Genomic DNA, 57,671 nt, shown 5'->3' with positions numbered 1-57,671 from the left:
TATCACTTGTTCAGCATGAAATGGACTTGATTCTAGCCAGTATTCCCAATATTCCTCATGAGTCTGTTCCGGAAGGGGCCACTGAAGATGATAATATTGAGATTCGTCGCTGGGGTGATGTTCGTGAATTTTCATTTGAGCCAAAAGATCATGTAGATATTGGTGAGACGTTAGAGCAGCTGGATTTTGAAGCAGCGGTAAAAATAACGGGTTCTCGTTTTGCGGTGATGAGGCAAGACCTAGCTCGACTACATCGTGCCTTAACTCAGTTTATGATTAATACTCATGCAGACCAACATGGCTATACTGAAGTTTATGTGCCTTATTTGGTAAATGAGCACTCTTTGAAAGGCACGGGGCAGCTGCCTAAATTTGAGGCTGATTTGTTTAAAGTGCCTGTCGACAAAGAAAGTGGTAATAACGACCTTTATCTAATCCCAACAGCAGAAGTGCCTGTAACCAACTTGGTGCGTGATGAGATCTTAAATGATGCAGAACTGCATAAGAAGTATGTTGCTCATACGCCTTGTTTTAGAAGTGAGGCAGGTAGTTATGGTCGTGATACCCGTGGCATGATTAGGCAGCATCAATTTGAGAAGGTGGAACTTGTTCATGTTTGCCGTCCAGACCGTTCTGAGCAAGTACTTGAAGAGCTGATTACGGATGCCGAAGCAATATTGAAGAAGCTAAACTTACCCTATCGTACCGTCATTTTATGTGGTGGTGACTTAGGTTTCTCAGCCCATAAAACCTATGACATTGAAGTTTGGTTGCCTGGCCAAGGCAAATACCGTGAAATCTCTTCTTGTTCTAATATGGGAGACTTCCAAGCACGTCGTATGCAAGCTCGCTGGCGCAACCCTGAAACAGGGCGTCCGGAACTGGCACATACATTGAATGGTTCAGGCTTAGCTGTTGGTAGAACATTGGTTGCTGTTTTAGAAAATTATCAAAATGAAGATGGCTCTGTAAATGTACCTGACGTTCTTATTCCATATATGGGCGGCAAAACAAAACTGAGTGCGGTGTCTAAATAGTTAGTGAATGTTGACTAATGAATGAAAGGCGCCTCTTCAATAAGAGGCGTTTTTTTTGACTAAATATTTGAGAGAGATATGACTGGTAAGGTTTATTTAGTTGGGGGTGGCCCTGGAGATCCTGAGCTATTAACAATGAAGGCTCATAGGGTTTTAACTCAAGCGGATGTGGTGTTATATGACCGTCTTGTAGGGGATCAAATTATTGCATTGATTCCGCAAGCTGCTGAAGCCTTGTATGTAGGCAAGGCGAAATCTAAGCACAGCCTTCCACAAGAAGATATTAATAAGCTGCTATGCGAAAAAGCCAATGAAGGTAAAAACGTTGTTCGCTTAAAGGGTGGAGACCCCTTTATATTTGGGCGTGGCGGTGAAGAAATTGAAGAGTTAGTTGATGCTGGTGTTGCGTTTGAGGTAATCCCTGGTGTCACTGCAGCCGCGGGTTGTGCCGCTTATGCTGGTATCCCATTAACACATCGTGATTATGCCCAATCTGTGCGCTTTGTTACAGGACACCTCAAAGATGGGTCAACAGACCTTCCTTGGAACGAACTTGTTTATCCTGCCCAAACTCTCGTTATTTATATGGGATTAACAGGGCTTGCTGAAACCGCAGAGAAGTTGGTTCAACATGGCATGAAAGAATCTATGCCGGTAGCTGTGGTTGAAAAAGGGACCACAGATGCGCAGCGGGTATTTACATCAACCATTGCTGATATTACTCAGCTTGTTATAGATAATGACGTTAAATCCCCAAGCCTTCTAATTATTGGTGATGTGGTAAAGCTTCAACAGCGCTTATCTTGGTTTAATACCGACGCGAAATGATGCTCTGGTATTTTTTAAAGGCAATTTGCGGGTTTAGGTAAACCTGCAAGTTTTGCAATAAGTTTCGCTGGACTTCCTGGGAAAAGTTGCATGAGATACATGCTTTTACCTTTATCTGCACCTAGTTTTTTACCTACTGCTTTTACTAAGGGTCTCATGGCTGGTGAGACTTCATACTCTTGGTAGAAGTCTCTTAATAGCAAGATAATCTCCCAATGAGCTTGGGTTAATTCCATCTCTTCTTGTTCGGCGAGGTAGCTAGCAAGTTCCTCAGACCAATTTTTAAGGTCTATAAGGTAGCCTTCATTATCTAATAGTGATTCGTATGAATTCATATGGTTTTTACCAGGCTGTATGTTGTTCAAAATCTGCCGTTAATACTAACCATTGGTCTGGCGTAATGATTTCTACTTTATTGGTTTTGATGCCATAGCTTTCTATATATTCTTCTAGTGCGAAAACTTTTACGTTTAAGCTTTTAGCGTAATTTATAAGAGCGTCATTATTAAGGGTTCTTAATACTGCCTCTTCGATGAGAATGAGAGCATCTTGGGGATTTAGACTTTGTTTAAGCTCATTTTCTGTGTTTTCAATGTATTGTGCTTGGTTTAATTGATGAAGTCGAGGCATGCTTAAAACCTAAATGTATGTTGATATCGGGTTAACATTTTACCCCAATCTTGTTCTGAAAGTTGTGTGGCTAAAGGTGATATTTTTACCTCTTTAGCGCTAGCTTGCTTAGCAGGAATATAAAGCTTATCAAGATCGTAGAACTCAAAACTTGCTAACATCTTAAATAGTGCTTTGCCTTTTTCGTTATCTGGTAGTTGGTCTTGATGTAAGAGTGATACGCCAGCACCTGAGAAGGCTAAATCAACCTCTTGCTCAAATGTGGCTAATACCATGGCAAGGTCTAGTGCTTCTTTCACTTTGAACCCAGCGTAGGGGGAAGACGTAATGTGTATCAGTATGTTGCTCATTTTACCCTCACACAAAGCTAATGGTTTTATCACAATCATTCATCAAAGAGACTAAGGAGCCAAGTCCCTCAAGTTGGAATCCATGAGCTAAATTTGATGATTCTAGCTCATAGCGCTTTCCTTCATCAGAGCTAATCACGCCACGCCTTACTGCTGCTGCAATGCAAAGGAATAAATCAAAATCATTTTCTTTTGCTAAGTTTTGCCATGCAGCTTGCAAATTAAATTCATCTCTTGGATTTTGGATAAAGCTATTACCTAGCAAGACCGCATCCTGATAGAAGAAAACGCCCTTTAGCTCATGTTCTTGGCTTTGAGTGATTGCTTTAGCAAAAGTGAGAGCTGAGTGGCAGGCTTTGGTTTGGAAAGGGGAGCCATGGACAAAAAGAGCGTAAAGCATGTAAGTGCCTAGTAATGTCTATTAATAGAAAAACTAAAGGCCACATAAGCGGCCTTTAGTTAAAGTTTATATCTAATAATCTTATAAGATAAAATTAATCATCTCTTGCCATGCCAAGAAGGCTTAGTAGGCTGATAAATAAATTATAAATAGAGATAAACAAGGTTACAGTTGCCATGATGTAGTTTGTTTCACCACCACGAACAATTTCACCTGTTTGATATAAAATCATAGCGGCTGAAAATAAAGCAAAACCGGCTGATATGAAGATTTGTAGCGCTGGCATTTGCACAAAGAAGCCTAATATCATGGCAAATATGAGTACGAATACCCCAACAGTTAAAAAGCCGCTTAAGAAACTAAAGTCTTGTTTTGAGATAAGTGCATAAGCAGAAAGCCCAAGGAAAGCGAGACCCGTTAACGCCAAAGCACTCATTACCAAAGATGTGCCATTAGGCAGGCTTAAGTATGCGTTTAAGATTGGGCCAATGGTTATGCCCATGAAACCGGTTAAAGCAAAAACTAAAACAATACCAAGAGCACTGTTTTGAAATTTGCTGATCATAAATAACAAACCATAAAAACCAACTAAGGTGATGATAATACCTGGGTGTGGCAAGTTTAGAGACATGCTCAAACCCGCCATTAAAGCACTAAAAAGTAGAGTTATTGAAAGAAGCCCATAAGTGTTTCTTAGGGTTTTGTTTGCGACTTCTTGAGTTTGATTTGTACTAATTGTATCTGTGTAACGCATCTTGATCTCCATTAAGGTCAAATCTATATAGCTAATATGGAGATGCAAAGCTTAAAACTCAAGTCTTTGAGCGTAATTCGTTGTGATACTTTGTTAAAAAACTATGTCTATTCACTTATTTTAGGGTTTGAGTAAAAAAAAACACCGCTTTAAGCGGTGTTTTTAGAAGCTGGACTTAAAAAAGTCTGGTTAGTTATTAGGATGCGACCATGGGTTTTTGGTGGTTCGCATTCTGTCTGGTCTTGTGCTTATCAATTTGTCTTGCAAGCTTATCTGTCATGGCGTCGATTGCATGGAACATGCGATTTTCTGAAATGGCAGCGGCAAATAGCTCCTTACCTGGAAGATGAATGGTGGCCTCTGCTTTTTGTTCGTTGTTATCTTGCATGAGTGTGACTTGGATAGTGGTGATTTGATCGCTTAATCTACCTAACTTATCCATTTTCTCATTGATGTGTTCTTTTAAGGCGGGAGTGACGTCGACGTGGTGACCAGTAATATTAATTGTATACATACAACTTTCTCCTTGGCAAAGTTGGACCGATAAATAAGGTTTTTAAAAATAAAACTATACGGCACAGTTTCAGCATAGATTTCTGATAAATGCCTGTCAATACGCTTTAATCACTCTGTAACAAAAAAGTGTTTAGCCTCAATTTTGTAAAAGCAGCATCCTTTTAGTGCTTCAAATTAGTCAGTTTGCTACACTGCTAGTTTGATAAAACGCGGTTGAAGTAGAACACTCAAATGCCCAATAACGATTTTATATTACCCATTTCATTTCGTACTGCCCAAGAAATTGGTTTGGAAGAATCTGTTTTAATTTCATTCCTAGAGCAACATGCTTTTATGCTTTCAAATCGAACATTAGTGTTTGATTTAAATACTTTATCAGCCCAGCTACCTTTTTGGACTGGGCCTATGTTGCAAAGAATTTTATCTAGTTTGCAAGCAAATCAATTATTAAGCTTTGAACGTAATGGTGAGCAGCTAACCATTTTGTTAGACGGGCAACATGCTGTAAAAGAGCCTGATCATACTGCGACACATAATTTTGAAGCGGCACAAAAGCCCGTTTTAGCTCAGACTTCTAATGGAAGTGATGAGCTAGTAAATAAGTTGGACCGATTGCAGCGTCAGGCCAAAACGAATGACAGTCAGTCAATGACAGGTGCTACAGAGTTTAAACAAAGAAAAAATCTTGCAAGTTCTCATATGCAGTTTACTCATAAAAAAGAGCAAACTACTCGCTCGAATAGTTATGAATCTTTACCAAGAGTTACAAATAACTCTTGGCCTTCTGCGCAAAAAGGCTCAGATGATAAACGACGTGGTGTATCTGACTTTGATTTATACTTAGAGCAAAAAGAAAGAACGCGTCAGCCAGATCAATGGCAACCAGAAGAAAGCACCATAGAGCAAATTTCACAGGCGGGTATACAGCGACAGTTTGCCGCTCAGCTACTGCCTGAATTCCTTTTACGTATTAAAGAGCAAAGAAAAAACGTACGTACTTGGAACAGTGAATTTTTTAAATATGTAAAACGCCAATGGCAATACAAACAATCGGATCGATCGTCTTATGAAGGCACCCAAGGCAGCTCATACAATACTCGAACCTCTAAAGAACAAGTTAGCGATGCACTCACAAACATCCACGACACAGACTGGTAATAGCGAGCAAAATCAACAAGCAAAAGAAGAAGCGCAGCAGCAAACTCGTGTTTTAGTTAATATGTTATTTGCGCGTTTCAAGGCTGTTTATACTCATAAATTTGCGTCTGCTTATGCTAATCCAGATGAAGTGAAGCTTGCTAAAAGGGAGTGGGCAATTGCGATTAAAGGCTTTAAGGAGCCCTTACTTGCTTATGCGGTAGAGCGATCTAAAGAAACCTACGCTTGGCCTCCAACCATCGCTGAATTTTTACAGCTAATAGCAAAAGCTTACAGCGCTTACGGGTTAAATGACCCTAGAAGTGCGTATTTAGAAGCCTGCCAATGTCGGGTGAATCCATTAGAGTTTTCTTGGTCACACCCTGCTGTTTATCATGCTGGTGCAACGACTGGCTGGTACAGCCTTAAATCAGATGAGGAAGCCAAAACCTGGCCAGCATTTGAAAAAAACTATAGTGAAGTTGTTGATTTAATTGTTCAAGGGCAAGTGTTTGAAGTGCCCAGTGTTCCTTTAATAGAAAATCAGCAAGAAGATATAACAAGTAAATTAATCCCTGAATTGATTGAAAAAACGGGTTTGCCAGAAGGTGATATTGCTTGTTTACTTTATTACCTTAAAAAAACAAAAGGCACACAAATTAGAGCCAGATATCGAGCTAAAAGTCAGGCGGATTTAGAGCAAAAAGGGTTTGACATATCTCTACCTGAATAGGGATTTACATCGCGTTATTTTTAGGCTAGCTGTTTGAAAAATAAGCATTTCATATAAGTGAGCCGAGTTGCAATTGTGTTGATTTGTGTTTTTTTAAACTAATTTGACGAAACAATTTTAATTAGTTAAACGAATCCCTTATATTGAAAGCTTGCATAGGTTAGAAAGAGGTAAATCTAGGTGCTCAAGGTATTAATTGTTGATGATCACGAGATAGTGAGTACAGGGATCAGCCGCATGTTACAAGATGTGCCTAATTTGCAGGTTGTCGGTTGTGCATCAAGTGGTGAAGATGCGGTTTTACAAACTAAGGCTAAATTACCGGATATTGTGTTGATGGATGTCCATATGCCAGGCATTGGCGGTCTGGGTGCAACCAAAGAAATAAAACGCGTACTTCCTAAGACCAAAGTTATTGCTCTTTCTGCTTTGGATGATAACCCTTACCCCACCAAGCTGATTGAAGCGGGCGCCTCTGGTTACATTACCAAAGGAATTGCCCTAGACGAAATGATAGGTGCAATTGAAAAGGTCGCCAAAGGTGGAAAATACATCAGTTCTGATGTCGCTCAGAAAATGGCCCTGTCTCAAATGTCAAAAGAGGAAGGTGAATCTCCATTAGATAGCCTTTCAGATAGAGAATTACAAATCGCTCAAATGATAGTAGATTGTCGTAAAGTGCAAGATATTGCAGAAAAGCTGAATCTGAGTGCTAAGACAGTAAATACTTATCGCTACCGCTTATTCGAGAAACTTTCTATTGGAAGTGACGTTGAGCTTGCAAGGTTAGCCATGCGGCATAATCTACTGGGTGTAGGAACAGTAGACTAGCTGTCTACTTTCTCTTCATGACTCTCAAAAGCCCTTTTTAAAAGACCCTTTATAAGGGTCAACATCCCCCGCAAATTTTGATACATTATGGCCCTCATCATTTAACGTAAAGTTAGGTGTTCTAGAAGACAATTTTAGCTTTTGAGGTTTATTTGACTCATATCGAATTTGATGCGAAGCACTTTATTAGTAACCTTACAACCCGTCCAGGGGTTTACCGTATGTACGGTAAAGGTGAGTTGCTTTATGTCGGTAAAGCCAAAAACTTAAAAAATCGAGTTTCAAGTTACTTTAGAAATACGGGCCTAACGACGAAAACCATGGCCTTGGTAAATCGTATTGATGATATTGAAGTCACTTTAACTAAGAGTGAAACAGAAGCGCTTTTATTAGAGCAAACTCTGATAAAGCAACATCGTCCGCCTTACAATATTCTACTTCGCGATGATAAGTCGTATCCCTATATTTTGTTGTCTGAACATCAGCATCCCGCCTTATTATTTCGCCGTGGAGGTAAAGCGGGAGAAGGGAAACTATTTGGCCCTTTTCCAAGCGGTACCGCCGTTAGGGAAAGTCTAGCGACCATGCAAAAAGTGTTTAAAGTGCGTCAATGTGAAGATAGTTACTACGCTAATCGCTCAAGACCTTGTCTGCAGTATCAAATTAAACGTTGTTCCGCCCCATGTGTTGATCTTATTTCGGATCAAGCCTATGCCAATGATGTGCGACATACACGAATGTTTCTAGAAGGTAAGGATCAAGAGCTTCTGGGGGAAATTAGCCAAAACATGAGTGCTGCAGCGCAAGAAATGGAGTTTGAACGTGCTGCAGAGCTCCGAGATCAAATTACCCAGTTAAAACATATTCAAGAACAGCAATATGTTTATGGACAATCTGGTGAAGCCGATGTACTTGCTGCCTTGATTAAACCCGGTGGCCATTGTGTTCATGTCATGATGATTCGAGGAGGCAAGGTCGTTGGTAGTAAAAGCTACTATCCAAAAATGCCACTTGAGATGAATGAAGGTGAATTACTGACCAGTTTTATTGCTCAAACTTATATTGGTGGAGCACAAGACTTACCTAAATCATTGATATTAAGTCATGAATTTAATGATATGGATATCTTAAGCGCGGCCATATTTGAAACCAGCAAAAAGAAAGTGGAAATAAGTGCAAATGTCAGAGGTCAAAGGGCAAGATGGTTAGACTTGGCCAAGCTCAATGCCGAACAAGGGCTTCAGACGCGATTATTAGATAAAAAACATCATTTTAGCCGAGCCAGCGCCCTGCAGAAATTATTAGGCTTAAAAGAAGCGCCTCAACAAATGGAATGTTTTGATATCAGTCATTCTAGTGGTGAAGCTACTGTTGCCTCTTGTGTTGTATTTGGCCCAGAAGGGCCAGAGAAAAAACGCTATCGCTCTTTTAATATAGAGGGGGTAGAGCCTGGTGATGATTATGGTGCAATGAAACAAGCACTGACAAGGCGTTATAAAAGAGTGCAATCTGGCGAAATGACAGCGCCAGATGTATTGCTTGTCGATGGGGGTAAAGGTCAGCTTACTCAAGCGCAAGAAGTGCTTAAAGAGCTTGGCTTAGTGGACATCTTTTTATTAGGTGTGGCTAAGGGTGAAACTCGTAAACCTGGATTGGAAACCCTTTATATAGGTTCTAAAGAAGATGAGGTAGTATTACCTCCTGATTCAGCAGCGCTTCATCTCATTCAACATATTCGAGATGAGGCTCATAGGTTTGCAATTACTACCCACAGAAAACGACGTGATAAAAAACGTCGTCATTCGAGTTTAGAAGGGATACCTGGTGTTGGACCTACAAGACGTAAAAACTTATTGACGGCATTTGGTGGCATACAAGAGCTACAAGCAGCAAGCCAAGAGGAAATCAGTAAGGTTAAGGGGATCAGTGCTGGCATGGCTCAAGATATCTATGCCTTTCTCCATAAAACATAAATGTTATCATGCTAATTAATAGTATTATGACGCAAATATAAATCGATTTAATTAATCGCAAGATCAGCGATAACATAAGAAAAGCAGATAATAAATGAATATACCTAATATACTGACATCAATTCGAATCTTTATGATACCCATCTTGGTTGTCTTATATTATTTGCCTTGGGATGGTCGTTATGTCACCTGTGCGGCTATCTTTGCCGTTGCGGCAGCAACCGATTGGTTGGATGGCTATCTAGCGCGAAAACTGAATCAAACCTCTGCTTTTGGTGCTTTTTTTGACCCTGTCGCCGATAAACTTATGGTATCTATTGCCCTTGTATTACTGGTTGAGAGTTACGCTAACCCTCTGATGACAGTTGCAGCAGCAGTTATAGTGGGTAGAGAAATAGTCATATCGGCATTAAGGGAGTGGATGGCTGAAATGGGTAAGCGAGCCAGTGTGGCGGTTTCTTATGTGGGCAAACTAAAAACAACTTTGCAAATGCTCTCTATTTTTATTTTATTAGGCAATGAGCCAAATACTAAGTGGGCCAATATTGGTGAATTTGTTCTTATTTTGGCTGCTTTATTAACCTTATGGTCTATGTATGTCTATCTAAAAGCCGCTTGGCCACACCTAGCGCCATCAGTATCGGATAAAAAATAATCACTTAGAACAATTATTGATCTAAATAGAAATAAAACGCTAAGTTAATGGATTTATTTAGAATTATTGCTTGACGCAGGATGAGAAATACATAGAATATGCACCATCTTCTGAACGCGGGAATAGCTCAGTGGTAGAGCACAACCTTGCCAAGGTTGGGGTCGCGAGTTCGAGCCTCGTTTCCCGCTCCAGTAGAAGATAATCTGATTTAAGGCCGGATGGCAGAGTGGTCATGCAGCGGACTGCAACTCCGTCAACGCCGGTTCGATTCCGACTCCGGCCTCCATAATCAGAACATGTAGCAAAAGCTAGATGTGCCCGGGTGGCGAAATTGGTAGACGCACAAGACTTAAAATCTTGCGGTAGTAATACCGTACCGGTTCGATTCCGGTCCCGGGCACCATTTGGTGCCTTTTTTTATGCCTGTAATAAATTCAAACTTCCTCAATACCTTGCCAGTTCTGGCTTATCTGATTTTTATATAATTTACACTTTGGTTATTTCTAATTAATGACTTCTAAGTCTTTTATCCTATTTAGAATATGAGCTTGCTGTAACTTACCTCTTAAACGCGTTTCTACCCAATACTGTCTTGCTGTGCTGGATAAGCAATTACAAAGGTCAAAATGCAGCTATGACATTACACATTAAGCATGTTTTTTTTGGTTTTATCCTTTTCTTCTAAGTGTTTTTATCTGCCATTCTAGAAATGAAAAACAATATTCGGATGTTTTCCTTAGACTATTGACGCTCTAATTATCACTTATCAATAGCAGGTAAATTGCTCGTGCTATTCAACTTTTCCATTTTAACTTTATTAGTTTGAATTTAAGTAAATAAGTCGTGATTAAGGATGAATATGAAATATCAAATAACACCAATGAGATCTGAGTTTTTAGATAAAGTGAGAGGTAAGGGGCTGGATGATCAAAACCAAGCTGTAGAGCTAATAACCGCTTCTGGTGGTGAGCCATGTAGAGATGTTTTGAGAAGAGCAAAAGAAGGTGAAAAGCTTATATTAGCCAGTTATTGTCCCTTTCATATCCCTGGGCCTTATCGAGAATATGGGCCTGTTTTTGTGCTTGCAAACCCAAGTGATGAGTATGTTGATTATTCTTGTTTACCTTTAGCGTCTGATGATGAATCTTCTATGGATTCTGTTTATTTAAATAACCAATTTGTACTAAAGGCTTATTCTTCTAGTGGAAGAATTTTAGATGCTAAATTGTCATTAGTTGAAAGTGCTGAATCTGATCTTAAAGATTATTTATCTAATAAAGAGGTGAATTTTGTAATGGCTAGATTTGCTGCATATGGCTGTTATGCTCTTTGTGTAAAAAGGGCTGTAGATTGTTAGAAGAGTTTCTAATAAATGGAGCATAGCGTTGCAATAAGTTCTGCCATAATTAAATGATGGTATTCTCAACACGAAAAAATGGTACCAGTGGGCGAACGGTTCACCTGCCTAAAACAAAAAATGGTAACCCACGTACCGTGCCACTATCCACTATCCACTATCCACTATCCACTATCCACTATCCACTATCCACTATCCACTATCCACTATCCACTATCCACTATCCACTATCCACTATCCACTATCCACTATCCACTATCCACTATCCACTATCCACTATCCACTATCCACTATCCACTATCCACTACCGCAGTAAAAGTGCTTAGAGGCCTGCAAGGGGTAGAAGACTGCAAGCGCAAAATCTTTGGGCTTAAGTCCGATAGTCTCGATGTGAATTTTAGAATGATCAGAAACAAATGCCTATTAGATGATTTGCACTTTCATGACTCAAGGCGTGAAGCGCTAACAAGATTAGCCACTAAGGTAGATGTGCTTAACCTAGCCAAGATATCAGGGCATAAAGATTTACGGATATTGCAGAGAGTTTATTACGCGCCAGATATGGCTGATGTGGCTTTGATGTTGGATTGAAAACAAAGCTCATCTAGGTAGCTATCTTCTTATTATAATAGGATTTCTATTTATAATAGTGAGTTCTTTTAGGATCTTGAATCCTCATAGAGTCAGGTTTAATATGAGTTAATTGTTGAGATGCTGAATTGCACCTTGGCAGTAAAGGGTCAACTGCTGCCGCTAAGAAGCCGCTTTTGAATAAAAGCGGCTTTTTTGAATAACAAATTTAAGGAATGAAATTGAAAGTATTTATTAGTTGGTCAGGTGAGAGAGCCATAAAGTAGCTTTAGCTTTAAGGGAGTGGCTACCATCGGTCATTCAGTCTATTACACCATATGTATCATCCGAAGATATTGATAAAGGAACTCGATGGGCATCAGATATTGCAGGGGAACTAGATGAATCATCGTTTGGAATATTGTGTGTCACCAAAGATAATCTTAATGCTCCATGGCTAAACTTTGAAGCAGGGGCTTTAGGAAAGAGCGTAGACAAAAGTAGAGTTTGCCCTTTTCTATTTCGGATTAAAAGAAGTGAAGTGTCTGGGCCTATTCTACAATTTCAGTCGACCATATTAGAAAAAGAAGATCTTTTTAAACTTCTTAAATCAATCAATGATGCTTGCGATCAAGATAAGATTGAAGAGTCTAGACTGGAAAAAGGGTTTAATGTTTGGTGGCCTTCTTTAGTGCAGGAACTAGAAGAAATACCTACTTCTAAAATAGAAAAGTTAGGTCAAGTTGGGCCTGAAAGTCCAACGGAAAAAATGCTAGAAGAGATATTGCTGCTATCTAGAAGTAACCAAATGCTATTAAGAACACCTGAAGAGTTATTACCTGCTTCTTATATAAAGAATGCTGTTGAAAAAAGAGATACTGCCCATGGGGTAAATGGATTAAGTCACTCTTCTATAGTCGACCTTATAAATGAATATCATAGTTTGCGAAATGTCATTAAAAAAAGCTTATCTTATCAAAATATTGATGGGGCTGGTGATATTGTATTTCAGCTAGATAAGTTAGGTGAGCCTATTCATTATATAGAACAAAGGCGTAGAAGGTGGCTTTCGGAGCAGGAAAAATATTAATCAATAGCATATGTATTTTCTCGATCGAACATTAAAAAAGGGGCCTAAGCCCCTTTTTTAATGCAATTTACAATTTTTGTTGAATCTTGTGGGCCTCAGCCCAACTCATCACCTCACCAGCAAGCCAACGGTAAATTGTGCTGTTTAGTGAGTCACCTACATTACGTGGTTTTGGGAATGTCTTCTTACATGCCACGCTGTACATAAGCTTATTCTTAGAAAGCCCAAGATAATTAGCTGGTTGCGCCGAATTCCAAAGCTCTTTGTTCTTTGGGGGTTTTGGCATTTGTAGTGTTTGGATAAGCATTTCTAGCTTTTCCAATAATGCTAATTCTGTTTTTTTGCGTTTCTATTTTGAGTGCGGGCGACGTGTAAATATTAGAGTGTTGAGATATTGATTTTACTAGCACTCATTCTTGCTTTGCCAATAGGCGGTCCGCAGCTTTTTGACTGAGCTAACAATTTGCTCAAGGTTATAAGGTGCGTAGCCAAAAATAACGCCGCCTCTTTGCGGTGTTTTAAAGTTGAATTGCGAGGTGGGTAGTAGTTCTATATCGACACTGGCGGCGGCTGTGATGAGTTGCTTTTGTTCTACACCTGCATTTAACCAACCGATTAAATGCAGGCCACCGTCTAAAGGTGGTAGTTCTAGAATATCTGCTAAATGCTCTTTTGCGGCGTTAACTAAGGCCTTTTGACGTTCAGAATAGAGTGATCTCATTCGTCGAATGTGCCTTGAAAAGTGGCCGTGATTAATAAAGTCGGTCAAAACTATTTGCTCTAGAGCGGGAGAGTGGCGGTCAAGCAGCCAACGAATGGTGCCAAGGGGCTCTATAAGCTGTTGAGGGACAACCATGTATCCCAATCTAAGTGCTGGGAAGAGTAATTTGCTGAAGCTGCCAATGTATATAACACGATCATCACTTGCCATTGTATGAAGGGTTGGCAGAGGGCGGCCACGATAACGATATTCACCGTTATAATCATCTTCAAGAATAATGGTGTCAGTTTCTTTGGCCCACTTTAACAAGGCTTGGCGTCTGGATTGGGATAAGGTCGTACACAAAGGAAAGTGGTTAGCGGGAGTAACATAAAGCAGCTTTGCTTCGCTTATTGTTTTTTGTAATTCATCGACATCTAAGCCGTCTTCATCTACTGGAATGGTGACTATTTTTGCACCAGCTAATTCAAACACCATGGCTGCATGGGTGTATCCTGGGTCCTCAAAGCAGACGATATCACCTGGATTGATTAACAACTTTGCCAATAGTTCTATTGCTTGTTGTGCCCCCGCGGTCACAATGACTTGTTCGGCTGTTGTGCTCACTCCCCTTGAAACACCGAGATAACTTGAAATGGCTGACCTTAAAGGTTCGTATCCGCAAGCGTGGACCCTCTCCATCCAACTGTCTGGTTTCTGGCGTAGTTTTTTGCTCATAAGTTGAGCCCATTGAGCCCGAGGAAACTCAAAATAGTTTGGGATATTTGCTCTAAAAGGGCGAGCTGTGCCTTGGCCTCCTTGTGATATATCAATCTCATGGTTCGCAAGGGCTTGATAGCGCTCAGAAAAATCTGCCTGTTTTATGGATATTGAGGACGCATCACTTTCTTGGGTTGAATCTTTTGATGGCGGTGGAAAGTTATCTGTCACTCGGGTTCCTGAACCACGCAGGGTCACAATAAAACCTTCTAAAGCCAGTTGTTCATAAGCGTTGATCACGGTATTGCGTGCAATGCCCAGCTGTTTTGCTAAATGACGGGTAGAGGGGAGTCGCTCACCCGCTCTTAAGCGCTCCTGCCAAATGGCTTCACGTATTTGATTCTCTAACTGACGAAAGAGTGCAGTAGGGTCTTGTGTGCTGACAGTTATGGATTCAAATTGAAAGCGAAGGTGCTTGCCCGTCATAAAGTGGTTCCTAAAAAATGAGGAAAGTGGGTCTTTTTGGGTAGACTACTATAATTTAAGATCATCAGCACTTACAAAATTGAAGTGCAAAAATCATGAAAACTCTCCTCCTTATTCAATCTACTCCCAGAGGTAATTGCTCTAATACTATGCCGTTAGCAGAGCACTTTATTAACGCTCTTCAAGCTAATGGTGAGCGCTGGAATATTGATAAATTAAACTTGTGGGATGTGACTCTTCCAGCCATGGACGGCGACATACTTGATGCAAAATATGCCTTTTTTCAAGGGCAAGCACTGACAGAAAATCAAGCTGCGGGTTGGTCTCAAGTTAGGCTGCATCTAGACCGTTTTCGCCGCGCTGATGTTGTTGTATTGGTGATGCCAATTTGGAACTTTGGTGTCCCTTATGTGCTTAAGCATTATATCGATGTTATTACCCAGCCGGGTCTTTGTTTTAGCTGGAGTCCAGATACCGGTTATCAATCATTATTAGACGCAAAAAAAGCCTTTTTATTGAGTTCGAGTGGTCAGGATTTTCGAGTTGGCTCGGGTAATGAACAAGATGATTTTGGCTTAACTTATATCGAGCGTTGGTTGAAAACCTATATGAATTGTGAGGTAGAAACCGTCGCTTTCGCGCCCACCATTGCTGAAGAAACTAGGGTTATAGAGGCTAAAGAGCAAGCCTATAGCCAAGCATGGAATCTCGCCCAAAGTTTTAATTAAAATATGGAGTTAGTGTAATGAAGAGCTATATACAAAAAATAAGTAACATGATTTGCCAGTCAATGCTGGTTGGTGTTTTTGTGTTATTTACGACGAGTGTCCAAGCCGCCAGTGCCAAAATTGGTGTTATCGTTTTTGATGGTGTGCTGACCAGTGATGTGACCGCGCCAATAGAAGTGTTTGGTGCTGCGAGTAAAAAAGCCTGGTTCTCTGATTATGAAGTGGTTGTTGTGTCTGCAACAAAAAATAAGACGATTAAAACCGAAGAAGGCTTAACCATTACGGCTGATAAAACAATTTATGATCCATTGACTTTAGATGTTGTTATTGTCGCCAGTGCATACAATATGAGCCCTGTGCTTAACAATGAAACCCTAATCAAGTTCGTTGAAGACCAACATGGTCAGGCTAGCTGGATGGCTAGTAACTGTTCTGGTGCCATGATATTGGCTGAGGCAGGAGTGCTAGATGGAAAGAATGCGACAACTTGGGCGGGTGGTGAAGAAGACTTTGCTGATGACTATCCAAAGGTAAAAGTACAATTTGATAAAAACTTTGTTATTGATGAGGGCGTCCTAACATCAAATGGTGGGCCGGTAAGTTATCAAGCAGCATTCGCTTTGTTAGAGCAGTTGAGCTCTGATGAGTTTTCACAAGAGATTGCTGAGCTAATACAATTTAATCGTTTAGAGACAGCATTTAAATAAACCTTTAAGCAGGTAAGGTTTGCCATCTTGCCTGCTCATTCTCCTAAGTATAAACCTCTCCAAGCTCTCTTTTACTAAAAGTTTGAATCAATAGCTAAGTTATCTCTTACTAATTGAAGCCTAAAGAAGAGTCTTCTCTTGGATAATTGCTTTTCTATTTAGCTAAAAGTGCAGGTTTAGCAGAAAATCCAGGTTTAGCAGAAAATGCAGGTTTAACAGAAAATGCAGGTAGGCTTCTTTAATGTCTGGCGGTTAAGCTTTTATCGACATTGCCTATTTTAATGATGGTATTTTCAATACGAAAAAAAGCCGCTGTTAATCTATGACTAACAGCGGCTTTATCACTTTTCAAAAGTGGTACCAGTAGGCGGACTCGAACCGCCACGCCTTTCGGCAACGGATTTTGAATCCGTCGTGTCTACCAATTCCACCACACTGGCTTGAAAACGTGTGCGTATTCTATGTGTTTTGCTATGCATGTCAACGGTTTATGTTAACTTTAGCCAATAAGTTTGTGATTTTTGATCTTGAATCTGAGTTTAAGGCGGGTTTGTTTATAATCGGGTCAGCTACAGATGTTTTTGAGGGTGCCATCTGCCCATAAGCTGGCTTCACCATATGAGCGGCTTAAAGTGAGTTTTTCTTCATTGCTAAGTTTCCCTATGTACTCCCAATTGCTTTCTTCTAGGGCAAAGGCTTTTTTAAGGCGCTTTCCTATGGGGCCTTGAAAACTTTGAACTGCATCAACAATCTCTTTGCGGATTTTTACCTTATCAAAAACCATCTGTTTCTCTAACTGTAGAATTAGGTCAATGCCTGACATCATACCAGCCATAAAATCAGCGTCTGAATTATCAGCCTTTTCTTGAATAGCAAGCGCTTCGCAGCATTTAGCACGGATAAGTAAGAAACGAAAAATTTCTTTAGGCTGAGAGGATGTGGAAGTAATTGTGAGTAGCATGGCCCATTTTTTTATCTGGCTCAGTCCTATATAGACCACGGCTTCTTTAAGGTCGGTGACTTCTCGTGTCATGCCACAAATAGGGCTGTTTAATACTCTAAGCAGTTGATAGGAAAGAGTCGGGTTTTTGCTTATCAGCTCACTCACTTTGTCGGTAGTGATACTGTCATTTTGTAATTCGCTAATGAGTTCTAATGCGCCTTCTACACCAGAAGAAATACGTTTGCCTTTAATAATATTAGGACGTTGTAAAAAGTATCCCTGAAAAAGATGAAAGCCCAGCTCTTTACAGGTTTGGTACATGGCGAGGTCTTCCACTTTTTCTGCAATCAGTGTCATCTTACGTTGTCGAAGTGCTTGAATGTGAGTTTTGTATTTAATTGGATCTGTCATCAGCACATCAATTTTTATGATTTCGACATAGGGGAATAGCGGCGCATAGCTTGGATCAAAGTGATAATCGTCTAAGGCAAAGCGATATCCAGCTTCATGCCAACGGGCAACGGCTTCAACCAAATCAGGAGTGATCTTTTGATCTTCTAAAATTTCGATATAAATGAGGTTTGGGTCAATGGGAAGGAAGGCATCTGAAAGAAGAAGGTCACGGGTGATGTTAACAAAATAGGGTTTTTGCATTTGCGCTTCAAGTTCAGTAATACCGATACAAAGGTTAACTAATACTTGGCTTGTCGCATCCTCTCCGTTGATGACATTTGCCATCTCTTCGTTATTGCTTCGAAACAGCAACTCATAACCAAAGAGCTTTTGATTGGTATCAAAGATGGGTTGTTGGGCCATCATTAGGTCACTTAGAGCCGCTGGAAGTGAAGACATAATACACCTTTAACCCTATTCTGATTGCACCTTTGGAGAACGATTAATTATGGTACTAAAAATCTCATTCTGCTGTTTTTTGCTTGCAGATAAACTAATTAGACTTGCCCAACGCTTAATTAATTCTAGACCAACCATAATAATTGCTTCACGTATGTCTGTTATTTTACGAGGCAGACCGCTAATAGGGTTATTTAAAATTCGTAAAAGTTGGTAACTTAGATAAGGGTTATCACTAATTAATTGGGTGACTTTATCGAGACTGGCAGACTCTGAGCTGAGCTCCCCTAGAATAAGCTTGGCGCTTTTCATCTCTGCACTAGCGCCTTTTTTTTCTATTTGTTCAAGTGCTTTAAAATAGTCTCCTTGAAAATGTGTTGCACCAAGCTTCTTACATATCTCATGGGCTTTTTGACTATCGATCTTACGCACTATGATGGGCATTTTGCTGGCTTTTAATCTATCAAGGCGCTGTTTATTTTCAATTAGCTTGGTTGCATCCATCTTTACCATATGGATATAAGGTAAGATGTGACGATAATCGATATCAAAACGATAGCCGCTTAAAATAAATTTATAGCCATTATTCCGCCACTTTTTTAATGCATTGACAGAAGACCTTGTGATGGCTGTATTGCCTGGTAGCTCAATATAAATAAGCTTTGGATCAATTGGAAAAATGATGTCTGACATTAAAATGGCGCTAGTAAGCTTGATGGAAAGAGGGGCTTGGAACTCTTCTTTTAATTCGCTTACGCCCAGACAAATACTGATTAACCTTTGATTGATTGCATCTTTTGAGCCTTCAATGCTTGGTGTGCCACGTTTGCGTTGGAAAAAAAGTTCTATATGCGCAGTATTACCTTCCTCATCGATAACGGGCTGTTGAGCTATCATCAATTTTGTTAAAGGGTGTGGCTGGGCAACCATCGACTTTCCTTCTTGGTCTTTGTTTAATTGAATATACTATTGAGTATAAACAGCTTCTATTCACAAGTTGGATTAACACCTGTCTAGTAAGGATAGTGGAAGGCTTTGCTTCCTCTAAGTATAGTTTAGCTTACTAATTGTTTTTATTGTGTAATAAACATTATTCTTAATACAAATTTTATTGACACTGCTTTTTATCCTACATAAAATGCAAAGCGTTTTGGGGCCTTAGCTCAGCTGGGAGAGCGCAACGCTGGCAGCGTTGAGGTCAGGAGTTCGATCCTCCTAGGCTCCACCAAAATTTAATTATTTGGGCTTTGTTTTAGCTTAGATAACAAAAAAGCCTCATGACCAAAATAGTCTGAGGTTTTTTTGTTTCTGCAGACGCTATTTTAGGGGAGTAGTTGCATTAATCCCAATTGAACAAGTTGTTGCTTTTGTTCATCATTCAAACTGTTATTTACTTTTGCAATAAAAACATGGCTTTTAACGATATAATCTAAATCAAGTTTTAAGTTTGCCTCGTCCCAATTGAGCTGGTCAGCTAAGCTTTTATGTTTGTTTGGGTGTGCAATGCACATTTTAACCCACTCTTCTTCAAACGCCGTATTGTATGTTTGCCACTCTTTAATTAGGGTTTCTTGATTAGAGCTTAAATTAAACTCTGCTAAGCTGCTTAACCAATCCTTTTTGTTATCTTCTAATTCTTTTTTATCTTCATAAAAACTGTAATCATCCATCTCTTCGTAGAAATAAGCATCATTCATATCATCTGCTCGACAAGACGCTTCGATGCTAGTCAGAGTATTTGTTTGATTGGCAACTTGTGCATAAACAAAAGGTGTTGTGATAATGCCGCAGAGGCTTAATAGTGCGATTTTTCTCATTTTAATCTCCAATTTACTTGATTTTATTCGCCCTGAATAAATTCATCATGGACGATGGGATTAAGCTTATGTTGATTAGTCCTACCAAAGGTTTGCCGGAAAATTAACTTTTGGTAATGATAAAAAAGCACAGGCCTTGGTATCCTGTAACAGAGTTTATAAAGGGGTGATTCGCGTGAAAGTACTAGTGGTAGAAGATGATAAAGAGGTTGCCCAGTTTATCGGGTCTAGTTTGCAGCAAATAGGCTATGTCGTAGATAGGTGTGAAGATGGTAAGCAGGGCTTATTGCAAGCAAGTGTAGAAACCTATGATGCCATTATTTTGGATCGAATGCTGCCAGGCCTCGATGGTCTTAATCTGCTTAAAACACTAAGGGCAACAGGGTCAAATGTTCCTATTCTTTTGCTCAGTGCCATGGCGGATGTCAGTCACAGGGTGGAGGGGTTACAAGCGGGTGCGGATGACTACCTTACCAAACCTTTTGCATTCTCTGAATTACATGCTCGTCTTGAGGTTATGTTTCGACGAAATACTCATGAAAGTGGTGAGCAAACGTCTTTGCATTGTGCTGATCTAAGCTTGAATTTACTCACACAAGAAGCGAAACGAGCAGAAACGCTTATATCATTACAGCCTCGTGAATATCGCCTATTAGAATATTTATTAAGAAATCAGGATAGAGTTGTCACACGTACCATGCTACTTGAATCCGTATGGGACTATCACTTTGATCCGCAAACCAATGTCATTGATGTACATATTTCAAGACTTAGAAATAAAATTGATAAACCTTTTTCTCAGGTATTGATCCACACAATAAGGGGAAGAGGCTATGTTATTAAATCGGGCCTTTAATCTCGTTAAAAGTTCCAGCTTTCGCTTTTCTTTGACTGTGATGGGGGCTTTATGGCTAACCTTTTCCTTAATTCTTTTTACCCTCTACCAAATTGTTAAAACTAGCCTTTGGGATAATGTAGATATCTTATTCGAGCAGCAAGAAGCGCAGGTGGTGGCGCTTTTTGAGGATGATAATAGTTTTGAAAGTCTTCCTGCTTTGCGCAAAAAGTTGAATGAAATCGGAGATCAAGTAGGCGTTGAGATTGAACTAACAATATTAAACCCAATCCAAGACTTGGCATCGATAGCAGAAATTGAAGCCCAGGATGAAGAGGTGGAAGATTTCAATGAATGTGCGGCCGAATTTGAATATTGGCTAGAAGAGTTAGAAATTGAGGATGCTTATTTTGACTCAGAAAGCGGTGACTTTATGCTGGATGAGGACTCTGATTGGGAAGAATATGACATACAAGAATCAGATGAATTTCGTATTGCCCAATTAGCTTTAAATGACGGTAATTACGTGACCTTATCTTATAATCTTGGTTACTTAAAAGAGGTTGATGATGCCCTTTATCAAGCATTGATGATAGGACTGATATTGAGCTTTATTGTACTGCTAATTGGCACCTTGATATTAACGAGACGAACTATCACTCGGTTGAGCGTCATAAATCAGACTTGTGACATCATTATTCAAGGGCAGTTAGAAGAACGAATCCCATTGAGTGATCGTCATGATGATTATGATCATATGGCTAAAAATATTAATAGTATGCTAGATAGAATTGCCAGTTTAATGCAGGGCGTTCAGGAAGTTTCAGATAACATTGCACATGATATGCGAACTCCACTTACCAGGTTACATAATCGATTAGAGCAATTCTCAACAGATTCTAATGAGGCCCAACAGGAAAGCTTCAAAGAAGCGGTTATTCAAGATACAAACCGAATATTAAACCTATTTAACGCTTTGTTAAATATAGGGAAATTAGAAAAGAGTACGCTAGATATCCCGAAAACTAATATTAATTTAGGACAGCTTTTAACTGATGTGGCTGAAATGTATGAGCCCTTAGCGCAAGAGAAAGGGATGTCAGTGCAATTAGATATATTGGATTTTAATGTACTGGCTAATCCTGATTTAGTATTCCAAGCATTTTCTAACTTGTTTGATAACGCGATTAAATACAGTGAAGCTAACACGACGATAAAGCTGTCTTGTCGTGATGGGCTGGTTGTATTGCAAGATTCTGGAAAAGGCATCGAGCTTGATGATTATGACAAGGTGTTCCGTCGTATGTATCGTTTAGAACGACACAGAGGCAGTGAGGGTCATGGCTTAGGGCTGACTCAAGTTAAAGCGATTTTTAACTTCCATCACTGGGATATTCAGCTTGCAAATGCACATCCTGGATTAAAAATCATGGTACAGACTCAAGCTAACGCTGATTAGAGTGTTTGTTAATTGGAACAAGAAGCAGGTGAGCGCTTTTTGTTCCAATCATAGGGACGTTAGTCACTTAATTTCTAGTGTTTTCAATGTCCTCTAAGAGCTCATTCTAGGTGTCTATTTTTATGACTGTTTATATTTTATTTAGAATGACTTGCCAGGCTTTATCCGCTTCCAATTGGTAACTTTGCCAATCGCCTTTTAACCAGCGCTGCCTGCCTCGCTCGGCATAAAAGAGATGTAATTTGTCACCAAAAAACTCCCAAACACGGCCATCTGTATTGATGAGCCCCTCTCCTAGGCTTAATGCATTAGCACAATGGCCATTATAACGGGGAGCATATCGGCGAGGATCTTGAGCAAATTTGTCTGCAGAGGCTTGGCTAGCAAAACGCCACTGGGCACCTTGCCAATTGACGACAAACTGTTTGTCGCCAAGTGGGGTTGGAGCGCTAGCTACTAAGCCCTCATTGTAATAGCCCAAACTATCGTGTTCACCTATTGCGATATTATTCCAAAAGCTGGTGCTGACAGGCTCGTTTGCCAAAATTAATTGGCTTGTAAATAACAGCATACTGATTAACAAGGCTTTCATATTAAGTGTCCTAGGTTGAGCCTATTATTCAAAGGCATGAGGCCTAGAGTCATTATTCCCTATTAAGTTCAACATTTACTCTTGAATTAAGGACGCTGCGAATAAGTCCTCCTGCCTCAGCGTGTGGATAAAATGCCTAAGATTTAAGGCGAGAGTCGCAACTTTTTCGCAGGTTCCTTAAGACTAATGTCTTACCTCTTGAGTCTTCCTATTTCTCAATTTAAGTTTTAGTTTTAAATCTCCATTTTAAAAGTCGCATTCGCTTTTGGCCTTTAGTGTCAAAGTCATCCCCAAGACTTTGGCACTTTTTTTATCGACTCAGCCACCTTTTTTTTAGATAAACATACTCTTTCACGCTAATTTCCTTTTCTTTGTTTAACCCTGTTATTATTTGTTTTTAATCTATTTTTTAGTTTTTTAAGTTGGGTTAGGGCAGATTTATGTTTCACCTTTATACAGGTAATCGTTTAGAAGATTTATCGACCATTTTGGCTCGTATTCTTTCTTTATCTGTGCCTGATAGTCCTTTTGCTCAAGAGCAAATTCTGGTGCAAAGCCCAGGCATGGCCCAATGGTTAAAGATGCAATTAGCAAAAGAGCAGGGGATTGCAGCAGGTTATGAATTTCCTTTGCCCTCAACCTTTGTGTGGCGCTGCTTTGGCCAAGCACTAAATGATATTCCTGCTCAAAGTGAATTTAACAAGCCTTATCTCGTATGGCGCTTAATGCGCTTATTAGATCAAAGGTTAGAGGATGAGGCTTTTCAGCAATTGGCTTGGTATCTCGCTGAAGATGACAGCCAACTCAGGCGTTTTCAGCTTTGTTCTAGTATTGCGGATATTTACGACCAATATTTAGTCTATCGCCCCGATTGGATTAGTGCCTGGGAAGCAGGCGAGCTCGCCCGTGACTTACCAGAAAGTAAGGCGCAGGATCAAGCATGGCAGTCTCTTTTATGGCGCGACCTTGTTGCTGATGTGGCCTTGCATGGACAATCCTTGTATCACAGAGCTAATTTACTTGAGGCTTTAGAAGATGCTACACGCTCTCGAAAAAGGCCCCCTGGGATACCAGGAAAAGTGTATATTTTTGGTGTGTCCGCACTGCCACCAAATACACTTCAATCTTTGCGTTTATTAGCAGAGAGCGGCTGGATAGAAATGCACTTATTTTTGCAAAACCCCTGTCAGTATTATTGGGGGGATATTGTTGATAAAAACTATCTTGGAAGGGTGCTGCATAAACAAGCAAATAAACCTGGTTTAAATCAAGATACTTTGCATCTTGATGCCAACCCGCTGTTGGCATCTTGGGGACGACTTGGTCGAGACTATATTGGTGAACTACAGGCCTTCGCCAGCCAGCAAATTGAAGTGTTTGAGCCTTATTGTACTACTTCAGATGACACTGCCCAATCTGATTCAGCTACCCCCCCGAGTTTATTAAATCGAATTCAGCAGGATATTTTAGAACTGAATAATCACGGGGCTCTTGAAGAGCGAAGTCTCGGTCACACTAATTCTCAGTACAAATATCCCTTGTCTGAAATCGATGACAGTGTCTCTATTCAAGTGTGTCACAGTGCTTTAAGGGAGGTCGAAGTGCTGCATGACAAGCTATTGTCATTGTTTGAACAAAACCCAGAATTAACCCCTAAAGATGTGATTGTCATGCTGCCTGATGTCAATCAATATAGCCCTTTTGTTCAGGCCGTATTTGGACAAGCAGCGCATCATCAATTTATTCCTTTTTCTCTCATAGACCAAGCGGCGGGAATGGAAAACCCCGTGGTCGATGCTTATGTCACCTTACTGAGTTTGGCGGATAGCCGTTTTACCTTATCAGAATTAGTCAGTGTGCTAGAAGTACCGTCAGTGTTAAATCGCTTTGATATTCAAGTTCATCAGCTCGATAGGATTCGTCAATGGTGTAGTGATGCTGGTATTCGGTGGGGATTGGATGAATCCACAGCACGTGAATTAGATTTGCCTTCTCAATCCCACAATACTTGGCAAAATGGCCTAGATCGTATGTTGCTTGGTTATGCCATGGGCAATGATGTCATTTGGCAGTCATTATTAAGTTATGGTGAGGTTGAGGGGCTAGAGGCTGAATTAGCAGGTAAATTAGCGGCTTTCTTAGATGCGGTTAGAGAAACACAAGCATCACTCTTAATCGATAAAACGCCAGAAGATTGGGTCAGTTTCTTGTATCAGTTAAGTGATCGTTTTTTTAGCTTAGAAGAAGATGATGCTTTCCCAAGCTTATTAAGTAAGCACATGGAAGATATTTGTACTGAATGGCTGCATGGCGAATTTGAACAAAGTATTGATGTTAATGTGTTAAAGCTGTTGTTGATTCCTCGCTTACAAGAAGCGCAAGGCAGTCAGCGTTTTCTAGCGGGCAAGGTCAATTTTTGTACCTTGATGCCCATGCGTTCTGTCCCGTTTAAAGTTATTTGTTTATTAGGTCTAAATGAAGGCGCGTATCCAAGATCCATGGTGCCTATGGGGTTTGACCTTATGGTAGGCAACTATCGAAGTGGTGATCGCAGTCGCAGAGAAGATGATAAATACCTTTTTTTAGAAGCGTTAATGTCTACTCGAGAGCATTTATACATAAGTTATGTGGGTCGAAGTGTTAAAGATAACAGTGAATTAAATCCTTCTATATTAGTTAGCGAATTGATTGATTATATCGGGCAAAGTTGTGTACTCGAAAAAGACATGGCATTGACAGTAGAAGAAGGCCAGATCTCGCTGATGTCCCATATTGTTCAACAGCATAAATTACAAGCCTTTCACCCAGCGTATTATGTTCAAGGAGACCTTGGAGATGAAAGGAGTAATACCTTATTACATAGTTATGATGCTTCTTGGGTGAATGCGGTTAATGTCTCTAAACAAGAAGCGGATACCATTAAGCTGCCTTTATTGGCGGCTATGCAGGATCAACAGCAGGTATTAGAGCTAGATCATCTGATACGTTTCTTCCTGCATCCGGCCCGCTACTTTATGCAACATAGGTTAAAGGCCTATTTAAAATTACAAGATATTGAAGAAAATGAAGACGAGCCTTTTAATCTGGATGCTTTGACTCGTTATCAATTAAAAGAAGCCTTGTTAGTTGCGATACAAGAGCAAAACCTCGATACCTTTATTGCCAAATTGAAACTATCAGGTAAATACCCTTATGGGGCGTTTGGCGATATAGAAGTCAATGAGCTTGTCGGTCAAAGCAAGATTATGGCGGCAGGTTTAGCGGATTACCCCAAAACGAATTTAGCAGCCACGAATATCGATATTCAGCTTGATGACGGTAGGCTACAAACCTGGATACAGCTGAATGCTAGCCAGTTACACCTTATGTATCATTTAGGCCCCTTAAGTGCAGGTAAGAAGATGACCGCATGGTTATCTCATTTGGCACTTTGTGCGCAAGGGGAGGCGGTTGAAACCCATATCTTAAGTTTTAAAAATGCTAAATCTAAGCAGCTAGTCACCCATGTACTAGACAGTATGAGCCAAGCTAAAGCAAAAGATTATTTGAGTGAATATTTGGCTCTCTTTAGGTTAGGGGATCGCCAACCACTGGTGAGTCCTGCTCGAACTGCCGATGCTTGGTGTTCGGCTTACTTAAGTGATAAAAATCAAGATAAGGAAGAAGAAGCGGCATGGCAAATGGCGCTAAAAACCTATCAGGATGACTTCAATGATTTTGCTGATGGTCGAGATCCCTATTGGCAAAGGTTTTTTGCCGATCTCTCCTTACATCAAACGGTATTTGTTGAGTATGTTAAGGCGATCTGGTTGCCAGTAAACGAATCATTGAAGGTGAAAACCGATGAGCAATAATAACTTGCTAGAGGCTGTTCATGCTCTTGATGCATTAGATTTTCCTTTGTTTGGTAAGCGTTTAATTGAAGCCAGTGCTGGCACAGGTAAAACCTATACCATTGCCAATTTATACCTTAGATTATTATTGCCAATTGATTCAAAAAGCGGTTTTGAGCGAGCGTTAACAGTAGATGAAATACTGGTTGTTACCTTTACCGAGGCCGCAACGGCAGAATTGAAAGCGCGTATTCGAAATCGTATTCGAGAAGCAAGAAAGGCGTTATTACTTGGACAAACAAAAGATCCGTTTTTATCCCAATTATTAGCTTCAATGACAGAGGCAGAAATTGCCTTAGGGGTTGAGCGTTTACTCTATGCTGAAAAGCAAATGGATGAAGCGGCTATTTTTACCATTCATGGTTTTTGCCAAAGAATGCTGAGTCAAAATGCGTTTGAAAGCCGTATGTTATTTCAGCAAGAAATCGAAACCGATGAACAAGCCCCGCTTGCTATGGCCATTAAAGATGTATGGCGATCGAATATTTACCCCATGACATCGGACATTGCTGCTTTAGTAAAGCCTATTTGGCCAACGCCAGAAGCCTTGCAAAAAGAGCTTAGTTTATTGCAAAACCAACCAGATGCCATTATTCAAGATGCCATAAGTGGCGAGATAAAAACCGAAGCGTTTGATTTAAGTGCTTTGATGTCCAAGGCCCAAGAAAGTATTAAAAAGGTAAAATCCGTTTGGCTTGAGCAGGCGGCTAACATCCTAGATGCGTTAACCAATAGCGGAATAAAAGGGACTTTTTGGGGTAAAAGACAAGCTGGAATTCCTGACATAATATTAGATTGGGCCCAATCTGACACAATCAGCTTGCCGCCTGAACTCAAAAAGTTTAATGCAAGAGAGCATTCTCATCAGCTTAAGAAAAATGGCGCCCAGCCTAATCATTCATTTTTTGAGTTAGTGGCAAACCTCATTGATTCATATCCAAGTGTTGAAAAGATAAAAGCGCCTTTGATGGCAAGTCTTTGGCAGCAAACACAAGTCAGATTACTTAATTGGAAACAGCAAACGCAAAAGCTGACCTTTACAGATTTATTAACGAACTTAGATCAGGCACTTGCAATACAAGCGCAAGATGAAACTGCCGATAATGCGCTCGCCAAACGTATAAGACAGCTTTATCCCCTTGCCATGATTGATGAGTTTCAAGATACAGATCCAGTGCAGTATCGTATTTTTAGCCAAATTTATCAGCCTGCTAGCCAAGCAAATAATCGCTTAGGGCTAATTATGATTGGTGACCCAAAGCAAGCCATTTATGCTTTTCGTGGGGCCGATATTTACACTTATTTGGCGGCTAAAAAGGAAGTGGATGCCATCTATTCTTTAGCGACAAACTATCGTTCATCAGCCGCCATGATTCAGTCTGTTAATGCACTATTTTCTACTCAAGGGAACCCATTCTTGGTGGAAGGAATTCCTTTTGTAAAAGTGGAAGATAGGCAGACTCAAGGTCAATTTTATCGAAAAGGTAAGTTGCAAGCGGCGATGCAATTTATGGTGGCAGAAGATGGCTTTAGTGATGATGCTGTGCTGTCGAGTGCTCAGTATCAGATACAGATGGCGCAATTAAGTGCTGAGCATATTTGTCAGACCTTAATTCAAGCACAAGAAGGCGAGGCTTTAATTTCATCGAATCCGGTACGTTCAGGGGATATTGCTGTCTTGGTTTCTGGCTATCGTCAGGCGCAATTGATGAAGGCTGCCCTAAGTGCTCGAGGGGTTGCCAGTGTTTATTTGAGTGATAGAGGCTCGGTTTTTGCCAGTAATGAAGCCAGAGAGCTCTTGCTTATTTTGAACGCTATATTAAGCCAAGGTAAAGAATCTGCTATTCGCTCGGCTCTTGCTACCCATTTACTGGGTTGGCAAGTGGATGAATTAGATACTCTTAATCAAGATGATGTTTTATACGAAGATTGGGTAGAGCGTTTTAAAACCTATTTTGATATCTGGCACAAAGATGGTGTATTGCCAATGATTAGGGCGTTAATTCAAGCCCTTTCGTTAGCCCCCAAACTCTTGGCTGGCATGCAGGGAGAGCGGCGATTAACCGATTTATTACACCTAGGGGAAAAGTTACAACAAAAAGCCAAAGAGTTTGAATCGAAAGAAGGTCTTGTTCGTTATTTGGCGCTTGCTATCCAAACCCCTAATGGTGATTCAGATGAGCAGAAAATACGCTTAGAAAGTGATGATGAATTGGTACGTATTATCACGATTCACAAGAGTAAAGGGCTTGAATACCCCCTTGTTTATTTACCCTTCGCATTCACGCCCTTTAGAATTAATGGCAAATATGCTCTGTATCACGATGATACTCATCAGTTGAATTACGCCCCTGTACCGGATGAAGATCAGCTTAATCAGCATGAAAAAGAGCTCTATGCAGGGGAGGTGAGGCTTGCCTACGTGGCCCTTACCCGCGCTAGAGAGGCGTGCTTTATTGGCTGCGCTCAAGTGGGTAAGGCTGCTACCAAAACAAAAGAAGCCGAACTTAACTTGCATTTAAGTGGCGTCGGCTCTTTGCTTTGTGAGGGTAAAGCGGTTGCTCTTGGAGAATTAGAGTCCAAATTGAAAGGCTTTCTTCAAGCTTATGATAATGAGCAAATGGCTTTAACGCTTCTCGCCTCAGAACAGAGTTTACTCACCTTAAATGCATTCTCAGTGGCTGATGAAGACGATGAAAATGAGGTAAAAGCGCAACACTTTAGTGGCCATATCGAACGTGATTGGTGGGTCGGTAGTTATTCATCTTTGGTGGTTGAACAAGCAGAATTAGCCAGTGAGCAAGAAAAAGAGCACTCAGAGCCAGGTCTGGATGAATCTGTCACAGTATCCAGTGAAATATTAGAGCAAGCCTCAGCGCTGGACGAGGCGGTATTAACGGATCTTGACAATGAAGAGCCTAGTTGTTTTACCTTTCCAAAAGGGGCGAAACCTGGCACCTTTTTACATGATTTACTTGAAGGTAATGCCTTGCTTGGTGAGTTAGATAAGGTCAGTTTTGCTGACTTATTAAAAACACAATATCAAGCTAAGATGACAGAGTATTTTATTAATCAAGGCTATGAAGAATGGCAAACTGTATTGTTTGCGTGGTTAGAAGATATTTTAAAAACGCCCCTTTACCCGGGTTTAAATTTATTAGGGTTAACTTCGGATAAATGTTTTAAAGAGATGGAGTTCTTTTTGCCTGTCGCAGGCTTTAATGCTCGCCAACTTGACCAAATCGCCAGACAATATGATGCGGTTTCCTTGAAAGCGCCTGCCATTCAAGAGCGCCCTTTAAAGGGCATGTTAAAGGGCTTTATTGATCTCTTATTTGAGCATGAAGGTAAATATTTCGTCTTGGATTATAAGTCTAATCATATCGGTATGAGCTATGACGATTACCAGGCTCACCATATGGCTGAGGCCATTGCTGAACATAGGTATGATTTACAGTATCAACTATACACTCTCGCTCTGCACCGACTTTTGAAGCAGCGTTTACCAAATTACGATTATGATGAGCATGTGGGTGGCGTGTGTTATTTATTTTTAAGGGGAATGCGCCCGTCTAAAGTGGGTGATGAATCTTCTAATCAAAAGCTGATGAATGAAACCGGTGTTTTTAAAACTCGCTTAAGCAAAGAGCATGTACAAGCCCTTGATGACATGTTTAATCAAACTCGACAGGAGGTTCCGCAAATTGAACTCTTCTAATGCCGCGCCCTTAATAGTTAACGATCCCTTATTAATGATTGAACAAGAAGCCAAGCAATCTTTTTTTGAAAAAATTGCTCATTGGCCCTCATTAGGTCTCATTCGACAGCTCGATTTACATACCTGCCTGAGATTGGCTGGGCATTGTCATGAACAAAGGTCTGAGGTGTTGCTTGCCGCTTTAGTGACGAGTTTTTATTTAGGTCAAGGACATTCTTGTTTACCCCTTAAGCGCTTATTTGATTCGCCGTTTGCCAATGTGACTCAATCTCAATGGCAAAGCGCTTTGCACTCTTTAGATGTCTTTTCTTTGGATCAACTTATGTGTGCATTAAAGGCATCTCCCTTGGTTCAGCTTGTTGAATCTAAACCTCTAATCCCAAAACATGTAACCACTTTGAGTAAGCCATTTGTGCTTGACGGTGAGCGTCTTTATTTGGCGCGTTATTATGCTTTTGAAACTCAGGTGATTGAGTATATTCAAAAAGCCCAGTCTCATGCTTCGTATGCTTTTGACGGGGCTTGGTTAACTCAGCTTTTCCCTTCTGGAGAGACTGCATTAAATGAGTTTGATTGGCAAAAAATTGCGGTCGCCAATGCTGCTTTACAAAGCTTTTCTGTGATTAGTGGCGGCCCGGGTACTGGTAAAACCACCACAGTTACAAAACTATTAGTGCTATTGGCAAGGCAAGCGCAAGCGCTGTCTCAAGGTTTGACTATCGAGCTGGCTGCACCGACTGGTAAAGCGGCTGCACGTTTAACGCAATCTATTATTCAGGCCAAGGATAAGCTACGTAAAAGCACTGACTTTAATGATGCGGTATTTGATCTAATACCAGAGCAAGCCTCTACATTACATCGTCTTTTAGGCAGTGAATATGGGCGATCAGGCTTTAAACACAATGCTAAAAACCCTTTACACCTTGATGTGCTGCTGGTGGATGAAGCCTCTATGGTTGATTTACCTATGATGGCTAAGCTGTTAGCGGCTTTACCACCTAATGCAAGGTTAATTTTATTAGGTGATAAGGACCAATTAGCCTCTGTTGAAGCCGGCAGTGTTCTGGCGGATCTGACTTATGGTATAGAGCCTATTCAGTTCTCTGAAACTTGGGCGAAGCGCTTAGGTCAGTTAACGCAAACAGATTTTACTGATTTAATTCAGCATGATGAAAACCATGCTGTTTCTATACGACAAAGTTTATCTCTATTGGTGAAGAGTTATCGCTTTGATCAAAATAGTGGCATTGGGCATTTAGCGAGTGCTGTGAATCTAGGTGACGCTGCGCAAAGTTTGTCTATTCTCAATCAAAGCGGCGATCAATACCCAGACTTGGCTTGGCAAAAATTGGATCAAGTTGAGAAGGGGTTAGACATTGCGGCATTAGCTAAGGGCTATGATAAGTATTGGTTAGGGGTTAAAGGCGTTTTACACGATGGCGCCTCTATTCAGTCTTTATTCCAACTATTTTCAAATTATCAAATCTTATGTGCCGTTCGAAGTGGTGACTATGGTGTGGAGTCGCTTAATCATCAGTTACAAGAGCATTTTTATAAAAGAGGTCGAATGCTTAACCCTCAAGGCTGGTATGCGGGGAAAGCCATCATTATTACCCGTAATGATGCGAATTTAGGGCTTTTTAACGGTGACATTGGTATTTGTTTACCTGATGAGCAAGATAAAGAGCGTATGAGAGTTTGGTTTGAATTACCCGATGGCAGCTTTAAAGCTTATTTACCCAGTCGGCTAAGTGAAAATGAAGCCGTCTTTGTGATGACTGTTCATAAATCTCAAGGTTCTGAATTTCAACACGTCGAGCTTGTATTGCCCCCTTATGAAAGCCCTGTTATGACGAAAGAGTTAATTTACACTGGTATTACCCGTGCAAAATCGCATTTTAGTTTGTGGGCTTCTGTAGATGTCATTAAAACTGGCATTCAAACCCGTGTTGCTAGGCATTCGGGTCTCATTGATAAGTTATGGTGTCATTAAATCGTCATCAATGATGGTCATAAAAAGGTTATCTTATAGGGACTTGATTATAAGATTAAAACCCCAATATTCAGTATTTATAGCTAACCCTAAGCTGAGCAATTTTTGATTATCAAGTTTTGTGTTAGGGTAGGCGCACATTTGTCGTGACTGAGTAGGAATAATGGCTAAAGAGATTGTTTTAACAGGAATTACCACCAGTGGTACACCGCACTTAGGCAACTATGTTGGCGCGGTTCGCCCGGCGATTGAAGCAAGTTTGCAGGAGAATAATGAATCATATTTCTTCCTAGCTGACTACCATGCTTTGATCAAATGTCAGGACCCAGAGCGTGTAAAAAGCTCACGTAAAGAAATTGCGGCAACTTGGCTTGCGTGTGGTCTTGATCCAGAGAAGGTGTGTTTTTATCGCCAATCTGATATTCCTGAGATTGCTGAACTCAATTGGCTATTAACCTGTGTGACTGCAAAAGGCTTAATGAATCGTGCTCATGCTTATAAAGGTGCGGTTGATGTGAATGTCAATGCGGAGCAAGATGCAGATTTGGGCATCACCATGGGACTGTTTTGTTATCCAGTGCTTATGTCAGCAGATATTTTAGCCTTTAATGCCAATAAGGTGCCTGTTGGCCGTGATCAAATTCAGCATATTGAAATGGCGCGTGATATCGCTGGCCGTTTAAATCATTTATACGGAAATCAGTTAGTCTTACCTGAGGCTGTGGTTGATGATTCAGAAACCGCCTTATTAAAAGGCCTTGATGGCCGTAAAATGAGTAAGAGTTATAATAATACTATTCCGCTTTTTGAAGGTGAGAAAAAACTTAAAAAAGCGATTAACAAGATTAAAACTAACTTACTAGAACCTGGTGAAGCAAAAGATCCAAATGATTCAACCGTATTTGATATCTATCGTGCTTTTGCAAATGAAGAACAAACCGCAGCAATGCATCAGAAATTTTTAGATGGTATTGCTTGGGGTGAAGCGAAAAAAGAATTGTTTAACCTAGTGAATGACGAGTTAGGTGAGGCGCGCGAAAAGTATAATGCTTTGATGGCAGCACCAGATGAAATTGAAGACATCTTACAAGCTGGTGCAGCGAAAGCTCGTATCCGAGCTCAATCAATTGTAAACCCTTTGAGAGAATCAATGGGTTTGGTGAAGTTTAGTTAACTTGGAGTATAGAGTATGAAAACGAGTGTTTACGCTTTCCTTATGGCGTTTGTACTGGCCATTGGTTTTGGTGGTTTCAGTGCACATGTCGAAGCGAAAAAGTTTGGTGGTGGTAAGAGTTTTGGTAAGAGTTATTCCGTGCCTAAATCTACTTCAGCGAATAAAGCAACAACAGCGGCGAGTTCAGCGACTAAAAAGAAAAGTGGTCTTTTTGGTGGTGGCTTGATGGGCGGCCTTATGGGCGGCTTATTGGCTGGTGGTATCTTTGCTGCCTTGATGGGTAGCGGTGCTTTTGAAGGTTTCGCCTTTGGCGATATCTTGCTATTTGCTCTTGTTGGTTTCTTAATCTACAAGTTTTTTATTGCGCCAAAACGTCAACAAGCTGCGGCGAATAATGCACAGTTTCGTCAGATGCCAGGTGCGGATTCTTTTCAACAAGCACCTAATGCTTCTGCGAACCCTTTTAAAGCACAAGATCCTGCGATGCAATTACCACCTGACTTTAATCAGGCTGCTTTTGTTGCTGAAGCTAAAAATCATTACACCGCTTTGCAAAAAGCATGGGATGAGAATGACTTCACAGAAATTGCTGATTATGTGACACCTGAACTATTGGCTATGTTACAAGCCGAGCGTGCTAACTATGGCGCTGATAAACCGAAAACAGAGGTTATCTCGTTAGATGTTGAGCTTGTTCGTGGTGAATTCCAAGGCTCTATTTCTTCTATTACCTTGAAGTTCTCAGGTTGGATCAAAGAGGGTGAAGACACAAGTGATAGTACTGAGTACTGGCACTTAGAGAAAAATATGTCGCAACAGTCAAGCAATTGGACCATTGTTGGTATCCAGCAAGATAACTAATTGTTACTTAAAATTTGAGCTATGCCATTACAAAAATACCAAGATTACGTATATTGTTAATGGCATACGTTAATTATTTAGTTTAAAAACGGAAGTCACTATGTCTGAGATTGCTACATTAAATGACTCTAAAAAAGGTGTTGCTGAGAATGCCAAAGGTGAGTTATTACAATATCTTACTTTTAAGTTAATTGATGAAACCTACGGCATTAATGTAATGCAAATTCGTGAGGTTTTAAGATACAGTGAAATTGCTCCTGTTCCGGGCGCGCCTTCTTATGTGATGGGGATTGTGAACCTTCGCGGTAATGTTGTTACTGTGGTTGATTCACGTGTTCGTTTTGGCTTACCTGATGCAACGATTTCTGATGATACCCGTATTATTATTGTCGAGCATGATAATGAGCAAGTGGGTCTTTTGGTTGATGCTGTACAGGAAGTATTTTACCTTTATCAAGGTGAGATTGAGCAAAGCCCTAGCGTCGGTAATGACGAAGCTATCATGTTTATTCAAGGTGTTTATCAAAAAGATGACGAGCTTGTTATCTTACTTGAATTGGATCGATTCTTTGAAAGTAATGATACTTTAGGAATTGAAGCCCTTTAATTAAGGCTTTCTTTTCGCAAAAAAACCATGCAATTGCATGGTTTTTTTGTTTCTGGTCGCTTGATATTAAAGTGCTTAGCTCTCCCAATAGCTTTCTTCTAAGCTGTCTTCTCTCTCGGGTAGTCCCCGTGAAAGTCTTGGTGCATTTTGTGCCAAAATCTCATAACTCACTCGGTTAGAATATTTGCAGATTTGGGCAAACGATGAGTAGCATAAAAAATCTGCTCTGTGCTTACTTGAGTTAGGCACGGCTGAACGGTGGAAGTAGTTAGCTGAGATATCATGTAAGAGTGCTGATAGGGCACCATCACCAGCACCATTGGTGTTTTTGATGTTTTCAGGCCCACCCATATAAGGGTCTATATGAGAAAATACCTTGATTGGAGCATGGCAATCACGGCGCTTCATTGGGCGGCTAAATTCGTATAGGTTAAAGTCTTCTAGACTATCGGACTTAATGGGATTGCTGGTTTCACGTGCAAGCTCTGCACTGGTGTGGCCGCAAAGATAGAGTCCATGAGGGCCTGCTGTGATAAGCACCATATCAACAAAATCCAGAATATAATCTGCAGCTTGTAATGGGTCGTCATACCCTGTCAGAGCTTCAGCCTCTAGTTCATTCATCGCTAAAACATCAACCGACTCTTCGATTAAAGACATAAGTAGTTCGCGATTATCCGCCACCAAATGCTGTGTGCCCAAAGTCAAAACAACGGGTACATTATGCTTATTGGCAGATTTAATAGCCGTTAGCATTGCTTCATGTATGGGCTTGTCTTGATGGCGAATAGGGTAAGCGCAGGCAACAAATGCGGCCGCATGGGAAATGATTTCATCAGGAATATGCTGCTTGTTGAGCTCATCCATATCACCTGGCGCAATAGCAAAAGTACGTTCACCATCTTCTGTTATCAGGGTAATGCCTCGACCTATGTCACCTGTAACACCTTGGAGATGGTTCATATCCACCTTACTACTTGTATGGCAAATATAATGATAGGCAGGTGAGCCTAGCTGAATATTGGCTGACATGACACCTAATAAAACAGACTTATCATCAGCAAGTACCGAATAGTTATGCAGGGTGTTGCCTATGGTGCCGCCAGCAAAATGATCAGAGATTGAGCCTTGTTCAACTAATTCTGCATAGATTTGGGTCGCCGTATCATGATCCACTAGATTGGATAAACCTTTAGTGACCTTATGACGGGCTAAAAAATCATCATTCACATTTGCGATAACATCAACAATGGTTTCATCAAGACCCACAATATAAGTGTCTTTGTTAGGCTGTACTTCTGACGTAGGTAAAGCAGGTTTAGGTTGTGAAACGGGAAAATAATGCTTTAACTTGCGACGACCAGGGAATTTCATGTTCAATATCCGACATAGGAAAAAAAACATTTTATCAAAAAATAGTGTCGGGCTAATATGGCTTACCCTAAAAAAATGGCAATTTAATGAACGAATTACAATTAGATAGATATAGTCGGCAGATTTTATTACCCAATTTCGATATTGAAGGCCAACAAAGGTTGATGCAAGCAAGGGTAATGGTTATTGGCATGGGCGGTTTAGGAAATATTGCATCCTGCTATCTTGCTGCAGCAGGTATAGGGCATATGACCTTGGTTGATGATGATGTGGTGGAATTAAGTAACCTTGCAAGACAGGTTTTGTACCGACAAGATGACATTCAACAGCCAAAAGCGTTGGCGGCTAAGGCTCAAATAGCGCAAATGAATGATGAGGTCGAGGTTGAGGTAGTGTTGCAACGCTTAGACGAAGCATCGTTAACTGAAAAAATACAAGGGTATGATCTAGTACTAGATTGCACGGATAATTTCAAAATTCGCCAAATCATTAATAAATTATGCCACCAATATAAAATAGATCTGGTTTCTGGTGCTGCCATTCGTTGGGAAGGGCAAGTGCAGTCTTTCTTATTTTCGAAAGAGGACACGATTTGTTACCAGTGCTTGTACCCTGAACTCAATGATACAAATTTAAATTGCTCTCAATCAGGCATTATTAGCCCCGTGGTTGGCAGTATTGGCGTTTTGCAATCACTAGATGCTATCAAGATCTTATCTAAATGTGGCCAAGTTGTGCATGCAAAGTTGAGAGTGTTTGATGGCTTTGACGGTGTTTGGCGCGATATCAATTTAACGCAAGATCCTGAATGTGTCATTTGCGGTTAAAGTCGCTTTTCTATCGATTATTAGATAAAACCTGTTATGACAGACTTGAATTACGATAGAAGAACACTATCTCAGTAATAGTTAAAATTCGCTAATAATAGAAGGCGAATTTGGTTAGACTAACGATCCAATTTAATAGGTTGAACTCAGAACTTAGGCATTTCATATCAAATCCGAATAGTTTTAATGACTTTAACTTACCGACGACAAGATTTAGCTTTAAAGGAGCACATCAATGAGTGACGTTAAGCACGCAAAATTAATGATTTTAGGTTCTGGTCCAGCGGGCTATACCGCTGCTGTATATGCTGCGCGTGCAAACCTTAACCCTGTCATGATTACTGGCATGCAAATGGGTGGTCAGCTAACGACAACCACTGATGTTGATAACTGGCCTGGTGATGATCAAGGTGTGCAAGGTCCTGAGCTAATGGAGCGTATGCGCAAGCATGCTGAGCGTTTCGAAACAGAAATCATTTTTGACCAAATCGGTAAAGTAGATTTACAAAATCGTCCATTCCGTCTTGAGGGTGATGATGGCGTCTATACTTGTGATGCATTGATTATCTGTACTGGTGCGAGTGCGCAGTACCTTGGCCTTGAAAGTGAAACCGCTTTTATGGGTAAAGGTGTTTCTGCCTGTGCAACCTGTGACGGTTTCTTCTATCGTAACCAAGATGTTGCTGTTATTGGTGGCGGTAACACGGCTGTTGAAGAGGCCCTATACTTGTCAAACATTGCTAAATCAGTAACGGTTGTTCACCGTCGTGACAAGTTCCGTAGTGAAAAAATATTGTCTGATAAGATTATGGAAAAAGCGGCAAACGGTAACATTAACATTGAATGGAATTCTCAGCTTGATGAGGTTTTAGGTGATGATGCCGGTGTTACAGGTATGCGTATCCTAAACAATGAAACGGGCGAGAAGAAGGATATAGACCTTGCTGGCGTATTCGTTGCAATTGGCCATAAGCCAAATACTGACATTTTTGCTGGCCAACTTGAAATGAAGGATGGTTACTTAAAAGTCGAGTCAGGTTCCCATGGTAATGCGACTCAGACAAGCATAGAAGGTGTTTTCGCCGCCGGTGATGTTAGTGATCATATTTATCGCCAAGCGATCACATCAGCAGGAACAGGCTGTATGGCTGCCCTTGATGCCGAGCGTTTTCTTGATAATGACTAACGTTTATTAGTCATTTTGGTACATAAAAAAACCAGCCTAGTGCTGGTTTTTTTTATGATGAGAGTGATTTTTATTTAGTGCTTATTGCGCATTGTATGCTTCTACACCTTCAATAATAATCTTCTTAGCTTCTTCTGCGTTTGCCCAACCCTCGACTTTGACCCACTTATTTTTCTCTAGGGCTTTGTAGTTCTCAAAGAAATGTTCTATTTGATTACGCAATTGCTCAGGGACTTCTTCCACATCTTTGATATCAGTATAAAGGCTAGTCAGTGAGTCATGGGGGACTGCTAACAACTTAGCGTCAGTGCCTGCCTCATCAGTCATGTTTAATACTGCAACTGGGCGGCAACGAATCACGGAACCTGGAACGATTGGATGAGGGGTGACAACTAAGACATCTACTGCATCGCCATCGTCGGCGAGAGTATTATTGATATAGCCGTAATTTGCAGGGTAAAACATGGGAGCCGCCATAAAACGATCAACCATTAGTGCGTCTATTTCCTTGTCAATTTCATATTTAACCGGCGAACTTTGAGCCGGAATTTCAATGGTCACATAAATATCACTTGGTACATCTTTACCAGCAGGGATTTGTGAGTAGCTCATAGTTTTTCTTCCAACTTGTCTAAACTTGAGCAAAATTATAAAAGCTTGTTCTGCCTGATGCTAGTACGACTATGGTAGGGTTTTTGAATAATCGGGATTTTTATTCAAGAAAACTTATAAAAATTGTGAAGAAATCGACTTAACTTATTGCTTTCTTTCTAAATTTAGCTAGTCTTAGTGATAGATCAAAATCTAGTCGCGAGGACAGAAATGACTAAATCAGAGCTTATAGAGCTGCTTATAGATCAGCAATCTCATTTGCCTGTTCAAGATGTAGAGCAAGCTATAAAGGCTATGCTAGAGCATATGTCAGAAGTATTAGCAGATGGAGAGCGCATCGAAATCCGCGGTTTTGGTAGTTTTTCTCTACATTATCGAGCACCTAGAGTCGGACGTAATCCAAAAACCGGTGAATCTGTTGATCTCGTGGCGAAATATGTGCCGCACTTCAAACCTGGTAAAGAATTACGCGAATTAGTTAATTCACCATCAGTGGAAACTGATGAACTGAATTAATTCGATTTTTTAGCTCGAAATCTATTCAAGATCACGGCATAATGACGCCAATATTCATCTTGTAGGTGTTGTATGCTTAAGTGGTTTTCGCGAGTAGTTTTCGCATTTGTTCTTCTCTTTTTCTTATTAGTGGGGATATTTTTTGCTGTCCGCAACCCACAACCAGTCAGTCTCGACTTTATTTTCTGGCAAGCGCCTGAATTTAGTGTCTCTCTATACCTTTTGTTAGCCTTTGCTTTAGGTGCCATAGTCGCCATAGTTGCCAGTAGTGTTGTCTTGCTTAGAGCTGAAAATCATGTGCGTGTATTAAGTCGTCGTTGTACTAACGCGCAAAAAGAATTGGATTCTTTACGCAAAGCGTCTTTGACCAAAGATCTAGACATAAGTAGGGAGTAACTAGCTTGTCAGAGGTTTTACTTTTCATTGTTCTGTTCGTCGCGCTTTTAGCCGGATGGATAATGGGGCGTCGTAAATCCTCTTCACGACTAGACAGCCATAAATCATCGGTTCCTCCTGATTATTTTCGTGGTTTAAACCATTTATTAAATAACCAACACTCAGAAGCGATTGATGCTTTTGTTGATTCCCTTCAAGTTAACTCTGAAACTTTTGATATCCACCTTACTCTGGGTAACCTATTTCGTAAGAAAGGTGAAATTGAAAAAGCCATTAATGTTCATCAAAATTTATTAGCAAGACCAGAAATCACGCCACGAGAAATGCGCCTAGTGCAGCTAGAGTTGGCTAGTGATTTCATGTCTGCTGGTTTGTTGGATAGGGCTGAACGTCTTTTATTAAATATTGCGGCTAAACAGACTGAGTTCCAACCAACCGTTTTGGTTTTATTAGTTGATCTTTATGAATTTGAACAGAGCTGGGATCAAGCTATTCAAATTGGTCACCAACTTTACCAGCTTAATAAAAAGCAAGCCTTGGCAAAGCGTTTAGCTCATTTTTATTGTGAAATAGCGGATGAAAAACACGCTAAAGGCAAATCAAAAGAAGCCCTAGCGGATTACCAAAAAGCACTCGACATAGATGAAAAATGTGTCAGAGCAAGTATGGGAGCTGCAGATGTCTTTATTGCCCAAAAACGTTACCGAGATGCAATTAAAGAACTCAAACTTGTTGCTAGCCAAGATAAAGACTTTGTACCCATCACTATTCCTTTATTGAGGGATTGTTATGAAAAGGTATGGGGTAATAGTGGCTTTACTAAATTCCTACAAGAACAAAATAGAACTTCGCCTTCGGCAACGATTATTCTGGCTTTAGCCCAGCGTTTATCAAAAGATAATAAAGAATATGCTGAAATATTTTTAATTGATCAACTCAGAAAACACCCCACCATTAAAGGGTTTCGTGAGCTGGTGCAAATGCAATTAAATGAAGCAACGGATGAAGCGAAAGAGCATTTAGAGGTCTTATACGAACTGTTAGACCAGCTAACCGAAAATAAACATAAACACCTTTGCCGCCAATGCGGTTTTTCTGGTTTTCAACTGCACTGGAAATGTCCTAGCTGTAAAAGTTGGGGAACAGTAAAGCCCATTCATGGCTTAGAAGGTGAATAGATAAGTTAACCCCACAACCTTAATTAGAGGCCAATAAATGACCTGCAAATCTCCTATCGTCGTTGCTCTAGATTACCCAACAATGGCGCAATCAATTGAAATGGCTAAACGTCTTGATCCAAGCCAATGCAGAGTGAAAGTAGGGAAAGAGCTGTTTACTACCGCGGGTCCTGTTATTTTAGATGAGCTACACGCACTAGGGTTTGATATTTTCCTAGACCTTAAATTTCATGATATTCCTAATACTGTTGCTAATGCCGTTAGTGTGGCTGCTAGAGCAGGCGTTTGGATGGTGAATGTTCATGCTGCAGGTGGCCGCCGTATGATGGAAGCCTCTGCGAATGCACTTGAGTCTATTGCAACCCAGACAGGTAAAGACAAGACTCTGCTGATTGCTGTGACGGTTCTAACCAGTATGGATCAATCTGATCTTACTGAAATTGGTATTGATTTAACCCCAGAGCAGCATGTGCTTCGCCTTGCGAAACTTGCACAATCATCCGGTATGGATGGGGTTGTATGTTCGGCACAAGAATCAAGCATGCTATCAAATGAATTAGGTAAAGACTTTGCCCTAGTCACACCAGGAATTCGTCCTATTGGTTCTGATCAAGGGGATCAAAAACGAATTATGACACCCCAAGAGGCAATGGCGGCTGGTAGCCATTATCTTGTTATGGGTCGTCCTATTACTCAAGCAGAAGACCCTGTTGCTGTTTTGACAAGTGTTAATCAAAGCTTGATAAGTCATTAAAATAGGATATTTATCCTAAGCTTGAGAAAGTAAAGATACGGGTTATATTTATATGGCTGATTGACAGGGGGTTGATCAGTCATATGAACCTTTATAGGTTGATATTAATCCGACCAAGGTGGTCATCAATAGAAAAAGGAGTTTTCTATTATGTATTCTGCTATTTTAAATAATCCTCGCAATTTGAATAAAACCTTACCTTCTTTGCTTAAGGTTTTCTTTGTCTTAGTCTTAGTCTCATTATTATGTTTATCCAATGTCAGTATGGCTGCAAAACCACTTGATGTGAATCTTGCAACAGCAGAGCAACTGGCTGCCGTGATGGTAGGAGTGGGTCAAAAGAAAGCCCAAGCGATTATTGAATATCGTGAAACAAATGGTGCTTTTAATGCTTTGGACGAACTAATTTTTGTTAAAGGTATCGGACCTTCTTTACTCAAAAAGAACCGTGTTTACCTGTCTATTGGACCTGGTGAAGAGTTTAAAGGAGAAAAGCTAACTGAGATTCCTTTATAAAAAGACAAATGTCATCTATGTTTATTTAGGATCTAGATAGTCTCCTCGTTAGGGTTTTTACCTCAAGCTTCAGGCAAGAAGCTTGAGGTTTTTTTTGCTTTAAAATTTAAACTGTCTATTGCTTTAATGTTTGGATAGCTTGATGCTGAGTTAAAAAAAGTTGTCCAGTTAAGTTAGATATGAGGTGAGTGTGCTTTAGCTTATCCATAACAGGCCCCTTTACTTCTGATAAGTGCAACTTAATCCCTGCTGATTGTAATCTTTGCATCATGGTTTCTAGGCTTTCAAGCGCACTTAAATCTATCATATTTACGGCATTGCACATGAGAACAAGGTGCTTGACGTCAGGCTTATCTGAAATCAACTGAGTTACCTTCTCTTCAAGAGTCCTGCAATTAGCAAAGAATAAATTTTCATCAATTCTGAGACTTAATATGCTTGGCTCAATGTGAGTATCAAAGCGATCAATATTTCGATAATGCTCAGTCCCTTCAATATTGCCTACAATTGCAATGTGTGGACGGCTCGTATGCCAAAGGAAAAGTAAAATAGACAGACAAACACCCGCTAAAATCCCCGCTTCAATACCATAACCTAAGACAATCACTAAGGTACCTAGCATGGCGATACCATCATGTTTTGAATATTGCCAAATTTGCGTCAAGCCTTTTATATCTATAAGAGAATAAATTGCGATAATGATTGTTGCTGCCAGTACGGCATTAGGCATGAAAAAAAATAAGTCAGTGAGAAAAAACAGCGTCATTAAAACGAGTGAGGCAGCAAAAATACTGGATAATTGAGATTTAGCACCTGCTTCAAAATTGATAGCAGATCTTGAAAAACTACCCGCAACTGTAAACCCTCCACTTAAACCAGATATAATATTGGCACTACCTAGACCGACGAGCTCATTATTCGAATTTATTTTTTGACGACTTTGTGTTGCAAAGGCTTGGCTTATGGAAATTGATTCAATAAAGGCTATCATGGCCAGAATGCCTGCAGCTGGAAGTAGATCCTTAATAAGAGAAAAAGAAAAGTGTGGAACGATAAAAGAAGGTGACCCTTCAGGAACTTGTCCGACTAAAAGTAGCCCCTTTTGCGCTAAGTTAAAATGCATTACAAGAAAGGTTGTAATTGAAACAACTATCAAAGGTGAGGTTTTACTAAATATACTTGCCTTATGCTTATTTAGACCTAATTTCATCAAAAAACGCTCAAGAAACAGTTTCATGATAATTAAGCTAGTTAATGCACCAACACCTATGATCAGTGCGTAAAGGTTAAAATCCATTAATTGATTATATAATCCAGTTAAAATACTGGGTAAAGTGCCCCCGGAAACTGAAATCCCTAAAAAATGTTTTATTTGGCTGGCAGCAATAATGATGGCAGAACCCGTAATAAAACCTGATATCACAGGGTGGCTTAATAAATTTGCTAAAAAACCTAACTTCAAAAAGCCTAAGACCAGTAAAATTCCTCCTGACATTAGCGCAAGTATCATGGCAATTGCGTTGTATTCGGGTGTGCCGACCAATGCAAATTGACTACTAAAAGAAGCGGACATGATTGCAATGAGAGCCGCAGGTCCTATTGCCATGGTACGACTGGAACCAAATAAGGCGTATATGATGAGGGGAAGTATGCTCGCATAAAGACCCATTTCTGGCGGCAGACCCGCTAGTAAAGAGTAGGCCAAACTTTGTGGAATCAGCATGATAGAGAGTATGGTGCCTGCAATTAAATCAGCACCTAGATATTGACGCTTGTATTGGCTTATCTGGTCAATTGCAGGTATCCAGTTTTTTATATCTATCATTTAGGTCACCTAGCAGTCTTTTAATGAGGAACTGATTGGGATTTTCAAATAATACATTTCATTATTTTCAGGCATAGGTAATTTGCCTGCTCTCATATTGATTTGAACTGAAGGCCATATCAGTTTAGGCATAGATAAGGTGGCATCTTTCGAGCTTCGCATATGAGTAAATGTTTGTTCACTCACATTTTGGTTAATGTGTAGGTTGGTTTGCTTTTGCTCTAAGACACTGGATTGCCAAGCATAATAATCCCGATTTTCTGCTTTATAGTCGTGGCAAGTAAATATCCTGGTGTCGTCAGGAAGTGCAAGAATTTTTTGAATAGAATGATAAAGAGTGTTGGCATCTCCACCAGGAAAATCACATCGAGCTGTACCATAATCTGGCATAAACAAGGTATCACCAACAAAGCAAGCATCTTCAATATGATAGCTAATACAGGCAGGCGTATGGCCTGGAGTATGTAATACTTTAATGTTGAAATTACCTAGGGCTAGCTCATCCCCCTCGTCCAGGAGTAGGTCAAATTGAGAGCCGTCTGTGGCGCATGTATCGGCTAAATTTAATAGCTCAGTAAAGATAGTTTGTACTTGAGTGATATGCTTACCAATGGCTATTTTACCCCCTAGCTTTTGTTGCAGATAGGGTGCTGCAGATAAATGATCTGCATGTACATGTGTCTCTAGGATCCACTTAAGTTGCCAATTATTTTCTTTAATGTGCTTAATTAGCAAATCGGCGGAACTTGTGTTTGTTTCTGAGCTAGGGGCATCATAATCTAAAACACTGTCGATAATCGCACACGTATTGCTATGAGTGTCTGCCACTATATAAGAAACCGTATTAGTGACTTGATCGAAAAAGGGCGTAATTGATAATGTTTTCATTTTTATCTCTAAATGGAATAAGCTTATTTCCAAATAGTATATATCAAAAAAATAAAAATGTTTCTAATAATCTAAATTATCTTTTTTGCGTAACAGTCGAATGAAATCTTTTGTTTTGATTGCGGCGAGTTTGCTTCATTTTTGATAAAATCACATATTCAGTTATTGCCACCGTGTTAGGAAGAGAGCCGTGTCTAAAGAGTTTGAAGTCGTATCGCAATTTTCGCCTGCAGGGGATCAGCCCAAAGCCATTGAAAAGTTGACCCAAGGTATTGAAGCAGGCCTTGCTCATCAAACACTTTTAGGCGTAACAGGCTCAGGTAAAACTTTTACCATTGCAAACGTTGTTGCTAAAGCAAAGCGCCCCACCATTATAATGGCTCACAACAAAACACTTGCCGCTCAACTCTATGGTGAATTTAAAGAGTTCTTTCCTAACAATGCGGTTGAGTATTTTGTCTCTTATTATGATTATTATCAGCCAGAAGCTTATGTTGCCGCCTCTGATACCTTTATTGAAAAAGATGCTTCCGTTAATGAGCACATAGAGCAAATGCGACTTTCTGCAACGAAAGCCCTGTTAGAAAGGGAAGACGTTATTATTGTCGCGACTGTGTCAGCAATTTATGGATTGGGTGATCCTCAGTCCTATTTAAAAATGATGCTGCATCTAGATAGAGGTGATCGCATTGATCAAAGGGACATATTAAGGCGCTTAGCTGAACTTCAATATAGTCGCAATGATGTGGTGTTTGAACGGGGTAACTTTAGAGTACGTGGTGATGTCATCGATGTGTTTCCTGCGGACTCTGAAGACACAGCTGTTCGTATTGAGCTATTTGATGATGAAATTGATAACCTTGCCTTTTTTGACCCGCTAACAAATAAAACAATTCGCAAAGTACCCCGTTTAACCATTTATCCAAAAACCCACTATGTGACACCCCGTGAGACAGTGATGGATGCCATTGAGCGAATTAAAGTGGAGTTAGATGAACGCTTACAACAGCTAAAATACTTAGATAAATTGGTTGAGTTGCAAAGATTAGAGCAAAGAACCCGTTATGATTTAGAGATGATGCAAGAGCTAGGCTATTGCTCAGGCATTGAAAACTATTCAAGGTATCTATCGGGTCGTCCAGAGGGCTCACCACCGCCGACCTTATTTGATTACTTGCCTGCCAATGCGCTTTTGGTCATAGATGAATCCCATGTAACTGTCCCTCAAATTGGTGCCATGTATAAGGGTGATAGGTCTCGTAAAGAGAACCTAGTTGAATACGGCTTTCGTTTGCCTTCTGCTCTTGATAATCGGCCAATGCGTTTTGAGGAGTGGGAGCAAATAAAACCACAAACTATTCTAGTGTCAGCGACGCCTGGCAAATATGAAGCTGAGCACCAAGATTGGGTTGTCGAGCAAATCGTCAGACCCACAGGTTTGATTGATCCACCTGTTGAAATTCGACCCGTTGCTACCCAAGTTGATGACTTATTATCTGAGATTAATAAACGTTTGCCTAAAGGTGAGCGGATATTAGTGACTACCCTGACCAAACGTATGGCAGAAGATCTAACAAGTTACCTATACGAGCATGGAATTCGTGTTCGCTACTTACATTCAGATATAGATACGGTTGAGCGTGTTGAAATCATTCGAGACCTAAGGTTAGGTGAATTTGATGTGTTAGTGGGCATTAACTTACTTCGTGAAGGTCTAGATATACCTGAAGTAAGTTTGGTGGCGATATTAGATGCAGATAAAGAAGGCTTTTTACGATCAGAAAGATCCTTGATTCAGACCATAGGTCGTGCTGCTCGTAATATTAATGGTCGTGCCATTTTGTATGCCGATAGGATTACAGGCTCAATTGAGCGTGCTATGGCTGAAACAGATAGGCGTCGTGCTAAACAAGAGGCCCATAATAAAGAGCATGGCATAGTACCCAAAGGGGTTTCTAAGTCAGTGCAAGATATTATGGAAGGGTCTTATAACCCAGGTGCTGGTAAAGGTAAGCAGAGCAAGGCTAAAAAAGTGGCCGAGACATCTGCAGACTATAAAGTTGAAAGTATGGATGATGTGGCAGATGTGCGTAAAGCCATCGTTAAGTTGCAAAAAGAAATGGTTGAGGCATCTGAAAACCTTAAATTTGAATTGGCTGCAGGTTATCGAGATCAAATTCGTTCATTACAGAAAAAGTTAAAAGAGGTGGGTGAGCTATAATTAGTTAACCTAAACATAAGTCATTTTTATTAGTCCAAATATTAAATAGGCGAATGTTTCAAAAATGATATAGACGGACATACTTAATCAAGGAGGATGACAACTGAAAACCTAACCAAGTTAGGCGAGTGGAAATAGGCACATAATGTCAGAATCAAGTGTAAAAGAAGAAACTAAAGGCCGATTAACAACACGAACCGTTGCTATGCCAGGTGATACTAACCCTGCCGGTGATATTTTTGGTGGTTGGGTATTATCCCAAATGGATATCGCTGCAGGTATATGTGCAGGTCAAAGAGCACAGAGTCGAGTGGTAACAGTCGAAATTGACCGTATGAGTTTTATTCGTCCGGTAAAAGTGGGTGATATTCTTGGTGTCTATACGTGCGTTATTAAAGTCGGTCGATCTTCCATGGAAATATTAGTGGAGGCTTGGGTGAGACGTAACCGCATCGGTACCCGAGAAAAAGTGACAGAAGGTGTATTCAAATTTGTCGCAATTGGCGAAGACGGCAAATCAACGCCAGTGCCTGCTGAAGCGGACTTACCTGACTATGTACATGAATGGGTTGATGGTTGCGGTATTTAACAAATATCAATAATTGCCTAAGGATATCAACTGCTTAAATAAATTTTAAGCTTAAGACTTGCCAAGTGTATTAGCATAGGTATAATTCCAGCCACAAGTTTATAGGACTATAGCTCAGTTGGTTAGAGCGCATCCTTGACATGGATGAGGTCGGCAGTTCGAATCTGCCTAGCCCTACCAAATTCATAGTTCATGCTTATGAGCGCTAGAATTTGAAAAGCCCCTTAGATTAGCTTCTAAGGGGCTTTTTTTTTAAGAGTTGTAAGTACTTTTTTAACCTAAAATTAAAACCTTTTAATATCCACTTATTCGTTACGACTCTAAAATTTGTTACCTTTGGAATGCATAAAATGAAAATTTCATATTAATACTTTAATTTAGCCTGAAATTAATGGTTTTTAAGAACCTAGAATATGAAAAAAATTACTTTTTCACTTTATTATCAATTGTTTCTTTAAAAGTATTGGCTGGCTATTCAGCTGTTTCTTAAAATGCTTTCAGGACATGCATAGGTGATATTCCTTGCTAACATGATTAATTTTTAACTCATTTTATCAATTTAATCGAGCAAATAGATTAAGTCATTTATGCTAAAGTAGGCGACCTTGCGTGTGTTTTTAGTAGTTCAGCAGGTGCAATTACAGATAGCAAAATATGTATACCTTTTCAGTTGAAGACTAGCAAGATGATGTCGTAGAACCAACCCCATGACTTTGTTAATGTTTAAATAGAAACGATGAAAACATGCTCCCTAGAAATATTTTGACTAATGAATAAACCAAAGAAGAATCTACACCTTATGTGCACTTATTAGGAAAAGGCTGAGAGGGTAATAGGCTTTATTTAAAGCTTTTTTATGAAACTGTATTTATATAATATTAAAATTAATGATAGGATATTGATATACATGAAGTATGGTTTAATAAAGGAAGCGTAAATTTGAAAAGCATCATATTCTTTGCATTATCAATATTATCGATTAATGCATTTGCAGGCACTGTTATTGTCGTGGGTAGCCCTACTCAAATTGAGGTAACAGATAGACTTTTTTTTGAAATTGATGGTGGTGTTCCTGAAAACCCAAATTCTTGCTCATCTAACTTTAGATATGAATTTGTATTAGAAGATGGGACGAGTGGAGATAATAAGAACATGGCATTATCTGTTTTATTAAGTGCTCATGCCTTGAATAAAAAACTTAAATTTTATGTTTACAGCAATAAATGCAGTGATATTAACTATCCCGCGGTTATTGGTGTTGGTTTTGAGTAATATATAAAAATATTTAATAAGGAGAAAATATTGAAACGCTTTTTTTCATTTTTGTGTTAATGATCAGCTCTATAAGTAGTGCTTTTGCAGATTATGATGCATACATTGAGTTTATGGATGTAACTGAAGAAGGCCGAGTTAATTTATATCTATCAAACGTTGAAGATGCCTCTGGTGTTGGTACCTGCAATCATAATATTGTTTATCTTGGTTATCACCCTCATGAAATTGGTTCATCAACACCACAATATTTATATTCTGCAGCATTAACAGCTATGACGGCAGGCAAAAAAGTAAGGCTGCACTCAATAGACTGTACTACAAAGAGTTTAAGGGTTTATAAATAAGTAATATGGATTAAATTTAAGTACATGATATTAATTAAGGATGTTATGAAATATTTAATTGTAATTTTAATGTGTTTGTCTTCTTCTGTTTTTGCAAATCAGTGGACACTTAATACAGGTAACAAAGTTGGTGTGATTAACCCTGGAGCTGTGAGTGGTGTAAGCACATTTATTTCATTAGTGGATGGTGTGTTTACTGGGTGTGCTAGAAGTGATGGCGCTTTATTGTTAGGGGATAACCCCAACTATGATCAAATTTTTAGCTTAATCTTATCTGCAAAAATGTCAGGAAGCCATATAAGGATATACTATGGTGGCTGTAGTGGAAATTTCTCTATAATCGATCAAGCTTATATTCTGTAGATAAATTGTGATAGTAAAAATAAAAAGTTTGTAACTTTTAACCAAATTACTAAGACATTATTTTTATTTCTTGAAAGTTATTTTCATTGATTAAACTGCATTGAAACTTTTTATTTTCTCAATAATGTTAATTTTGCAAGGCGCAATGTGTTGTGATTTATCTTTTACATAGCCAATACTATTAATCAAAGAGTCTCTTATTGAAAAGATATCTGAGTCAGTACAGCCAGAATCGTTACAGCTTTGTAAAATATATTGATCATTTATACAGGCACATAAAGGGTCAATATGGCTATATGCTTGAGGGCCTGAGGTAATGTTGCTGCTAAGCAATCGAGTCGTTCTTCTTAAAATGGTATCAAAGCTAACTGTGTCGACAGCGAAACAACTGAGGAGTATAGAATTAGCACTGGCAGTGCGTCTTGTCTTTTAAAAAGCTGCGGCAAGCTTATTCAACTCAATAGCAGGCCATCAAAGCAGTTAAGACGAATTCTTAAGAACACAAGGTAAGCAAGGCGCGAGTCCTTGTGGTCCAGCTGATATTAGACGGGAGCTTTTCTGCAATTTTAACGGGGCTTTCCTAAAAGAGAAAGGCGACCGTCACTGTCACCTTCAGTGGGAATAAGCAAGGCTTGTCTAGTTTGAAAAGAAGGTGTTGATGCAGGCGAGTTCGATTTGAAATGGTATGTTATAAGGATTTAAAAACTAGATAAAGTGTCATAAAATCATGAGTTTATATACATAATTAGGATAGTGTTCTTTTGGATAGATATCCTAGTGCGGCCAAGGAGAAGGCATTATGTTGACCCTTTTTAAAGTCGTGTGTGAAATTCAACTTAAAAAAGATACTTAAATGAAAATAATTAAAAATAGTTTTGTCTTTATAACCCTATCATTATCTAGTCTTCAAGCTAGTGCTGAAACTCAATCATGGGAATCACTTTTAGCTTTTTCTTCGAACTTCAGTGATAGATTGGCAGGTAGCCGTAGTGAATATAATGCTGGCGAGTGGCTAATTAATCAATATGAAGATCTTGGCTTTGAAGTCAATCAATATAACTTCAAATACTTTTATAAAGATAAAAAGAGACAATCGAGAAATATTGAAGTTGTTCTTAAAGGAAAGTCACCTAAAACACTTATTATAGGTGCTCATTATGACTCAACAGGGCATCGAAAAGGGTCCGCTGGACTAATAGATAACGCATCAGGCACTATTGCTTTACTCGCTTTAGCAAAAGAGATTAAAGAGCAGGAGCATTTTTATACGATACGCTTAGTATCTTTTGGTGCTGAAGAGGTGGGTCTTCAAGGATCAAAGAAGTATGTTACTTCTTCAAGCTTTGATAAAGATAACCTTGTAGGAATGATTAATTTAGATACCGTTGTAGGCGGGGATTATTTGTATATCCATAGTGCTCATTCTTCACCCTATAAATGTAATGATGCAAAAAGCTCAAACTATGAATATAGCCCTTGGCTACGTGATTCCTTGTTATCTGAATCAAAGAAATTAACCGATATTAGTTCCTATCATTTACATCCAGCTACGCAAGGTTATCCTGAAGGTGAAACGGGTGGTTGGTCTGATCATGCTCCATTTGCATGTGAAGGTGTGCCTATTGCTCACATCGAGGCGACTAACTTTATGATAAAAGGTAAGTCAGGCTTTGATGGCTACTCTCAAACAAGCAATCCAAATTTCTGGACATGTTTTAATGATGAAAAACAAACGGCATGCAAAAATAAGAAAGAGAAGGGGTGGGGGCAAATTTGGCATACTAAATATGATCAAGAAAAGTACCTTATTCCTGAATTAGAAAACCATATAAAAACACAATTCCACTCAAATATTGAGTTTTTGAAAAGCTTCGCTTTGGCGTTTAAAGGATAAATAGAGCCGCCAAATTTTCAGAAAGCATACCCTATAATGTCGACCTTACTGGATATATAGTTAAGGTCGATTCTTATAATGCTTAGTGTGTTTTATATCGCTTTAAGGTTAGATTTAAAATAAGTTTTAACTCTATTAGTAGAGTGTTGATTTGATGCAGAATACTTGGTTTGGAAAGAAAAGGTTGCTCGAGTTATTATTGAAAATAAGACGATAAAAAAGTATGCCAAGATAAAATGAAATAGATAATCAACTAACGAAGAAGTGAAAGGTGCTGGTAATAAAATTACTCTTATTTCGAGTTTGGCTATGGAGAACCCTATTTTCGCAATAGAAACAGAACTCTTTTAGATATGTTTATTTTTATGGCACTTAAAATGCTTTATGCCTTTCGAGAAGAGTAGTTTCTTTGCGACAATATTCGATTTTTAACATGTTAATACGCGGCCATTTCTAACATTTACAGGATAGTGATTTGTTTAAGATAAGTAACCTTGTTATCGTTTTGTTAGCTTCTATGCTGACTGCTTGCTCCTACCTAAAATATTCTTCTATTCAGGCTGAATACACCAAAATTCAAAATGCCAATCCGAGTCAAGTCAATTTGAAGCATCTGATTGATCAAGAAACCTTCTTTATCTGGGGAAAGCCTATTGTCGATTCAAATCACTTTTCTGGTATGTCGATGGCTATCGTGGCTTATTCTAGTAAATTTAAGGCTAATGAACGTGTTGATACTATGTTCTTTAAAGGGGTTGGCACACATTATGGTTTAAATTTACCAGAAGGTGATTATACATTATTGATTTATGCCGACTTGGATCAGAACGAGCTATTTACCCCCGCTGAAATTGTAGGCATGAAAACGCTTACTCTAGATACTAACCATTTCCCTGAAAAAATAGTAAAAGATATAAATATAGAAATAACAGATAGTTTTGATATTGCTTGGGCTGAAACGATTGTTATGCCAAGAATAATGGAGACAGAAGAGTCTGTGTTTTATCCCGCAGGGACTATTCGCCGTTTGGATGACCCTATTTTCAATGATGAAATTGCAACCATGGGAATGTACGATCCGGCATCATTTCTCGAACTTGCACCTACTATGTTTTATGCCTTGGAAGAAAATGTTGCTCATAAAATCCCTGTTATTTTTGTCCATGGTATTGGTGGGAATATCAGGTCATTTAAACAAGTTATTGAGTCTATGGATAAAGACCGTTATCAGGCTTTATTTTTTTATTACCCATCAGGAGGGGATTTAGACCAACTAGCCGAGCTTTTTTATGATGTCTATCTGTCTGGGGATGTTATGCCAATCGGTCATATGCCAATGATTGTAGTGGCTCATAGTATGGGAGGGCTTATTGTTCGTGAAGCATTCAACCATTACGAAGGAAGTGCGAAAGAAAATAAAGTGGACTTATTTGTTAGTATCGCAAGCCCATTTGGTGGCCACCCTTCTGCAGCTTCAGGTGAACGACATGGTTTGATCGTATTACCTTCTTGGATCGATCTAAATCCGAGTAGTCAGTTTATTAAAGGGCTTTATAGGAAGCCTTTACCTGAGTCTGTAAACCATCAACTTTATTATGCTTATAATAACAAAAGCATGCTGAAATTAGGTGAAAATAGTGATGGTGTTGTGCCTCTTTCAAGCCAATTACATACAGAAGTACAGAAGCAGTCTAATAAGCAATTTGGTTTTAATCGGAGCCACGTTGATATTTTAGAAAGTGAAGAGATGATAGCGCAATTATTAGTGAGTATGTCTGAGGTGGAAAACATCTTTCCTGAATTACATATCGAGCTGCTTTCTAAGGGGGGTTTTGATGTGTCATTGTCAGATGACTATAGTGCGCTTACCCAGCATTTAATTAGTTATGCAGGTAAGTATTTAGTCTTAATGGTAAAAGAAAAAATAGAAGCAATAAACCCAGAGCAGGAACGATATATTCACGCTGTTCAAGGCAAAATTGTAGCAACACGAAATGTTGAAAAAGAGTTTATTAAATTTATGAAAGAGCACCCTGACTTAGTAGAGAGTGTGTTGGAAGAGTTTAAATTCTTGGAGCCTCAGTAGACTGGCCTGCACCTTATTGGGATTGCAACCTCAGTTGGTGGTAATTAACCAGAACGCATGTAACCCTAAGCTTGCTGGCGCTGGTTCCCACTCTTCATCTGCTATCGCTAGGCGATCGCAAGTTTTTGTCCATTCACCTGCTTTGAGCTTATAAAGAATCCTTCTTTTATGGCAACTTCTTTTTTGGCAACTTCTTTTTTTGGTAATGATAGCCAAGGAATAGATAGCCACTTAAGGTGTCGCCCTCTATATCTCGTCTTTAGTCCTAGTTTTAGTTTTTGAGCACTCCTTCAAAAGCTCCTTCGAAAAGCTCCATCGAAAGCCCCTTTGATTTCGTTTTGAGGTGACCTTATTTTATCGGTTTATCTAATATGAGCGGATAGCTTGAGAAAATTTTATGAGAAATGTTAGTAAAAATTATTCGTTTGATTAGGGCTGTGATTGGCGCGTTTTAAAGCGAGCTTTAGGAATGAATTCATATAGAACATGGAGTTATGGCAAGCCATCCAAAACCTGCTTTTTTACTTATCTTTTAATCCTTGATTCTTTTTCTTCTTGGTTACAAAAAAAATGTACATTTTATGTACAAAATCAAGATGACTTTAGGTATGATCCCCGACTTCGTAAGGTTATGTATGGTTTTGTAATATTAACGCAATGCTCGGATGCATTATATTTTTGAGGTGGTAAGAGCATATTATGCAAGAAACGCGATCTAGTTTAAGAAAAAAAAGAAAGGTATTTGGTTGGTTATTTATAGTCTCAAGCTGTGTGTTTATCGTGCCAGATATGCTTAGTCAACTCCTTCATCATAATATGATGCAGGGTTCTTTTTTTGTGCAGAAAATGGACAGTCTATTGAGTCGCTTCCAATATAGTTCAAAGCAATTCATGGATTTTAATATGGCCGTTCTCTCTGGGTTAATGACCTTCTTGCTCGTTATTATCTCCTTCATTGGTTTTATCCAGTCTAGTATTTCACTATGGCTACACGATAAGCGTGCAGAGCTTTTCAAGCTAGAGGAGAGCCAGAAACTAGAAAGCATACTGGCAAGTTTGGAGTTAGAAATAGATCAAGCTTCTAGAAGATAAGTGTCATGCAATCAAGCTTTTTAAACCTAAGGTGAATACAGCTAATATACATCACCTATAATCTAAATGAGTCGTTTTTGTGCGACTCATATTTTAGACATACTGCCTTTACTAAGCTTGAAGGCATAAAAAGCAATCCTTTCATATTGAATACATTCCCTCTTTAAAGCCGATATATAAATTAAGATAAAATTATAAAATACCTTGTCTTAGATATCCCATAAGCTGCTTCAAAAGGCTTTTACCTAAATGGAAGCTTGAACCCTATTGATGAATAAAGCTTGTTATTTTTAGCTAGGGAACCTGCGAATAAGTCCTCCCACCTCAGCGTGTGGATAAAAGCAACTAGATTTATGGCGAGGAGCGCAACTTAATAGTGATTCTATTGATAAGGTCCTCAACGTAAAGGTAGGGCTTTTAGACCACGCCCTTCGGGTCTTTCAGAAAAAGTAACACCCTGTGTTGTCACTTCTCGAAAGGTACCTACATTACTTCAAAGTAACGCCTTGTGTGATACTTTTTCTGTAAAGACTGAGAAGAGGTGACTTAATCGCAGGTTCCCTAGCGACATCACTTGTGTATAAAAGTGTTACTGCTAGTAGGTTCTCCTTTTAAAAGCTGTAAAATCAAATACTAATGGACGCTAAGTAAAACATTGCAAGGGACTTGCTAGCTGAAAATAGTTGAAAGTATGTCATTCTGCGTTGTCCTTTTTTGAAAGTTACTTACATTGATTTTCTATTATTCAAGGACAAGGTGGCATCTAGATTGACTCTCTTTTTCCAATGTCTAAAAAGAGCAGACTGAAAAGAAGTAACTTAATCGCAGGTTCCCTAGATAGCACTATTAGGTATACACAACTAGGCTAAATATCTAGGAGATTATTGAAAGCCATTAGATAGGGTTTACATTTTATGTATCGACACTTGTTATCAATAATTTTTATGTCAATAGCGCTTGTGGGTAGGGCAGATCCTCATCTTGAATTAAAAATAGTGACAGAAAATTTCCCACCTTATAATTTTCAAGTAGAGGGTAAAGCGCATGGTATGTCGACTGAAGTCGTTAAAGCCATGTTAGACCATGCCAACATTCAAGCTGATATTGACTTTTACCCTTGGCCAAGGGCATATCGAACAGCACAAGTTAAACCGAACGCTTTGATTTACTCCATTGCTCGTATTCCCGAAAGAGAGACCATGTTTGAATGGATAGGGGATATTGCACCCTATCGCACGTCTTTTTATAAGCTCAAAGAAAATACGGATTTGAACATCAATTCCTTAGACGATGCCCGTGTTTATCGTATTGGTGTTTCTCAAGAGGATGCGATTAAAACCTATCTAGAAAATAGAGGTTTTGAAAAGTTAGTGGTGGCAAATGCTGATCAATTTGTTGTTCGCATGCTGATTTATGGTCGTATGGATCTAATTGCTTATGATGAAGCCTCTCTTCCTTTTCAGGTGAAAGCTTCTGGGTTTGACTTAAACTTGATTGAACGTGTCTTTAGAATCGAAGGGTTATCGGAAAAACTCTATGTTGCCATGCACCCTCAAAGTGACCCTGTCCTTGTTCAAACGCTAAAAAATAGTTTAGAAGCCATTAAACTAAATGGAACATATCGTGCAATAGAAGCCCAGTACTTTCCTGATTAATACTTGTTAGCGATAGAGGATAGATAGGCTTCTCAAAGGTTTAAATCTAAGATTCAAATTTAGCGCTGAAACTCTTTGCTTCTGCCAATAACCAATCCTTTGCTTTAGCAACCGCGGGTCTTATTCTGGTATGGGCTGGTTCGACCAAATAATAGGCTTCTTGGGTGGTTATAATGGTATCAAAAGGCTGGACTAATTTAGATTCTTGGATAAGTTCATCAGCCAAAACTAAGCTTCCTAAGGTGACGCCTTGGCCTCTTGTTGCACTTTCTAACATCAAACCAGAATCACTAAAGTTACAACCATGTGAGCTTATCAAGCTGGGGTGCTCTATTTGATTAAACCAGCTCATCCAGTCCTCAGAGCGTTCGTCATGCAGTAATCTATGTTTACTTAGATCATCGAAGTGTTTGATTTTCATTTCTTCTTGAAAGCGGTCTTCGGCATAAAGAGGCGTTAGGTAGTCATGGAAAAGTTTATAGCTTTTCACGCCTTCCCAGCTGCCATCCCCATACCAAATAGCAAGATCTACTTCTTGGGTCTCAAGGTCAAAAAAGTCATCGTCAGAATATAACCAAGGCTCTATTTCTGGGTGAGCATTAAGAAGATTGCTATAGCGAGGAAGCAGCCATTTACTAGAAAACCCCGTATTTGCTCCCCAAACGACAGAGCCTGGGCGAAAGTAAAAATCCATCCTGCGCTTGCCTCTTGCCAGTTCATTAAGTACCTGGGTCGTGGTATCTAGAAAATCAATGCCAGCAACGGTTAACTCAATAGAGCGGCCAACGCGATTGAATAAGTCCATACCGAAAAAGGACTCTAACAGCTTGATCTGATGGGAAACGGCAGATTGGCTTAGGTTTAATTCTTCGGCGGCAAGCGAAAAACTTTTAAGTCGTGCTGCTGCTTCAAATCCTTCTAAAGCGCTTAAAGGTGGCAATCTTCCAAATCGTCTATTCATGAAAATTTTTAATCCTATTGATAAAAATATAGCGTTTGAATGAAAAATACTCCGCTAGATATACTGATTAAGACGCTAAAGAGTCAGATTTTCAAGGTTTAACCCATAACTAATGAAACAATGTTATTTAATTTTTTCATGTGTTCAGATTTTGAAGGTCAAGCCTAGCGTTA

Annotated in this window: 53 protein-coding genes and 6 tRNA genes (1 of these 59 running past the window's edge); 41 read left to right on the top strand and 18 right to left on the bottom strand. The window is 39.6% G+C overall.

What is annotated here, in order from left to right:
* On the top strand, positions 1-1,037 hold the 3' portion of the coding sequence (gene serS, locus MED121_RS18705; protein ID WP_009835327.1) for a serine--tRNA ligase. It extends 271 nt beyond the left edge of the window; only the last 1,037 of its 1,308 coding nucleotides appear in the window; the start codon falls outside the window, past its left edge; its stop codon occupies positions 1,035-1,037.
* A gap of 78 nt (positions 1,038-1,115) precedes the next feature.
* Positions 1,116-1,865: a uroporphyrinogen-III C-methyltransferase gene (gene cobA / locus MED121_RS18700; protein ID WP_009835326.1), complete on the top strand. Its 750-nt coding sequence runs from the start codon at positions 1,116-1,118 to the stop codon at positions 1,863-1,865.
* Positions 1,866-1,879: 14 nt separating this feature from the next.
* Here cobA and MED121_RS18695 read toward each other — a convergent pair whose 3' ends face one another.
* The 6 genes from MED121_RS18695 to raiA form a co-directional block, all read right to left on the bottom strand.
* Complete coding sequence (locus tag MED121_RS18695) at positions 1,880-2,200, bottom strand: TusE/DsrC/DsvC family sulfur relay protein (protein ID WP_009835325.1); 321 nt, start codon at positions 2,198-2,200, stop codon at positions 1,880-1,882.
* Positions 2,201-2,207: 7 nt separating this feature from the next.
* A complete protein-coding gene (locus MED121_RS18690) occupies positions 2,208-2,495 on the bottom strand; it encodes a DsrH/TusB family sulfur metabolism protein (protein WP_009835324.1) in 288 nt (95 codons plus the stop codon).
* A gap of 2 nt (positions 2,496-2,497) precedes the next feature.
* Entirely contained in the window at positions 2,498-2,845 is a 348-nt protein-coding gene (locus tag MED121_RS18685; protein ID WP_036181327.1) for a DsrE family protein, read from the bottom strand.
* A 7-nt stretch (positions 2,846-2,852) separates the two neighbouring features.
* Positions 2,853-3,245, bottom strand: a complete 393-nt coding sequence (tusD, locus tag MED121_RS18680; RefSeq protein WP_009835322.1) for a sulfurtransferase complex subunit TusD — start codon at positions 3,243-3,245, stop codon at positions 2,853-2,855.
* 94 nt (positions 3,246-3,339) lie between these two features.
* Positions 3,340-3,999 carry a Bax inhibitor-1/YccA family protein gene (locus tag MED121_RS18675; protein ID WP_036181222.1) on the bottom strand — a complete coding sequence of 220 codons (660 nt, stop codon included), beginning with the start codon at positions 3,997-3,999 and terminating at the stop codon, positions 3,340-3,342.
* Between the two features lie 196 nt (positions 4,000-4,195).
* Positions 4,196-4,513 carry a ribosome-associated translation inhibitor RaiA gene (gene raiA / locus MED121_RS18670; protein ID WP_009835320.1) on the bottom strand — a complete coding sequence of 106 codons (318 nt, stop codon included), beginning with the start codon at positions 4,511-4,513 and terminating at the stop codon, positions 4,196-4,198.
* 233 nt (positions 4,514-4,746) lie between these two features.
* Here raiA and MED121_RS18665 point away from each other — a divergent pair, with 233 nt between their 5' ends.
* The 11 genes from MED121_RS18665 to MED121_RS23890 all read left to right on the top strand — a co-directional run bounded on the left by MED121_RS18665 (position 4,747) and on the right by MED121_RS23890 (position 12,861).
* The gene (locus MED121_RS18665) at positions 4,747-5,673 is read left to right on the top strand and encodes a DnaT-like ssDNA-binding domain-containing protein (RefSeq protein WP_009835319.1); all 927 of its coding nucleotides are present in this window, start codon (positions 4,747-4,749) and stop codon (positions 5,671-5,673) included.
* A complete protein-coding gene (locus MED121_RS18660; protein WP_009835318.1) occupies positions 5,639-6,385 on the top strand; it encodes a replication protein P in 747 nt (248 codons plus the stop codon). The genes MED121_RS18665 and MED121_RS18660 overlap by 35 nt, the downstream gene beginning before the upstream one ends.
* 180 nt (positions 6,386-6,565) lie before the next feature.
* Entirely contained in the window at positions 6,566-7,216 is a 651-nt protein-coding gene (uvrY, locus tag MED121_RS18655) for a UvrY/SirA/GacA family response regulator transcription factor (protein WP_036181221.1), read from the top strand.
* Between the two features lie 152 nt (positions 7,217-7,368).
* Positions 7,369-9,189, top strand: coding sequence for an excinuclease ABC subunit UvrC (gene uvrC / locus MED121_RS18650; RefSeq protein ID WP_009835315.1), 1,821 nt, complete (start codon positions 7,369-7,371; stop codon positions 9,187-9,189).
* A 94-nt stretch (positions 9,190-9,283) separates the two neighbouring features.
* Positions 9,284-9,844 (top strand): CDP-diacylglycerol--glycerol-3-phosphate 3-phosphatidyltransferase, encoded by a 561-nt coding sequence (pgsA, locus tag MED121_RS18645; protein ID WP_036181219.1) that lies wholly within the window; start codon positions 9,284-9,286, stop codon positions 9,842-9,844.
* A 116-nt stretch (positions 9,845-9,960) separates the two neighbouring features.
* Positions 9,961-10,035: transfer RNA gene (locus MED121_RS18640), tRNA-Gly, on the top strand.
* 21 nt (positions 10,036-10,056) lie between these two features.
* Positions 10,057-10,130 (top strand) — tRNA-Cys (locus tag MED121_RS18635).
* 30 nt (positions 10,131-10,160) lie between these two features.
* A tRNA-Leu gene (locus MED121_RS18630) sits at positions 10,161-10,247 on the top strand.
* Positions 10,248-10,703: 456 nt separating this feature from the next.
* Entirely contained in the window at positions 10,704-11,201 is a 498-nt protein-coding gene (locus tag MED121_RS18625) for a DUF1203 domain-containing protein (protein WP_116371670.1), read from the top strand.
* A gap of 402 nt (positions 11,202-11,603) precedes the next feature.
* Entirely contained in the window at positions 11,604-11,792 is a 189-nt protein-coding gene (locus MED121_RS18620; protein WP_050764622.1) for a tyrosine-type recombinase/integrase, read from the top strand.
* 400 nt (positions 11,793-12,192) lie between these two features.
* Entirely contained in the window at positions 12,193-12,861 is a 669-nt protein-coding gene (locus MED121_RS23890; RefSeq protein WP_009835311.1) for a hypothetical protein, read from the top strand.
* A gap of 67 nt (positions 12,862-12,928) precedes the next feature.
* On the opposite strand, the gene MED121_RS18610 is transcribed toward MED121_RS23890, so the two are convergent.
* Entirely contained in the window at positions 12,929-13,168 is a 240-nt protein-coding gene (locus MED121_RS18610; RefSeq protein ID WP_009835310.1) for a hypothetical protein, read from the bottom strand.
* A gap of 96 nt (positions 13,169-13,264) precedes the next feature.
* Positions 13,265-14,767 carry a PLP-dependent aminotransferase family protein gene (locus MED121_RS18605; RefSeq protein ID WP_009835309.1) on the bottom strand — a complete coding sequence of 501 codons (1,503 nt, stop codon included), beginning with the start codon at positions 14,765-14,767 and terminating at the stop codon, positions 13,265-13,267.
* 95 nt (positions 14,768-14,862) lie between these two features.
* On the opposite strand from MED121_RS18605, the gene MED121_RS18600 reads away from it, so the two are divergent.
* Complete coding sequence (locus tag MED121_RS18600; RefSeq protein WP_083789423.1) at positions 14,863-15,495, top strand: NAD(P)H-dependent oxidoreductase; 633 nt, start codon at positions 14,863-14,865, stop codon at positions 15,493-15,495.
* Positions 15,496-15,512: 17 nt separating this feature from the next.
* Positions 15,513-16,202 (top strand): DJ-1/PfpI family protein, encoded by a 690-nt coding sequence (locus tag MED121_RS18595; RefSeq protein ID WP_050764621.1) that lies wholly within the window; start codon positions 15,513-15,515, stop codon positions 16,200-16,202.
* Between the two features lie 355 nt (positions 16,203-16,557).
* Here the strand turns inward: MED121_RS18595 and MED121_RS18590 are convergent.
* The 3 genes from MED121_RS18590 to MED121_RS18580 all read right to left on the bottom strand — a co-directional run bounded on the left by MED121_RS18590 (position 16,558) and on the right by MED121_RS18580 (position 18,927).
* Positions 16,558-16,642: transfer RNA gene (locus MED121_RS18590), tRNA-Leu, on the bottom strand.
* Positions 16,643-16,767: 125 nt separating this feature from the next.
* Positions 16,768-17,997, bottom strand: a complete 1,230-nt coding sequence (locus MED121_RS18585) for an HDOD domain-containing protein (protein WP_009835303.1) — start codon at positions 17,995-17,997, stop codon at positions 16,768-16,770.
* A 15-nt stretch (positions 17,998-18,012) separates the two neighbouring features.
* Entirely contained in the window at positions 18,013-18,927 is a 915-nt protein-coding gene (locus MED121_RS18580) for an HDOD domain-containing protein (protein ID WP_009835302.1), read from the bottom strand.
* A 222-nt stretch (positions 18,928-19,149) separates the two neighbouring features.
* Between MED121_RS18580 and MED121_RS18575 the strand changes: the two genes are divergently transcribed.
* Positions 19,150-19,225: transfer RNA gene (locus MED121_RS18575), tRNA-Ala, on the top strand.
* A 94-nt stretch (positions 19,226-19,319) separates the two neighbouring features.
* Here MED121_RS18575 and MED121_RS18570 read toward each other — a convergent pair.
* A complete protein-coding gene (locus tag MED121_RS18570; protein WP_009835301.1) occupies positions 19,320-19,814 on the bottom strand; it encodes a hypothetical protein in 495 nt (164 codons plus the stop codon).
* Between the two features lie 175 nt (positions 19,815-19,989).
* Between MED121_RS18570 and MED121_RS18565 the strand changes: the two genes are divergently transcribed.
* Together MED121_RS18565 and MED121_RS23885 are read left to right on the top strand one after the other, a co-directional pair.
* On the top strand, positions 19,990-20,670 hold the full coding sequence (locus MED121_RS18565) for a response regulator transcription factor (RefSeq protein WP_009835300.1): 681 nt from the start codon (positions 19,990-19,992) through the stop codon (positions 20,668-20,670).
* The gene (locus MED121_RS23885) at positions 20,648-22,108 is read left to right on the top strand and encodes an ATP-binding protein (protein WP_009835299.1); all 1,461 of its coding nucleotides are present in this window, start codon (positions 20,648-20,650) and stop codon (positions 22,106-22,108) included. The genes MED121_RS18565 and MED121_RS23885 overlap by 23 nt, the downstream gene beginning before the upstream one ends.
* A 130-nt stretch (positions 22,109-22,238) precedes the next feature.
* On the opposite strand, the gene MED121_RS18555 is transcribed toward MED121_RS23885, so the two are convergent.
* Complete coding sequence (locus tag MED121_RS18555; RefSeq protein ID WP_009835298.1) at positions 22,239-22,700, bottom strand: YHS domain-containing (seleno)protein; 462 nt, start codon at positions 22,698-22,700, stop codon at positions 22,239-22,241.
* A 440-nt stretch (positions 22,701-23,140) separates the two neighbouring features.
* Between MED121_RS18555 and recC the strand changes: the two genes are divergently transcribed.
* The 6 genes from recC to MED121_RS18525 all read left to right on the top strand — a co-directional run bounded on the left by recC (position 23,141) and on the right by MED121_RS18525 (position 34,946).
* Positions 23,141-26,554 carry an exodeoxyribonuclease V subunit gamma gene (recC, locus tag MED121_RS18550; protein WP_009835297.1) on the top strand — a complete coding sequence of 1,138 codons (3,414 nt, stop codon included), beginning with the start codon at positions 23,141-23,143 and terminating at the stop codon, positions 26,552-26,554.
* Complete coding sequence (gene recB, locus MED121_RS18545) at positions 26,544-30,311, top strand: exodeoxyribonuclease V subunit beta (RefSeq protein ID WP_009835296.1); 3,768 nt, start codon at positions 26,544-26,546, stop codon at positions 30,309-30,311. Before recC ends, recB begins: the two co-directional genes overlap by 11 nt.
* Positions 30,298-32,304: an exodeoxyribonuclease V subunit alpha gene (recD, locus tag MED121_RS18540; RefSeq protein WP_009835295.1), complete on the top strand. Its 2,007-nt coding sequence runs from the start codon at positions 30,298-30,300 to the stop codon at positions 32,302-32,304. The genes recB and recD overlap by 14 nt, the downstream gene beginning before the upstream one ends.
* 163 nt (positions 32,305-32,467) lie before the next feature.
* Positions 32,468-33,478, top strand: a complete 1,011-nt coding sequence (gene trpS, locus MED121_RS18535; RefSeq protein ID WP_009835294.1) for a tryptophan--tRNA ligase — start codon at positions 32,468-32,470, stop codon at positions 33,476-33,478.
* A gap of 15 nt (positions 33,479-33,493) precedes the next feature.
* A complete protein-coding gene (locus MED121_RS18530; RefSeq protein WP_009835293.1) occupies positions 33,494-34,339 on the top strand; it encodes a Tim44-like domain-containing protein in 846 nt (281 codons plus the stop codon).
* Between the two features lie 100 nt (positions 34,340-34,439).
* On the top strand, positions 34,440-34,946 hold the full coding sequence (locus MED121_RS18525) for a chemotaxis protein CheW (protein WP_009835292.1): 507 nt from the start codon (positions 34,440-34,442) through the stop codon (positions 34,944-34,946).
* A 75-nt stretch (positions 34,947-35,021) separates the two neighbouring features.
* Here MED121_RS18525 and MED121_RS18520 read toward each other — a convergent pair whose 3' ends face one another.
* On the bottom strand, positions 35,022-36,320 hold the full coding sequence (locus MED121_RS18520) for an inosine/guanosine kinase (protein ID WP_009835291.1): 1,299 nt from the start codon (positions 36,318-36,320) through the stop codon (positions 35,022-35,024).
* A gap of 86 nt (positions 36,321-36,406) precedes the next feature.
* Here MED121_RS18520 and moeB point away from each other — a divergent pair, with 86 nt between their 5' ends.
* Positions 36,407-37,147, top strand: coding sequence for a molybdopterin-synthase adenylyltransferase MoeB (gene moeB / locus MED121_RS18515; protein ID WP_009835290.1), 741 nt, complete (start codon positions 36,407-36,409; stop codon positions 37,145-37,147).
* A gap of 235 nt (positions 37,148-37,382) precedes the next feature.
* On the top strand, positions 37,383-38,333 hold the full coding sequence (trxB, locus tag MED121_RS18510) for a thioredoxin-disulfide reductase (protein WP_009835289.1): 951 nt from the start codon (positions 37,383-37,385) through the stop codon (positions 38,331-38,333).
* 81 nt (positions 38,334-38,414) lie between these two features.
* Here the strand turns inward: trxB and ppa are convergent, their stop codons facing one another.
* Positions 38,415-38,945, bottom strand: a complete 531-nt coding sequence (gene ppa / locus MED121_RS18505; protein WP_009835288.1) for an inorganic diphosphatase — start codon at positions 38,943-38,945, stop codon at positions 38,415-38,417.
* Between the two features lie 180 nt (positions 38,946-39,125).
* Here ppa and ihfB point away from each other — a divergent pair, with 180 nt between their 5' ends.
* The 5 genes from ihfB to MED121_RS18480 all read left to right on the top strand — a co-directional run bounded on the left by ihfB (position 39,126) and on the right by MED121_RS18480 (position 42,305).
* Positions 39,126-39,461, top strand: coding sequence for an integration host factor subunit beta (ihfB, locus tag MED121_RS18500; protein WP_278043834.1), 336 nt, complete (start codon positions 39,126-39,128; stop codon positions 39,459-39,461).
* A gap of 72 nt (positions 39,462-39,533) precedes the next feature.
* Positions 39,534-39,857, top strand: a complete 324-nt coding sequence (locus MED121_RS18495) for a LapA family protein (protein WP_009835286.1) — start codon at positions 39,534-39,536, stop codon at positions 39,855-39,857.
* 5 nt (positions 39,858-39,862) lie between these two features.
* The gene (gene lapB, locus MED121_RS18490) at positions 39,863-41,035 is read left to right on the top strand and encodes a lipopolysaccharide assembly protein LapB (RefSeq protein WP_036181218.1); all 1,173 of its coding nucleotides are present in this window, start codon (positions 39,863-39,865) and stop codon (positions 41,033-41,035) included.
* A gap of 37 nt (positions 41,036-41,072) precedes the next feature.
* Complete coding sequence (gene pyrF / locus MED121_RS18485) at positions 41,073-41,789, top strand: orotidine-5'-phosphate decarboxylase (protein WP_009835284.1); 717 nt, start codon at positions 41,073-41,075, stop codon at positions 41,787-41,789.
* 150 nt (positions 41,790-41,939) lie between these two features.
* A complete protein-coding gene (locus tag MED121_RS18480) occupies positions 41,940-42,305 on the top strand; it encodes a helix-hairpin-helix domain-containing protein (protein ID WP_009835283.1) in 366 nt (121 codons plus the stop codon).
* A 115-nt stretch (positions 42,306-42,420) separates the two neighbouring features.
* On the opposite strand, the gene sulP is transcribed toward MED121_RS18480, so the two are convergent.
* Both sulP and MED121_RS18470 read right to left on the bottom strand, forming a co-directional pair.
* Complete coding sequence (gene sulP / locus MED121_RS18475) at positions 42,421-44,130, bottom strand: sulfate permease (protein WP_009835282.1); 1,710 nt, start codon at positions 44,128-44,130, stop codon at positions 42,421-42,423.
* A 9-nt stretch (positions 44,131-44,139) separates the two neighbouring features.
* Positions 44,140-45,018, bottom strand: a complete 879-nt coding sequence (locus MED121_RS18470; RefSeq protein WP_009835281.1) for an MBL fold metallo-hydrolase — start codon at positions 45,016-45,018, stop codon at positions 44,140-44,142.
* A gap of 190 nt (positions 45,019-45,208) precedes the next feature.
* Between MED121_RS18470 and uvrB the strand changes: the two genes are divergently transcribed.
* From uvrB to MED121_RS18410, 10 genes are all read left to right on the top strand, one after another.
* A complete protein-coding gene (gene uvrB / locus MED121_RS18465; RefSeq protein WP_009835280.1) occupies positions 45,209-47,239 on the top strand; it encodes an excinuclease ABC subunit UvrB in 2,031 nt (676 codons plus the stop codon).
* A gap of 145 nt (positions 47,240-47,384) precedes the next feature.
* Positions 47,385-47,828, top strand: coding sequence for an acyl-CoA thioesterase (locus MED121_RS18460; protein WP_009835279.1), 444 nt, complete (start codon positions 47,385-47,387; stop codon positions 47,826-47,828).
* 103 nt (positions 47,829-47,931) lie between these two features.
* Positions 47,932-48,008: transfer RNA gene (locus MED121_RS18455), tRNA-Val, on the top strand.
* Positions 48,009-48,767: 759 nt separating this feature from the next.
* Entirely contained in the window at positions 48,768-49,100 is a 333-nt protein-coding gene (locus MED121_RS18450; RefSeq protein ID WP_009835278.1) for a hypothetical protein, read from the top strand.
* Between the two features lie 59 nt (positions 49,101-49,159).
* Positions 49,160-49,447, top strand: coding sequence for a hypothetical protein (locus tag MED121_RS18445; protein WP_009835277.1), 288 nt, complete (start codon positions 49,160-49,162; stop codon positions 49,445-49,447).
* A 45-nt stretch (positions 49,448-49,492) separates the two neighbouring features.
* Positions 49,493-49,810: a hypothetical protein gene (locus MED121_RS18440; protein ID WP_036181216.1), complete on the top strand. Its 318-nt coding sequence runs from the start codon at positions 49,493-49,495 to the stop codon at positions 49,808-49,810.
* An 853-nt stretch (positions 49,811-50,663) separates the two neighbouring features.
* Positions 50,664-51,704 carry a M28 family peptidase gene (locus MED121_RS18430; protein WP_009835274.1) on the top strand — a complete coding sequence of 347 codons (1,041 nt, stop codon included), beginning with the start codon at positions 50,664-50,666 and terminating at the stop codon, positions 51,702-51,704.
* A 475-nt stretch (positions 51,705-52,179) separates the two neighbouring features.
* Positions 52,180-53,790, top strand: coding sequence for an alpha/beta hydrolase (locus tag MED121_RS18425; protein WP_207382842.1), 1,611 nt, complete (start codon positions 52,180-52,182; stop codon positions 53,788-53,790).
* Positions 53,791-54,489: 699 nt separating this feature from the next.
* The gene (locus MED121_RS18415) at positions 54,490-54,882 is read left to right on the top strand and encodes a hypothetical protein (RefSeq protein ID WP_009835271.1); all 393 of its coding nucleotides are present in this window, start codon (positions 54,490-54,492) and stop codon (positions 54,880-54,882) included.
* Between the two features lie 914 nt (positions 54,883-55,796).
* Entirely contained in the window at positions 55,797-56,537 is a 741-nt protein-coding gene (locus MED121_RS18410) for a transporter substrate-binding domain-containing protein (protein ID WP_050764620.1), read from the top strand.
* 46 nt (positions 56,538-56,583) lie between these two features.
* Here the strand turns inward: MED121_RS18410 and MED121_RS18405 are convergent, their stop codons facing one another.
* A complete protein-coding gene (locus tag MED121_RS18405) occupies positions 56,584-57,498 on the bottom strand; it encodes a LysR substrate-binding domain-containing protein (RefSeq protein WP_009835269.1) in 915 nt (304 codons plus the stop codon).
* Positions 57,499-57,671 lie beyond the last annotated feature (173 nt).

The organism is Marinomonas sp. MED121 (assembly GCF_000153025.1).
In the GTDB taxonomy this organism is placed as follows: Bacteria; Pseudomonadota; Gammaproteobacteria; order Pseudomonadales; family Marinomonadaceae; genus Marinomonas.
This window is presented reverse-complemented; position numbering and strand designations above follow the sequence as displayed.

What these genes read in the sequence shown, in the direction of transcription:
- cobA (WP_009835326.1), top strand. Translation starts at nt 1,116, where the DNA reads ATGACTGGTAAGGTTTATTTAGTTGGGGGTGGCCCTGGAGATCCTGAG.
- MED121_RS18695 (WP_009835325.1), bottom strand. Translation starts at nt 2,200, where the DNA reads ATGAATTCATACGAATCACTATTAGATAATGAAGGCTACCTTATAGAC.
- MED121_RS18690 (WP_009835324.1), bottom strand. Translation starts at nt 2,495, where the DNA reads ATGCCTCGACTTCATCAATTAAACCAAGCACAATACATTGAAAACACA.
- MED121_RS18685 (WP_036181327.1), bottom strand. Translation starts at nt 2,845, where the DNA reads ATGAGCAACATACTGATACACATTACGTCTTCCCCCTACGCTGGGTTC.
- tusD (WP_009835322.1), bottom strand. Translation starts at nt 3,245, where the DNA reads ATGCTTTACGCTCTTTTTGTCCATGGCTCCCCTTTCCAAACCAAAGCC.
- MED121_RS18675 (WP_036181222.1), bottom strand. Translation starts at nt 3,999, where the DNA reads ATGCGTTACACAGATACAATTAGTACAAATCAAACTCAAGAAGTCGCA.
- raiA (WP_009835320.1), bottom strand. Translation starts at nt 4,513, where the DNA reads ATGTATACAATTAATATTACTGGTCACCACGTCGACGTCACTCCCGCC.
- MED121_RS18665 (WP_009835319.1), top strand. Translation starts at nt 4,747, where the DNA reads ATGCCCAATAACGATTTTATATTACCCATTTCATTTCGTACTGCCCAA.
- MED121_RS18660 (WP_009835318.1), top strand. Translation starts at nt 5,639, where the DNA reads ATGCACTCACAAACATCCACGACACAGACTGGTAATAGCGAGCAAAAT.
- pgsA (WP_036181219.1), top strand. Translation starts at nt 9,284, where the DNA reads ATGAATATACCTAATATACTGACATCAATTCGAATCTTTATGATACCC.
- MED121_RS18625 (WP_116371670.1), top strand. Translation starts at nt 10,704, where the DNA reads ATGAAATATCAAATAACACCAATGAGATCTGAGTTTTTAGATAAAGTG.
- MED121_RS18620 (WP_050764622.1), top strand. Translation starts at nt 11,604, where the DNA reads ATGATCAGAAACAAATGCCTATTAGATGATTTGCACTTTCATGACTCA.
- MED121_RS18610 (WP_009835310.1), bottom strand. Translation starts at nt 13,168, where the DNA reads ATGCTTATCCAAACACTACAAATGCCAAAACCCCCAAAGAACAAAGAG.
- MED121_RS18605 (WP_009835309.1), bottom strand. Translation starts at nt 14,767, where the DNA reads ATGACGGGCAAGCACCTTCGCTTTCAATTTGAATCCATAACTGTCAGC.
- MED121_RS18600 (WP_083789423.1), top strand. Translation starts at nt 14,863, where the DNA reads ATGAAAACTCTCCTCCTTATTCAATCTACTCCCAGAGGTAATTGCTCT.
- MED121_RS18595 (WP_050764621.1), top strand. Translation starts at nt 15,513, where the DNA reads ATGAAGAGCTATATACAAAAAATAAGTAACATGATTTGCCAGTCAATG.
- MED121_RS18585 (WP_009835303.1), bottom strand. Translation starts at nt 17,997, where the DNA reads ATGTCTTCACTTCCAGCGGCTCTAAGTGACCTAATGATGGCCCAACAA.
- MED121_RS18580 (WP_009835302.1), bottom strand. Translation starts at nt 18,927, where the DNA reads ATGGTTGCCCAGCCACACCCTTTAACAAAATTGATGATAGCTCAACAG.
- MED121_RS18570 (WP_009835301.1), bottom strand. Translation starts at nt 19,814, where the DNA reads ATGAGAAAAATCGCACTATTAAGCCTCTGCGGCATTATCACAACACCT.
- MED121_RS23885 (WP_009835299.1), top strand. Translation starts at nt 20,648, where the DNA reads ATGTTATTAAATCGGGCCTTTAATCTCGTTAAAAGTTCCAGCTTTCGC.
- MED121_RS18555 (WP_009835298.1), bottom strand. Translation starts at nt 22,700, where the DNA reads ATGAAAGCCTTGTTAATCAGTATGCTGTTATTTACAAGCCAATTAATT.
- recC (WP_009835297.1), top strand. Translation starts at nt 23,141, where the DNA reads ATGTTTCACCTTTATACAGGTAATCGTTTAGAAGATTTATCGACCATT.
- recB (WP_009835296.1), top strand. Translation starts at nt 26,544, where the DNA reads ATGAGCAATAATAACTTGCTAGAGGCTGTTCATGCTCTTGATGCATTA.
- trpS (WP_009835294.1), top strand. Translation starts at nt 32,468, where the DNA reads ATGGCTAAAGAGATTGTTTTAACAGGAATTACCACCAGTGGTACACCG.
- MED121_RS18530 (WP_009835293.1), top strand. Translation starts at nt 33,494, where the DNA reads ATGAAAACGAGTGTTTACGCTTTCCTTATGGCGTTTGTACTGGCCATT.
- MED121_RS18525 (WP_009835292.1), top strand. Translation starts at nt 34,440, where the DNA reads ATGTCTGAGATTGCTACATTAAATGACTCTAAAAAAGGTGTTGCTGAG.
- MED121_RS18520 (WP_009835291.1), bottom strand. Translation starts at nt 36,320, where the DNA reads ATGAAATTCCCTGGTCGTCGCAAGTTAAAGCATTATTTTCCCGTTTCA.
- moeB (WP_009835290.1), top strand. Translation starts at nt 36,407, where the DNA reads ATGAACGAATTACAATTAGATAGATATAGTCGGCAGATTTTATTACCC.
- trxB (WP_009835289.1), top strand. Translation starts at nt 37,383, where the DNA reads ATGAGTGACGTTAAGCACGCAAAATTAATGATTTTAGGTTCTGGTCCA.
- ppa (WP_009835288.1), bottom strand. Translation starts at nt 38,945, where the DNA reads ATGAGCTACTCACAAATCCCTGCTGGTAAAGATGTACCAAGTGATATT.
- MED121_RS18495 (WP_009835286.1), top strand. Translation starts at nt 39,534, where the DNA reads ATGCTTAAGTGGTTTTCGCGAGTAGTTTTCGCATTTGTTCTTCTCTTT.
- pyrF (WP_009835284.1), top strand. Translation starts at nt 41,073, where the DNA reads ATGACCTGCAAATCTCCTATCGTCGTTGCTCTAGATTACCCAACAATG.
- MED121_RS18480 (WP_009835283.1), top strand. Translation starts at nt 41,940, where the DNA reads ATGTATTCTGCTATTTTAAATAATCCTCGCAATTTGAATAAAACCTTA.
- sulP (WP_009835282.1), bottom strand. Translation starts at nt 44,130, where the DNA reads ATGATAGATATAAAAAACTGGATACCTGCAATTGACCAGATAAGCCAA.
- MED121_RS18470 (WP_009835281.1), bottom strand. Translation starts at nt 45,018, where the DNA reads ATGAAAACATTATCAATTACGCCCTTTTTCGATCAAGTCACTAATACG.
- MED121_RS18460 (WP_009835279.1), top strand. Translation starts at nt 47,385, where the DNA reads ATGTCAGAATCAAGTGTAAAAGAAGAAACTAAAGGCCGATTAACAACA.
- MED121_RS18445 (WP_009835277.1), top strand. Translation starts at nt 49,160, where the DNA reads ATGATCAGCTCTATAAGTAGTGCTTTTGCAGATTATGATGCATACATT.
- MED121_RS18440 (WP_036181216.1), top strand. Translation starts at nt 49,493, where the DNA reads ATGAAATATTTAATTGTAATTTTAATGTGTTTGTCTTCTTCTGTTTTT.
- MED121_RS18430 (WP_009835274.1), top strand. Translation starts at nt 50,664, where the DNA reads ATGAAAATAATTAAAAATAGTTTTGTCTTTATAACCCTATCATTATCT.
- MED121_RS18415 (WP_009835271.1), top strand. Translation starts at nt 54,490, where the DNA reads ATGCAAGAAACGCGATCTAGTTTAAGAAAAAAAAGAAAGGTATTTGGT.
- MED121_RS18410 (WP_050764620.1), top strand. Translation starts at nt 55,797, where the DNA reads ATGTATCGACACTTGTTATCAATAATTTTTATGTCAATAGCGCTTGTG.
- MED121_RS18405 (WP_009835269.1), bottom strand. Translation starts at nt 57,498, where the DNA reads ATGAATAGACGATTTGGAAGATTGCCACCTTTAAGCGCTTTAGAAGGA.